General features: G+C 71.2%; 53 protein-coding genes (2 of these 53 only partly in view). 22 read left to right on the forward strand and 31 right to left on the reverse strand.

The annotated features are described in order from the left end of the window. Positions 1-164, reverse strand: partial view of a DUF3090 domain-containing protein gene (locus tag AB0B96_RS08910; protein ID WP_362897273.1) — the 5' end (the start) only. The gene continues 412 nt to the left of window position 1, outside the view; only the first 164 of its 576 coding nucleotides appear in the window; it begins with the start codon at positions 162-164; its stop codon lies off the left edge, out of view. A gap of 9 nt (positions 165-173) precedes the next feature. Then, positions 174-875 carry a histidine phosphatase family protein gene (locus AB0B96_RS08915; RefSeq protein WP_362897274.1) on the reverse strand — a complete coding sequence of 234 codons (702 nt, stop codon included), beginning with the start codon at positions 873-875 and terminating at the stop codon, positions 174-176. A 65-nt stretch (positions 876-940) separates the two neighbouring features. Here AB0B96_RS08915 and AB0B96_RS08920 point away from each other — a divergent pair, with 65 nt between their 5' ends. Together AB0B96_RS08920 and AB0B96_RS08925 are read left to right on the forward strand one after the other, a co-directional pair. Then, the gene (locus tag AB0B96_RS08920; protein WP_362897275.1) at positions 941-1,885 is read left to right on the forward strand and encodes an aldo/keto reductase; all 945 of its coding nucleotides are present in this window, start codon (positions 941-943) and stop codon (positions 1,883-1,885) included. 195 nt (positions 1,886-2,080) lie between these two features. Next, entirely contained in the window at positions 2,081-3,055 is a 975-nt protein-coding gene (locus tag AB0B96_RS08925; RefSeq protein WP_362897276.1) for a hypothetical protein, read from the forward strand. A gap of 151 nt (positions 3,056-3,206) precedes the next feature. Here the strand turns inward: AB0B96_RS08925 and fabI are convergent, their stop codons facing one another. Further along, positions 3,207-3,971 (reverse strand): enoyl-ACP reductase FabI, encoded by a 765-nt coding sequence (fabI, locus tag AB0B96_RS08930; protein ID WP_350947686.1) that lies wholly within the window; start codon positions 3,969-3,971, stop codon positions 3,207-3,209. Between the two features lies 1 nt (position 3,972). After that, positions 3,973-4,677 carry a beta-ketoacyl-ACP reductase gene (locus AB0B96_RS08935; RefSeq protein ID WP_350947687.1) on the reverse strand — a complete coding sequence of 235 codons (705 nt, stop codon included), beginning with the start codon at positions 4,675-4,677 and terminating at the stop codon, positions 3,973-3,975. 76 nt (positions 4,678-4,753) lie between these two features. Here AB0B96_RS08935 and AB0B96_RS08940 point away from each other — a divergent pair, with 76 nt between their 5' ends. Continuing rightward, entirely contained in the window at positions 4,754-6,253 is a 1,500-nt protein-coding gene (locus AB0B96_RS08940; RefSeq protein ID WP_350947688.1) for a TldD/PmbA family protein, read from the forward strand. A 62-nt stretch (positions 6,254-6,315) separates the two neighbouring features. Next, entirely contained in the window at positions 6,316-7,683 is a 1,368-nt protein-coding gene (locus AB0B96_RS08945; protein WP_362897277.1) for a metallopeptidase TldD-related protein, read from the forward strand. Between the two features lie 43 nt (positions 7,684-7,726). On the opposite strand, the gene AB0B96_RS08950 is transcribed toward AB0B96_RS08945, so the two are convergent. Next, complete coding sequence (locus AB0B96_RS08950; protein WP_362897278.1) at positions 7,727-8,851, reverse strand: linear amide C-N hydrolase; 1,125 nt, start codon at positions 8,849-8,851, stop codon at positions 7,727-7,729. A gap of 122 nt (positions 8,852-8,973) precedes the next feature. On the opposite strand from AB0B96_RS08950, the gene AB0B96_RS08955 reads away from it, so the two are divergent. Continuing rightward, positions 8,974-10,080 carry an RNA-guided endonuclease TnpB family protein gene (locus AB0B96_RS08955; RefSeq protein WP_362897279.1) on the forward strand — a complete coding sequence of 369 codons (1,107 nt, stop codon included), beginning with the start codon at positions 8,974-8,976 and terminating at the stop codon, positions 10,078-10,080. Between the two features lie 163 nt (positions 10,081-10,243). Here AB0B96_RS08955 and AB0B96_RS08960 read toward each other — a convergent pair whose 3' ends face one another. Next, a complete protein-coding gene (locus tag AB0B96_RS08960) occupies positions 10,244-10,456 on the reverse strand; it encodes a dodecin (protein WP_350947691.1) in 213 nt (70 codons plus the stop codon). Positions 10,457-10,531: 75 nt separating this feature from the next. Between AB0B96_RS08960 and AB0B96_RS08965 the strand changes: the two genes are divergently transcribed. Further along, entirely contained in the window at positions 10,532-10,843 is a 312-nt protein-coding gene (locus AB0B96_RS08965) for a DUF3099 domain-containing protein (RefSeq protein WP_362897280.1), read from the forward strand. 195 nt (positions 10,844-11,038) lie between these two features. Here the strand turns inward: AB0B96_RS08965 and AB0B96_RS08970 are convergent, their stop codons facing one another. From AB0B96_RS08970 to moaA, 3 genes are read right to left on the reverse strand one after another with little or no spacing between them, the layout of a single operon-like run. Further along, positions 11,039-11,296: a DUF6457 domain-containing protein gene (locus AB0B96_RS08970; protein WP_350947693.1), complete on the reverse strand. Its 258-nt coding sequence runs from the start codon at positions 11,294-11,296 to the stop codon at positions 11,039-11,041. Then, positions 11,293-11,955 (reverse strand): molybdenum cofactor guanylyltransferase, encoded by a 663-nt coding sequence (locus AB0B96_RS08975; protein WP_362897281.1) that lies wholly within the window; start codon positions 11,953-11,955, stop codon positions 11,293-11,295. Before AB0B96_RS08975 ends, AB0B96_RS08970 begins: the two co-directional genes overlap by 4 nt. Positions 11,956-11,985: 30 nt before the next feature. Further along, on the reverse strand, positions 11,986-12,975 hold the full coding sequence (moaA, locus tag AB0B96_RS08980) for a GTP 3',8-cyclase MoaA (RefSeq protein WP_362897282.1): 990 nt from the start codon (positions 12,973-12,975) through the stop codon (positions 11,986-11,988). Positions 12,976-13,156: 181 nt separating this feature from the next. On the opposite strand from moaA, the gene AB0B96_RS08985 reads away from it, so the two are divergent. Then, positions 13,157-14,347, forward strand: a complete 1,191-nt coding sequence (locus AB0B96_RS08985; protein WP_350947696.1) for an RtcB family protein — start codon at positions 13,157-13,159, stop codon at positions 14,345-14,347. A gap of 116 nt (positions 14,348-14,463) precedes the next feature. Here AB0B96_RS08985 and AB0B96_RS08990 read toward each other — a convergent pair whose 3' ends face one another. Both AB0B96_RS08990 and AB0B96_RS08995 read right to left on the reverse strand, forming a co-directional pair. Beyond that, positions 14,464-15,195, reverse strand: a complete 732-nt coding sequence (locus AB0B96_RS08990; RefSeq protein WP_362897283.1) for a hypothetical protein — start codon at positions 15,193-15,195, stop codon at positions 14,464-14,466. Between the two features lie 185 nt (positions 15,196-15,380). Continuing rightward, positions 15,381-15,950, reverse strand: coding sequence for a PadR family transcriptional regulator (locus tag AB0B96_RS08995; RefSeq protein WP_362897284.1), 570 nt, complete (start codon positions 15,948-15,950; stop codon positions 15,381-15,383). A gap of 53 nt (positions 15,951-16,003) precedes the next feature. On the opposite strand from AB0B96_RS08995, the gene AB0B96_RS09000 reads away from it, so the two are divergent. After that, positions 16,004-17,194 carry an NAD(P)/FAD-dependent oxidoreductase gene (locus AB0B96_RS09000; protein WP_362897285.1) on the forward strand — a complete coding sequence of 397 codons (1,191 nt, stop codon included), beginning with the start codon at positions 16,004-16,006 and terminating at the stop codon, positions 17,192-17,194. 103 nt (positions 17,195-17,297) lie between these two features. On the opposite strand, the gene AB0B96_RS09005 is transcribed toward AB0B96_RS09000, so the two are convergent. Continuing rightward, a complete protein-coding gene (locus AB0B96_RS09005) occupies positions 17,298-18,167 on the reverse strand; it encodes a UbiA family prenyltransferase (RefSeq protein ID WP_362897286.1) in 870 nt (289 codons plus the stop codon). Between the two features lie 157 nt (positions 18,168-18,324). On the opposite strand from AB0B96_RS09005, the gene AB0B96_RS09010 reads away from it, so the two are divergent. Genes AB0B96_RS09010 through AB0B96_RS09020 form a run of 3 tightly spaced genes read left to right on the forward strand, consistent with a single transcriptional unit; the run spans position 18,325 to position 21,312 of the window. After that, positions 18,325-19,638, forward strand: a complete 1,314-nt coding sequence (locus AB0B96_RS09010) for a 3-oxoacyl-[acyl-carrier-protein] synthase III C-terminal domain-containing protein (RefSeq protein WP_362897287.1) — start codon at positions 18,325-18,327, stop codon at positions 19,636-19,638. 7 nt (positions 19,639-19,645) lie between these two features. Beyond that, positions 19,646-20,302 (forward strand): isoprenylcysteine carboxyl methyltransferase family protein, encoded by a 657-nt coding sequence (locus AB0B96_RS09015; RefSeq protein ID WP_362897288.1) that lies wholly within the window; start codon positions 19,646-19,648, stop codon positions 20,300-20,302. Next, positions 20,299-21,312: an NAD(P)/FAD-dependent oxidoreductase gene (locus AB0B96_RS09020; protein ID WP_362897289.1), complete on the forward strand. Its 1,014-nt coding sequence runs from the start codon at positions 20,299-20,301 to the stop codon at positions 21,310-21,312. Before AB0B96_RS09015 ends, AB0B96_RS09020 begins: the two co-directional genes overlap by 4 nt. 33 nt (positions 21,313-21,345) lie before the next feature. Here the strand turns inward: AB0B96_RS09020 and AB0B96_RS09025 are convergent, their stop codons facing one another. Together AB0B96_RS09025 and AB0B96_RS09030 are read right to left on the reverse strand one after the other, a co-directional pair. After that, a complete protein-coding gene (locus AB0B96_RS09025; protein WP_362897290.1) occupies positions 21,346-22,203 on the reverse strand; it encodes a hypothetical protein in 858 nt (285 codons plus the stop codon). 188 nt (positions 22,204-22,391) lie between these two features. Then, positions 22,392-24,227 carry an AMP-dependent synthetase/ligase gene (locus AB0B96_RS09030; protein WP_362897291.1) on the reverse strand — a complete coding sequence of 612 codons (1,836 nt, stop codon included), beginning with the start codon at positions 24,225-24,227 and terminating at the stop codon, positions 22,392-22,394. A 179-nt stretch (positions 24,228-24,406) separates the two neighbouring features. On the opposite strand from AB0B96_RS09030, the gene AB0B96_RS09035 reads away from it, so the two are divergent. Beyond that, positions 24,407-25,906 carry an oligopeptide:H+ symporter gene (locus tag AB0B96_RS09035; protein ID WP_362897292.1) on the forward strand — a complete coding sequence of 500 codons (1,500 nt, stop codon included), beginning with the start codon at positions 24,407-24,409 and terminating at the stop codon, positions 25,904-25,906. 61 nt (positions 25,907-25,967) lie between these two features. Next, entirely contained in the window at positions 25,968-26,573 is a 606-nt protein-coding gene (locus tag AB0B96_RS09040) for a trimeric intracellular cation channel family protein (protein ID WP_350947707.1), read from the forward strand. 72 nt (positions 26,574-26,645) lie between these two features. Here AB0B96_RS09040 and AB0B96_RS09045 read toward each other — a convergent pair whose 3' ends face one another. Next, a complete protein-coding gene (locus AB0B96_RS09045) occupies positions 26,646-28,082 on the reverse strand; it encodes a PLP-dependent aminotransferase family protein (RefSeq protein WP_362897293.1) in 1,437 nt (478 codons plus the stop codon). Between the two features lie 75 nt (positions 28,083-28,157). Between AB0B96_RS09045 and AB0B96_RS09050 the strand changes: the two genes are divergently transcribed. The 5 genes from AB0B96_RS09050 to AB0B96_RS09070 all read left to right on the forward strand — a co-directional run bounded on the left by AB0B96_RS09050 (position 28,158) and on the right by AB0B96_RS09070 (position 35,049). Beyond that, positions 28,158-28,802: a hypothetical protein gene (locus AB0B96_RS09050; RefSeq protein ID WP_362897394.1), complete on the forward strand. Its 645-nt coding sequence runs from the start codon at positions 28,158-28,160 to the stop codon at positions 28,800-28,802. 9 nt (positions 28,803-28,811) lie between these two features. Next, positions 28,812-30,572 carry a glycoside hydrolase family 15 protein gene (locus tag AB0B96_RS09055; protein ID WP_350947709.1) on the forward strand — a complete coding sequence of 587 codons (1,761 nt, stop codon included), beginning with the start codon at positions 28,812-28,814 and terminating at the stop codon, positions 30,570-30,572. A gap of 170 nt (positions 30,573-30,742) precedes the next feature. After that, on the forward strand, positions 30,743-30,997 hold the full coding sequence (locus AB0B96_RS09060; protein ID WP_362514121.1) for a hypothetical protein: 255 nt from the start codon (positions 30,743-30,745) through the stop codon (positions 30,995-30,997). A 181-nt stretch (positions 30,998-31,178) separates the two neighbouring features. Continuing rightward, positions 31,179-33,065, forward strand: a complete 1,887-nt coding sequence (locus AB0B96_RS09065) for a dynamin family protein (protein ID WP_362897294.1) — start codon at positions 31,179-31,181, stop codon at positions 33,063-33,065. A 58-nt stretch (positions 33,066-33,123) separates the two neighbouring features. Next, positions 33,124-35,049 carry a dynamin family protein gene (locus AB0B96_RS09070; protein ID WP_362897295.1) on the forward strand — a complete coding sequence of 642 codons (1,926 nt, stop codon included), beginning with the start codon at positions 33,124-33,126 and terminating at the stop codon, positions 35,047-35,049. 133 nt (positions 35,050-35,182) lie between these two features. Here the strand turns inward: AB0B96_RS09070 and AB0B96_RS09075 are convergent, their stop codons facing one another. The 3 genes from AB0B96_RS09075 to AB0B96_RS09085 all read right to left on the reverse strand — a co-directional run bounded on the left by AB0B96_RS09075 (position 35,183) and on the right by AB0B96_RS09085 (position 40,097). Beyond that, a complete protein-coding gene (locus tag AB0B96_RS09075; protein ID WP_362897296.1) occupies positions 35,183-37,855 on the reverse strand; it encodes an Hsp70 family protein in 2,673 nt (890 codons plus the stop codon). A 346-nt stretch (positions 37,856-38,201) separates the two neighbouring features. Then, the gene (locus AB0B96_RS09080) at positions 38,202-39,131 is read right to left on the reverse strand and encodes a hypothetical protein (RefSeq protein ID WP_362897297.1); all 930 of its coding nucleotides are present in this window, start codon (positions 39,129-39,131) and stop codon (positions 38,202-38,204) included. A gap of 39 nt (positions 39,132-39,170) precedes the next feature. After that, positions 39,171-40,097, reverse strand: coding sequence for an LD-carboxypeptidase (locus AB0B96_RS09085; RefSeq protein ID WP_350947715.1), 927 nt, complete (start codon positions 40,095-40,097; stop codon positions 39,171-39,173). Positions 40,098-40,127: 30 nt separating this feature from the next. On the opposite strand from AB0B96_RS09085, the gene AB0B96_RS09090 reads away from it, so the two are divergent. After that, entirely contained in the window at positions 40,128-41,015 is an 888-nt protein-coding gene (locus AB0B96_RS09090; protein WP_362897298.1) for a sulfotransferase, read from the forward strand. A gap of 115 nt (positions 41,016-41,130) precedes the next feature. Here the strand turns inward: AB0B96_RS09090 and AB0B96_RS09095 are convergent, their stop codons facing one another. The 6 genes from AB0B96_RS09095 to AB0B96_RS09120 form a co-directional block, all read right to left on the reverse strand. Beyond that, positions 41,131-41,499, reverse strand: coding sequence for a transposase (locus AB0B96_RS09095; RefSeq protein ID WP_362897299.1), 369 nt, complete (start codon positions 41,497-41,499; stop codon positions 41,131-41,133). Positions 41,500-41,559: 60 nt separating this feature from the next. After that, positions 41,560-43,434 (reverse strand): ABC transporter ATP-binding protein, encoded by a 1,875-nt coding sequence (locus AB0B96_RS09100; RefSeq protein ID WP_362897300.1) that lies wholly within the window; start codon positions 43,432-43,434, stop codon positions 41,560-41,562. Between the two features lie 290 nt (positions 43,435-43,724). Next, positions 43,725-44,528, reverse strand: coding sequence for an enoyl-CoA hydratase/isomerase family protein (locus AB0B96_RS09105; RefSeq protein ID WP_350947719.1), 804 nt, complete (start codon positions 44,526-44,528; stop codon positions 43,725-43,727). 132 nt (positions 44,529-44,660) lie between these two features. Continuing rightward, positions 44,661-44,876: a helix-turn-helix domain-containing protein gene (locus AB0B96_RS09110; protein WP_030904785.1), complete on the reverse strand. Its 216-nt coding sequence runs from the start codon at positions 44,874-44,876 to the stop codon at positions 44,661-44,663. 114 nt (positions 44,877-44,990) lie between these two features. Beyond that, complete coding sequence (locus tag AB0B96_RS09115; protein WP_362897301.1) at positions 44,991-46,589, reverse strand: ABC-F family ATP-binding cassette domain-containing protein; 1,599 nt, start codon at positions 46,587-46,589, stop codon at positions 44,991-44,993. A gap of 359 nt (positions 46,590-46,948) precedes the next feature. Continuing rightward, complete coding sequence (locus tag AB0B96_RS09120) at positions 46,949-47,605, reverse strand: acVLRF1 family peptidyl-tRNA hydrolase (RefSeq protein ID WP_362897302.1); 657 nt, start codon at positions 47,603-47,605, stop codon at positions 46,949-46,951. Positions 47,606-47,736: 131 nt separating this feature from the next. On the opposite strand from AB0B96_RS09120, the gene AB0B96_RS09125 reads away from it, so the two are divergent. The 3 genes from AB0B96_RS09125 to AB0B96_RS09135 all read left to right on the forward strand — a co-directional run bounded on the left by AB0B96_RS09125 (position 47,737) and on the right by AB0B96_RS09135 (position 51,211). Next, positions 47,737-48,834: an EAL domain-containing protein gene (locus AB0B96_RS09125; protein WP_362897303.1), complete on the forward strand. Its 1,098-nt coding sequence runs from the start codon at positions 47,737-47,739 to the stop codon at positions 48,832-48,834. Positions 48,835-48,983: 149 nt separating this feature from the next. Further along, complete coding sequence (locus tag AB0B96_RS09130) at positions 48,984-50,312, forward strand: aminotransferase class V-fold PLP-dependent enzyme (protein ID WP_362897304.1); 1,329 nt, start codon at positions 48,984-48,986, stop codon at positions 50,310-50,312. 50 nt (positions 50,313-50,362) lie between these two features. After that, positions 50,363-51,211, forward strand: a complete 849-nt coding sequence (locus tag AB0B96_RS09135) for a siderophore-interacting protein (RefSeq protein ID WP_362897305.1) — start codon at positions 50,363-50,365, stop codon at positions 51,209-51,211. Positions 51,212-51,218: 7 nt separating this feature from the next. On the opposite strand, the gene AB0B96_RS09140 is transcribed toward AB0B96_RS09135, so the two are convergent. From AB0B96_RS09140 to AB0B96_RS09170, 7 genes are all read right to left on the reverse strand, one after another. Next, positions 51,219-51,824 (reverse strand): response regulator transcription factor, encoded by a 606-nt coding sequence (locus AB0B96_RS09140; RefSeq protein ID WP_362897306.1) that lies wholly within the window; start codon positions 51,822-51,824, stop codon positions 51,219-51,221. After that, positions 51,821-52,981 (reverse strand): sensor histidine kinase, encoded by a 1,161-nt coding sequence (locus AB0B96_RS09145; protein ID WP_362897307.1) that lies wholly within the window; start codon positions 52,979-52,981, stop codon positions 51,821-51,823. Before AB0B96_RS09145 ends, AB0B96_RS09140 begins: the two co-directional genes overlap by 4 nt. Then, positions 52,978-53,712: an ABC transporter permease gene (locus tag AB0B96_RS09150; RefSeq protein WP_362897308.1), complete on the reverse strand. Its 735-nt coding sequence runs from the start codon at positions 53,710-53,712 to the stop codon at positions 52,978-52,980. The genes AB0B96_RS09145 and AB0B96_RS09150 overlap by 4 nt, the downstream gene beginning before the upstream one ends. Further along, complete coding sequence (locus tag AB0B96_RS09155) at positions 53,712-54,596, reverse strand: ABC transporter ATP-binding protein (RefSeq protein WP_362897309.1); 885 nt, start codon at positions 54,594-54,596, stop codon at positions 53,712-53,714. The genes AB0B96_RS09150 and AB0B96_RS09155 overlap by 1 nt, the downstream gene beginning before the upstream one ends. 132 nt (positions 54,597-54,728) lie before the next feature. Continuing rightward, positions 54,729-55,574 (reverse strand): ATP phosphoribosyltransferase, encoded by an 846-nt coding sequence (gene hisG / locus AB0B96_RS09160; RefSeq protein ID WP_362897310.1) that lies wholly within the window; start codon positions 55,572-55,574, stop codon positions 54,729-54,731. Positions 55,575-55,635: 61 nt separating this feature from the next. Beyond that, positions 55,636-55,899, reverse strand: a complete 264-nt coding sequence (locus tag AB0B96_RS09165) for a phosphoribosyl-ATP diphosphatase (RefSeq protein ID WP_350947730.1) — start codon at positions 55,897-55,899, stop codon at positions 55,636-55,638. Positions 55,900-55,996: 97 nt separating this feature from the next. Then, positions 55,997-56,324: the 3' end of a glycoside hydrolase family 2 protein gene (locus tag AB0B96_RS09170; protein ID WP_362897311.1), read on the reverse strand. Its footprint extends 2,045 nt past the window's final position; the window shows 328 of its 2,373 coding nt (coding positions 2,046-2,373); its start codon lies off the right edge, out of view; the stop codon is at positions 55,997-55,999.

Consider the following 56,324-nt stretch of genomic DNA (forward strand, 5'->3'; position numbering starts at 1 on the left):
AACTCGTCGAGACGATCGGCCAGCGCCGCGACCTGGAACTTCTCCAGCGCCACGGTGGTCAGCCTGCCCTGGCCTCGCGCCTGCAGGAAGAAGGCTCGTGAACCCGGTTGCCCCACGGCACCGGCCACGAACCTCTCGGGTGGATCGTAGTCGAAGACCGGCATAGCCTGACCCTACGTGGTTCCGGATCCGCCGCCGACTGCGGCATCGCTCCCGGTGGGATTTTCTCCCCCCTCCGCACCGTCCGAACCCTCCGGAAGGCGTAATCCGGTCACATCTCCGCCCAGGTCGTTGAGTCTGAGCACGAAGGGACGCAAGGGGGTGTAGCGAATGGCGGTGAGCGACGCCGGATCGGCGGTTATCCGCTGGAACTGGTCCAGATGGAGCCCCATGGCGTCGGCCACGATGGCCTTGATCACATCTCCGTGGCTGCAGACGAGATAGACCGCCTTCGGGCCGAGGCGCTCGTTCCACTCCCTGACGGCCGCCACGGCGCGATGCTGGACGGCGGCCAGGGACTCTCCCCCGGGGAACGTCACCGCGCTCGGGTGGGCCTGCACGACCGGCCAGAGGGGATCCTTGGCGAGCTCGGCGATCGGGCGGCCCGTCCAGTCGCCGTAGCGGCACTCACCGAAGCGCTCGTCGGTCAGCACCTCCGCCTCCCGCCGCCCCTCGGCGACCGCCTGCGCGGTCTCCTGACAGCGTTCCAGCGGGCTGGAGACGATCGCGTCGAGTTCCAGCGAGGTGAGCCGCGCGGCGAGCGCCTCCGCCTGGGCCCGTCCCGCGTCGCTGAGGTGGACATCCGGGGTCCAGCCCGCGAGGACCGGGCCGGTGAGGTGGGTAAGGCCGTGTCTGGCCAGCAACAAGGTCGTCACGCGGGCAAGTCTTGCAGTCCTCGCTCCACTACTTTTAAGTGGCCGGGCGGTAATCTGGCCGGATCATGGAGCAGCGCTATGTGGGCCGGAGCGGCTTGTCGGTGTCCCGCCTGGGACTCGGGACGATGACGTGGGGACGCGACACCGGCGCCGAGGAGGCCGCGGCGCAGCTTCGCACGTTCGCCGAGGCCGGCGGCACGCTCATCGACACCGCCGACGTCTACACGGGCGGCGACGCCGAACGGCTGCTCGGGCGGCTGCTGCGCGACTCCGTGCCGCGTTCCGAGCTGGTGCTGTCCACCAAGGCCGTGCTCACCCCGACCGGGCGCAGGCCACGCGACGCCTCCAGGAAGCACCTGGTGGCCGCGATCGACGCCTCCCTGACCCGCCTGGGCGTGAACGAGGTCGACCTGTGGCAGCTGCACGCCTTCGATCCCGACGTCCCGCTGGAGGAGACCCTGGCAGCCGTGGACGCCATCGTGTCCTCGGGGCGGGCCGCGTACGCCGGGGTGTGCGACTACGCGGGATGGCAGCTGGCGACCGCGGCCGTGGGGCAGCGGGCGGTGCCCGGCAGGGTGCCGATCGTCGCCGCCCAGGTCGAGTACTCACTTCTGGCCAGGGAGGCCGAGCGCGAGCTGATCCCCGCCGCCGAGCACGTCGGCGCGGGGGTGCTCGCCTGGTCGCCTCTCGGGCGCGGAGTCCTCACCGGGAAGTACCGTACGGGCATCCCCGCCGACTCCCGGGCCGCGACCCCGCACTTCGCCGACTTCGTCACCCCCTACCTCGACGAGCGGTGCCGGCGGGTGGTGGAGTCGGTGGCGACCGCCGCCGACGGGCTCGGCGTCTCACCGCTGTCGGTGGCCCTGTCGTGGGTACGCGACCAGCCGGGGGTGTCCTCGGCCATCGTCGGCGCCCGCACCCACGGGCAGCTGTCCGGGGTCCTCCAGGCCGAGGATCTGACGCTGCCCGTGGAGATCAGGGAGGCACTCGACGACGTGTCCGCGGACTGAGAGAAGGGCCGGGACGAGGACGGTCCGCCGCGAGAACCGAACGAGAATTCGTCTCGCGTATCACTAGTCGATACCGAATGGAAACTTTCCGCGGAAAAAGCGGGCCTCCCTACAAAACTGTCAAACAGGTGGCGGGGGCACCCGGATGTCGGTGAGACGCCATGGCCGATGTCCGCCCCGGGGTGAAGGAGACGAGTGCGAGCTGCGATGGCGGCAGGCGTTCTGGCGCTGGCGCTGGGAGGTGGGGTCCCGGCGGCCGCGATCGCGCCCGTGAGCGCCGCACGGGCGAGCGCCGTCCCGCGCGTGGACGACTGTGATCACACAGGGCCGCTCGGCCCCGTGACCGGCGGAGTCTGCCGGGTCGTGGACGGCGTCACGAAAAAGGTCGAGGGCGGTGTGGGCGACGTCGTCCACGATCTGGAAAAAGGTGTCGACGACCTCGGAAGCCGTGTTGGGGACGCCGTCTCCCCGTCCTCCCGCGGAGACTCCGGCCGGAGTGACGCCGGGACGAACTCCCCGGCACCGGCCGCCTCGGCGTCCAAGAGCCCACCGGACAGGCCGTCCACCGCGCAGGAGAAGAAGGAGCCCTCCGGTGACGCACGGACGCCCCGGCCTCAGGGCACCGACGCCTGCCGGTCCGCGGCGGCCTCCACCGGCTGCGCGGAGACGTCGGCGACCACCTCTGCCGGGGAGCCCGACCAGGACGCCTCGTCCAAGGTGTCACCGACCCCCACCCCTTCGGCGTCCCCCTCCCCGACCACTTCGGCGAGCCCTTCGCCGCACGAGGACGCCGCACCCGCGCACAAGAGCCCGGTCCCCGCGCCGACCGACCGGGCGGTCCCCAAGACGGAGACGTTCTCCCCGGATGTCGGCAGGCCCACGACCGACGTGGGTGGGCCGATGGCTCCCAGGCCGTCACCCGTGGTCGACGCCGAGGCGCCCAGGGTGGAGCTGCTGTGGCCCGCCCCGGTGATGGAGAAACTCCAGCGGCAGATGCCCGGCGAGCGGCCGGTGAAGCCCAGCCGGTCGTCCGACACCGCGAGCACCGTGCTCAGCACCGCGGTGCTCGTCGCGGCGATCCTCGCAGTCCGCCTGCTGTACAGCAGGCGGAGGTTCAGGGAGTCGATACCGTTCGAGCCCGCCCCTCCGGGACGTCAGCGGGTGGCCTAGTTCTCGGCGTCTTCGGCGCCCTCGGCGTTCCGGCCCGCGCCGCTCACCTCGTCATGCCACGACGGAGCCGGACGCGGCCGGGCAGCGGTTCCCCGCCGTCTCGACGGCGGCACCGCCCCGGCCGGTCATCGACCGCCGGGACGGAAAGCACTCAGCCTCCGATGGCGTGGACGCCGCCGTCGACGTGGACGATCTCACCGGTCGTGGCGGGGAACCAGTCGGACAGCAGGGCGACACACGCCTTGGCCGCCGGGATCGGGTCGTTGATGTCCCAGCCGATCGGGGCCTTGGCGGGCCAGCTCTCCTCGAACTCGACGAAGCCCGGGATGCTCTTGGCCGCCATGGTCCTGATCGGGCCCGCGGCGACGAGGTTGACCCGGATGCCCTGCTTGCCGAGATCGCGGGCCAGATAGCGGGAACAGGACTCAAGCCCGGCCTTGGCCACGCCCATCCAGTCGTACACCGGCCATGCCTTGGTGGCGTCGAAGTCGAGACCGACGATCGCGCCGCCCTCCTTCATGAGCGGGAGCGCGGCCACCGCGAGCGACTTGAACGAGTACGTGGAGACCTGGACCGCGGTCGCCACGTCCTCCCAGGAGGTGTTCAGGAAGTTGCCGCCCAGGGCGGTCTGCGGCGCGAAGCCGATCGCGTGCACCACCCCGTCCAGGCCGCCGAGATGCTCGCCGACCCGCTCCGCCAGGGAGTCGAGGTGCTCGGGGTTGGTGACGTCGAGCTCCAGCACCGGAGGCGGCTCCGGCAGTCGCCTCGCGATCCGCTCGACCAGGCTGAGCCGGCCGAACCCGGTAAGCACGATCTGCGCGCCCTCCTCCTGGGCCAGCTTGGCCACCGAGAAGGCGATGGAGGCGTCGGTGAGCACCCCGGTGACGAGAAGCCGTTTGCCTTCGAGAATTCCCACGTCAGTGCCCCATTCCAAGGCCGCCGTCAACGGGGATGACGGCCCCCGTGATGTAGGCGGCGTCCTCGCCGGCCAGGAACCTGACCACGCGCGCTATCTCCTCCGGGGCGGCGTAGCGGCCCAGGGGAATGTTCTTACGGATCTGCTCCTGGTACGCCTCGTCCAGCTCGGCCGTCATGTCGGTCTCCACGAAGCCGGGGGCGACCACGTTGACGGTGATGTTGCGCGAGCCCAGCTCCCTGGCGGCCGACCGGGCGAAGCCGATCATGCCGGCCTTGGAGGCGGCGTAGTTGCTCTGCCCCGCCGAGCCCAGCATGGCGACCACCGAGGAGATCAGCACGATGCGCCCGCGCTTGAGCCGCAGCATGCCGCGGGTGGCGCGCTTGGCGACCCGGTAGGAGCCGGTCAGGTTGGCGTCGATGACGTCGGTGAAGGTCTCCTCCTTCATCATCGGCAGCAGCGTGTCCCTGGTGATGCCCGCGTTGGCGACGAGCACCTCGACCGGACCGTACTCGGCCTCGACCTTCGCGAAGGCGGCGTCCACGTCGGCCGTGCTGGTCACGTCGCAGCGTACGCCGAAGAGGCCCTCGGGAGGCTGTCCGGAACGGTAGGTCACGGCGACGTCGTCGCCTGCCTGAGCGAGTTCGCGGGCGATCGCGAGGCCGATGCCGCGATTGCCGCCGGTTACGAGAACAGATCGAGCCATGGTCAGACGGTATCGGCTACCGGAGGGTAACCCTCTTGTCCGGGAAGGACAAGATCACAGGGTTAGGATCGTTGACATGCGCCAGATCGACTCCGACTTCCTCGCCCTGCCTCTGCGCCGGCTCGCGGACGCGGCCCTGCAGCGCGCCCGGGACCTGGGCGCCGAGCACGCCGACTTCCGGCTGGAGCGCGTCCGCGGGGAGACCCTGCGCCTCTCCGACGCGGCGCTGGAAGGCTCCATCGACGCCGACACCCTCGGCTACGCCGTACGGGTCGTCAAGGACGGCACCTGGGGCTTCGCCGGAGGCATCGAGCTCAGCCCCGAGGCGGCCGTCAGGGTCGCCGAGCAGGCGGTGGAGGTGGCGGTCGTCTCGGCGGCGGTCAACCGCGAGCCCGTCGAGCTGGCGCCGGAGGCGGTCCACTCCGACGTCACCTGGGTCTCCTCCTACCAGGTCGACCCGTTCGAGGTGCCGATGCGCGACAAGGCGGCGCTGCTCGCCGACTGGTCGGGCGCCCTGCTGCGAGATCCCGGGGTGGACCACGTCCAGGCGTCGCTGACACAGGTCAAGGAGCAGAAGTTCTACGCCGACACGGCCGGGACCTCCACGACGCAGCAGCGGGTGCGCGTCCATCCCCAGCTGAGGGCGACGCGGGTGCTGGACGGCCGCTTCGACTCGATGCGGACGCTCGCCCCGCCCGTCGGCCGGGGGTACGAATACCTCACCGGCACCGGCTGGGACTTCCCCAAGGAGCTGGCGCGCATCCCCGAGTTGCTGGAGGAGAAGCTTCGGGCGCCCTCCGTCGAGGCGGGACCGTACGACCTGGTGATCGACCCGTCGAACCTGTGGCTGACGATCCACGAGTCGGTCGGACACGCCACCGAGCTCGACCGCGCCCTCGGCTACGAGGCGGCGTACGCGGGGACGAGTTTCGCCACCTTCGATCAGCTCGGCACGCTGGTGTACGGCTCGCAGCTGATGAACGTGACCGGTGACCGCACCGTCGAGCACGGCCTGTCCACGATCGGCTACGACGACGAGGGGGTGGCGACCAGGGAGTTCGACATCGTCTCCGACGGCATCCTGGTCGGCTACCAGCTCGACCGGAGGATGGCGCTGCTGAAAGGGCTGGGCGCTTCCAACGGCTGTGCCTTCGCCGCCTCCCCCGGCCACACCCCGATCCAGCGGATGGCCAACGTGTCGCTGCGGCCGGCGCCCGACGGCCCCACCACCGAGGAGCTGATCTCCGGCGTCGACCGGGGCATCTACGTGGTGGGCGACAAGAGCTGGTCCATCGACATGCAGCGCTACAACTTCCAGTTCACCGGTGAGCGGTTCTATCTGATCGAGAACGGCAGGCTCGCCGGGCAGCTGCGCGACGTCGCCTACCAGGCGACGACGACCGACTTCTGGCGCTCGATGGCGGCGGTCGGCGGGCCGCAGACGTATGTGCTGGGCGGGGCGTTCAACTGCGGCAAGGGGCAGCCTGGCCAGGTCGCCCCGGTCAGCCACGGTTGCCCGTCGGCGCTCTTCCGCGGCGTACGCGTCCTCAACACCGTCCAGGAGAGTGGCAGTTGAGCACGCGCGGCGAGCGGACGGAAGACGGTGTCGGCCGTGCGGTCCGGCAGGAGAGGAGCGGAATGACTCCCCAGGAGATGATCGAGAGGGTTCTTGAGCTCTCCACGGCAGACGACAACGTCGTGATCGTGGAGGAGGGGTCGAGTGCCAACCTGCGCTTCGCGGGCAACACCCTCACCACCAACGGTGTGTCCCGTTCCTCACAGCTGACCGTGATCTCCATCGTGGGCCGCGGTGTGGGCGTGGTGTCGCGGGCGGCGGTCCGCCCCGACGGGCTCGACGAGGTCGTGGCCGCCGCCGACCACGCCGCGGAGGACGCCCGGCCGTCCGAGGACGCCCGGCCGCTGCTGGAGGGCACCCGCTCCGCCGACTGGGACGCCCCCGCCGAGCCGACCTCGATCGGGGTGTTCGGCGCCTTCGCCCCCGCCCTGGGCGAGGCCTTCGCCACGGCCGAGGCGGGCGGGCGCAGGCTGTACGGGTTCGCCGAACACACCGTCACGACGACCTTCGTGGGCACCTCGACCGGCGCCCGGCTGCGGCACACCCAGCCCACCGGCCGCCTGGAGCTCAACGCCAAGTCCTCCGACATGCGGCGCTCGGCGTGGACCGGCGTGTCCACCCGCGATTTCTCCGACGTCGACGTGGCGGCCCTGGACGCCTCGCTCGCCCAGCGCCTGGAGTGGGCGAAAAACCGCGTCGAGTTGCCCGCGGGCCGGTACGAGACGCTGCTGCCTCCGACAGCCGTCGCCGACCTGATGACCTACCTGTACTGGACGGCCGGAGCGCGCGACGCGATGGAGGGCCGTACGGTCTTCTCCAGGGCCGGTGGCGGCACCCGCGTCGGCGACGTCCTCTCCGAGTCGCCGATCCGCCTGTACAGCGACCCGTCGGCGCCGGGCGTCGAGTGCTCGCCGTTCGTGGTGGCGCACGCCTCCGGCCGGGAGAACTCGGTGTTCGACAACGGGCTGCCGCTCGCCGCCACCGACTGGATCTCCGGTGGCAGGCTGGCCAACCTGCTGCAGACCCGGCACTCGGCCGAGCTGACCGGTCTGCCGGTGACCCCGGCCGTCGACAACCTGATCATGCGGGGACCCGAGGGCGGGCGGTCTCTGGAGGAGATGATCGCCTCCACCGAGCGCGGCCTGCTGCTCACCTGCCTGTGGTACATCCGCGAGGTCGACCCGCAGACGCTGCTGCTGACCGGCCTGACCCGCGACGGCGTCTACCTGGTGGAGAACGGCGAGGTCGTGGGCGAGGTGAACAACTTCCGCTTCAACGAGAGCCCGGTGGACCTGCTCCGCCGCCTCAGCGAGATCGGCGCCTCCGAGCAGACCCTGCCGCGCGAGTGGAGCGACTACTTCAACCGCGCGATCATGCCTCCGATCCGGGTGCCCGACTTCAACATGTCGACGGTGAGCCAGGCCAGCTAGGTCCGGCTCCCCTCCCCGCACCTTCCCGTACCGGGCGGGCCGTTCAGCGCTGGACGAGCGGGACGGTGTGCACCGTGTCCCAACGCCGGCCCGCCACCACGCGGGCGGTGGCGTCGGTGAGGTCGTAGACGACCGACCAGCGGGTGTGGGCCTGGGCCACCTTCCGAAGCAGGCCCATCGCGTCGCGCCAGTCGCGGGCGGCGGGCAGTCCCTCGGCGAGCGCGCGGTAGCGGGGGTCGGCCCGGCGTTGGGCGGTGGAGGTGCCGGTCATGCCGAAGTTGGTGAGCATACGGTCGTCGATCACGTTGAGCCTGCCCCCGGCGTACTCCACGACGGCCGATCTGCCCGCCGCGTCGGCGATGAGGTAGTGGACCTGCGGCCCGATCGTGAAGTCGACGTCGTAACGGCGCATGATCGCCAACGCCTCGTCCACGGTCGCCGCCTTGTCGAGCATGATCCTGATAACGCGCACGCTGCCGACGTCGGGGCGGTCGGGAGAAGCCGGGGGCAGCCCGCCCTCGGGCGACGTGGCCATGCCGATGGCCAGGCCCTTCTCGTTCACCCCGTCGAAGGGGGCGAGCACCGCGTGGGCCATCCTGCGGCGGGCGGGCGCGGCGGACAGGTCCGGCGGGGTGGAGCCTCCGATCAGATGGAACAGGTCGACGACGGAGACCGAGGCGTAGCCGTCGGGCGGGTCGGCGTGCACGATCAGCGCCGGGTTGGGGTCCCAGTCGAAGTTTCTGCCGAACAGCGGCCGGTCGCCACCGAGGGCGAACAGCGAGCAGGCCCAGCCGTCGGCGCGTCCCGCCAGTTCCTCCTCCCCGAGGGGGGCCTCGCGGTCGTACGAGCCGTGGAAGGTCATCTCGTACAGCGGTAGATCGTCGATCCTGCGGAGGCTGTCTATCGTCCGCGCGACGTCGGTGGCGCTCTGGCGCAGCAGCGGTTCCCCTTCCGCCTCGGTCCGCGGCCCGGCACCGGTGGTGGACGGGACCGGTGGTGCGCCGGTAACGGAGGTGGTCGGCGAGACGGCCCCGGTGGCAGCGGGCACACCGCCCTCCGGGACGGCGCAGCCGGTCGGGAGGATCAGCGCGACGGCCAGCGCGGCACGTACCGCCGTTCCCGCCGGGCCGGGCGGCCTTCCCGCCCGCGCGGCCCGAGTCTCCTTCATCGAATACCTCCCGCGTGGATACTCCGGCCTCCAGGCCGGAGAGGAAACCCGGCACGATGCCGCACGGACCCGGAATCGAATACGCGTCCACTCTTAGCTGATCTTGCTTTAGAGTGTGAGACGTGGCGCAGATCGTGAAGCGGGCGTTCAAGTTCCGCTTCCACCCGACCCCTGAGCAGGCCGAAGAGCTTGCCCGGACGTTCGGCTGCGTGCGCCTGGTCTACAACAAGGCCCTCGAAGAACGCACCCGCGCCTACATGCTGGAAGGCCGTCGCGTCTCCTATGTGGAGTCGTCGGCAGCGCTCACGCTGTGGAAGAAGACCGACGACCTCGCGTTCTTGAACGAGGTGTCCTCGGTGCCGCTTCAGCAGGCATTGCGCCACCTTCAAGCGGCGTTCACGAACTTCTTCGCCAAGCGAGCGAAGTACCCGACGTTCAAGTCCCGCAAGAAGTCCCGCCTCAGCGCCGAGTACACCCGCTCGGCGTTCACCTACCGCAACGGTCAGCTCACCCTGGCGAAGATGAACGGTCCACTGAACATCGTGTGGTCGCGCCCCCTGAACGAGGAGGCGCAGCCGTCCACGGTGACGGTGTCGAAGGACGCGGCGGGCCGCTGGTTCGTCTCCATCCTGTGCCAAGACACCGTTCGACCGCTGGAGCCGACGACCAACGCGGTCGGGGTGGACGCGGGTATCACGGCACTGGCGACGCTGTCGACCGGAGAGAAGATCGTCAACCCCAAGTATGAGCGGGCCGACCGGCGCAAACTCGCCAAAGCTCAACGCAACCTCTCCCGCAAGGAGAAGGGGTCGGCGAACCGGGCCAAGGCGAAACTCGCCCTCGCCCGTGTGTACGCCCGCATCGCCGACCGTCGCCGTGATCATCTGCACAAGGTCACCACTCGTCTCGTCCGTGAGAACCAAACGGTCGTGATCGAAGACCTCACCGTGCGCAACATGGTGAAAAACCACAGCCTGGCCCGCGCCGTCTCCGACGCCTCCTGGCGCCAGATGCGCTCGATGCTGGAGTACAAAGCCGCCTGGTACGGGCGCGAACTGGTGGTCGTGGACCGGTTCTTCCCCTCGTCCAAGCTGTGTTCGGCGTGCGGCACCCTCCAGCGGTCCATGCCGCTGGGCGTCCGCGATTGGGTGTGCGCCTGCGGCGCGGTCCATGATCGGGACGTCAACGCTGCGAAGAACATCCTCGCCGCCGGGCTGGCGGAGAGGTAAAACGCCTGTGGAGCCGGTGTAAGACCTCAAAGGGGAATCCTCCTCGCGGGCAACCGGCGGCGAAACAGGAACCCTCACGGGTGACCGTGGGGAATCTCCTCCCTCCAGGGAGGAGAAGAGGTCAATCACGCAGTCTGCGTCGCTCGGCAGCCGCCGTACAGGCTCAGTCGTCCTCCAGGCGGAACCCGATCTTCATGCCGACCTGGAAGTGGGCGATCTCCCCCTCCTCGATGTGCCCCCTGATCTCGGTCACCTCGAACCAGTCGAGGTGGCGCAGGGTCCGGGAGGCCCGGCGGACCCCATTGCGTACGGCGGCCTCGATGCTCTCCCCCGAAGTGCCGACTATCTCGGTCACCCGGTACGTTCGATCTGTCATCCTCTGCTTCTTCCCGGAAAGCCATGGTTACATGACCGTTCGCACCCAGCCGATATGAGGCCTAGATTGGGAATCGTGAAGGGATGGCGCAGACGTCCGGTGGTTCATCAGGTGACGGACGCCCAACCCTCGCTGAGCGCCGACATCGGCAGGCGCGAGAGGAGTTACTTCATCAAGATGGGGATCCGGCTGATCTGCCTGGTCCTCGCCTTCACGGTGCCCGCTCCGATGCCCGTCCGGCTGCTGCTCTTCGCCGGGGCGATCTTTTTACCATACGTTGCCGTGATCGGGGCCAATGGGCCGCCGCGCGGGGTCCCGCATGCCCCTGACGTGGAAGATTCCGGACAAAACCAGATTCCACGCCACCGACGCGAGATCGGGTCGTGACTAAGTCTTGACGCACTCCAAGGGTAGTAGGTGTACGCTTTAGCCAAGTGCCCTGGTCCCCCGTCGGGGCACTGTTGCCGGCGTTCCGGGCCCCCGTCGGAACGCCGATGAAGCGACGCCGGGTGGTTTGCCCCCGTAACCACCCGGCGTCGCCCTTTTCTCAGACTTTAACAACGAAGCGCCTTTTCTTTGGCGCTATTTGTCACCCAGTGTCTCCGTTGTCGCCTGCTCCCAGCTGCGCGCCAGCGCGGTCAGTCTCTCCACGACGTCCGGCGGCGCCGTACCCGCCCCCTGGGCCACCCCGAGCAGATAGGCCGTGAGCGGCGCGGCCGGCCGGGCCACCCCGTGGGCGACCTCCCTGGTCAGATCCAGCACCTCGTCGCGGTCCACCGTCGCGGGGTCGATGCCCAGCTCCTGGCAGACCAGCGCGGTCCATTCCTTCAGCACGTTCAACTCTCGCTCCTCGTCCGCGGTCGCGTCCGTCCCATGCCGTCGTCGCTCTCGCGGCCGTCACCGGAATCCGCGCCTCCGCCGGGGCCCGGCTCCGCCGTCCGGGCCCGCTGTAGATCGTCCATGGTGTCGCAATCGAACCACGGCTGCCCGGTGAGGTGAACCGTGACCGGGCGGAGCGGGGCGAGCAGCCCGTGCAACGACCGCCCCTCGTAGTGGTCGAGCGCCCGCGCCAGGCTCCGCGTGTGCCACACCCCGGCGAGCCACTGCTCGCGCCCGCCGTCGTCGACGAGCACGGCCCCCGGCCCGCTCGTCCCCGCGGCACCCGCCCCTGCGGCGTCCAGCAGCATCCGCACGTGCTCGCCGGTCAGGAACGGAAGATCGGCGGCGAGCAGCACCACCCATGGCGCGTTCACCTCGGCCAGGCCGGCTCGCAGCGCCGGGACCGGGCCGCCACCGGGCGGGTCCTCACGCCGGAAGATCGCGTGTGGCAGTCCGGGGCGAGGTGGCCCGACGACGATCAGCCGTCCTGCGCCGGGCACGGCGGCGGCCACCGACTCGACCAGCGGGCGGCCGGAGACGCGCAGGCCCGGCTTGTCCCGGCCGCCGAGCCTTCGCGCGAGACCGCCCGCCAGGATGCAGGCGTCGTGACGGGTGGTCATCGGACACCTCCGGGTCTTCTGGCGGGGACCTCAGCCGCCGATGGCGGACATCGGGCGGGACGGCTGCAGGAAGGTCGGATCGTCGATGCCGTGACCGGCCTTCTTGATCCGGACCGCGGATCGCCAGCGCTCGGCGATCTCGTCGTCACCGGCACCCGCGCGCATCGCGGCCCTCAGGTCGGACTCGTCGGTGGCGAACAGGCAGTTGCGGATCTGACCGTCGGCGGTGAGCCGTACCCGGTCGCACGCACCGCAGAACGGACGGGTGACCGAGCCGATCACCCCTACCCTGGCCGGGCCGCCCTCGACGAGGAACAGCTCGGCCGGGGCGCTGCCGCGCTCCGCCGAGTCGGCGTCGGTGAGGGCGACATCGGCCTTGAGCGTGGCGAGGATCTCATCAGCCGTGATCATGTTCTCCCTGCGCCAGCCGTGCTGGGCGTCGAGCGGCATCTGCTCGATGAACCGGAGCTCGTAGCCCCGCTCCAGGCAGTAGCGCAGCAGCGGCACGGCCTCGTGGTCGTTGATCCCGCGCATCAGCACCGCGTTCACCTTGACCGGTCGCAGCCCGGCGGCGTCGGCCGCCTCCAGCCCTTCGAGGACGTCGGACAGGCGGTCGCGGTGGGCGAGCCTCTTGAAGGTCTCGCGGTCGAGGGTGTCGAGGGAGACGTTGACCCGGTGCAGACCCGCGCCGGCCAGGGAGGCGGCCAGCCGGCTCAGCCCGATCCCGTTGGTGGTGAGCGAGACCTGCGGGGCGGGGTCGAGTGCGGTGGTGCGGGCCACGATGTCGACCAGCTCGCGGCGGAGCAGCGGCTCGCCACCGGTGTAGCGGACCTCGGTGATGCCGAGTCGCTCCACCCCGATGGTGACCAGCCTGACGATCTCGTCGGCGGTCAGCAGGTCGGGTTTCTGCAGCCATTCGAGGCCCTCGGGTGGCATGCAGTAGGAGCAGCGCAGGTTGCATCGGTCGGTGAGGGACACCCGCAGATCGGTCGCCACGCGTCCGAAGGAATCCTGCAACACCGGACGCCACCTCTCATCAGTCGCTCACCTGCCGGAACAGGGGACCAGCTTAAGGCCGCCCTCTCTTCCGGCCCCAACGGGCCTCGTTGTTCCAACATCACCATATGACGGTTGATTCCTGACATGCCGCACGATCATGACTTACGGCGCCCGATAAAATGGGTGGGATCTCATGAGGAACGTGGGCAAACTGGATCTCGCAACCAAGGAGATCATGATGCCGAACCAGCCCGCACCGAACCTGGTGTCGTGGGCCAGCGAGATCGACGAAGGTACGATCATGCAGGCTGCGCGCGCCGCCCGTCTGCCGATCGTCTCCGGACACGTCGCCCTCATGCCCGACGCGCACGTCGGCATCGGCGCGACGGTCGGATCGGTGATCCCCACCGAAGGAGCGATCATCCCGGCCGCCGTCGGCGTCGACATCGGCTGCGGCATGGTCGCGACCGAGACCACGCTCACCGCCGCCGACCTCCCTGACACCCTCGACGCGCTGATGCCGCTGGTGGAGAGGCGGATTCCCGCCGGCGTCGGCAAGGGCCACGACGACCCGTCCATGGACCGCGCGCTCGGTGACCTCGGCCGCCCGCACACCGACCTCACCTCCCAGCAGGAGAAGAAGGTGTCCCTGCAGTTCGGCACCCTCGGCTCCGGTAACCACTTCGTCGAGGTCTGCCTCGACGAACGTGACCGGGTCTGGACGGTGCTGCACTCGGGCTCGCGCGGCATCGGCAACCTGCTCGCGACCAAGCACATCGTCGACGCCAAGAAGCTGATGAGGAAGCAGGCGATCGGCCTGGAGGATCCCGACCTGGCCTACCTGGTGCAGAACACACCGGAGTTCACCGCCTACATCGAGGACATGCTGTGGTCCCAGCGCTACGCCATGGCCTCGCGTGCCCGGATGGACAAGGTGCTGGGCGACGCCCTGTTCCGGGTCGTCGGCAAGGGGCGGCGGCTTCGGACGATCAACTGCCATCACAACTTCACACAGCGGGAGACACACGAGGGCAAGGACCTGTGGATCACCCGTAAGGGGGCCATCAAGGCCGACACGGGCGACGAGGGCGTGATCCCGGGCTCCATGGGTACGCGCTCGTACATCGTGCGCGGGCTCGGCAACCCGATGTCCTACAACTCCTGCTCGCACGGAGCCGGCCGCAGGATGTCGCGCAGCCGGGCGAAGCGTGAGCTGACGGCCGCCTCACTCACCGAGGCGATGCGCGGCCGCACCTGGAACGCGGACCGCGCCGCCGCCCTGGTGGACGAGCACCCGCAGGCGTACAAGCCGATCGACCAGGTGATGGCGGACCAGGAGGATCTGGTCACGGTCCAGCACACACTGCGCCAGGTGTTCAACTACAAGGGCTGACCCCGCCGCCGGTCACCGGCGGGACCCGGCGTCTGCGGGGCGGGTCCGCGAGGAATGTGACGACCGCGCCCGCCGGCCCCGATCGGTGACGGGGACGGCGGGACGCGCCCGGGGGGTCAGAGTCCGAGTTTGGGCAGTTCGTCGCTGGTGAAGGTGAGCTTCACGACCGGGGAGGTCTCGTCGCTCATGAAGGCGTAGAAATCGAGGTCCCAGAAGGGGTTGGGAGACTCACCGGGAACGGCGTCCTTCACCCCCTGGACGCCCGGTGTGCCGCTCTTGTGGCGGGCGTACCACTGGTCGACGAAGAAGCAGTCGGACCCGTAGGACTTGATATCGCCCACATCGCCCTCACCGCGTCCCACGACGACGTAGGCGTGGCCGGCGCCCCCTGTGGTGTCGCGGAAGTTGACCAGCTCTACCTTGACGCCCGAGCCGAGCAGCTTGGGCTGGTCCGCGAGCATCCCGATGACGCAGCAGGCGAAGAGCGTGCAGTTGGCACTGGCGAGTCCCCGATAGTTGGCCCGCCCGGTCGCGACGTACTTGCTCTTGATCTTCTCGCGCGCCTCGGCGAACGTGGACTGGGTCACCGGCCCGCCGAGTCCCGCCTCCCTGCCGATCGCCGGCAGGCGCACGGGCTTGAGGTCGGAGAACTGCTGGCCGTCGGGAATGATTTCTGGAACGTTCCCACTACCGGCCGAGACCTCCAGCTTCTTGATGACGACGTCGTCGTCCAGCAGCTGCGGCCAGGGGTTCCACAGCTTGGCCGTGCTCATCTTCGTCTTGCCGATCGCCGCCTGCACGGCCGCCATCCGCGCCTGCTTGGGGGTCAGGTGCGTGGATTGACTCATGGTGATCTCCCGGTTACTTTTCGGAGGAATCACGACACTTCCACCACATTTTTCCGGCGGCAATGGGATGGCCGCATGTGGCCAGGAGAACGGCGTCGGCAAGGATCCGGGCAGACTCCCCCGGCCGCGGGCACGTGTTTTCCGGCAGAGGCGCCGAAGAGGCGGCGCGCCCGCCGGTTCCGGCACTACATGCGATAGTCCCAGTCGAGCAGGCCCGCACGCAGGTCGGCGACGAGGCCGCGGACATAGTCGAGTTCGGCCCCGAGCACGACCCGCTGATACTCGGACTCCACCAGGAAGACACGGGGCAGGAACCTCCCCCCCTCGGTCAGGTCTGCCTCCAGCTCCGACAGCCGCGCCCGCAGAGAGGTCAGGCGCTCCTCGAGCGCGGCGCGGACCTCCTCGGGCGGCAGCACGAGCATGAAGGCGAGCGCGGCGGGGAACTCGGGGAACTCTCGGGCCCGCTCGGAGAGCATCGTCCGCATCCACCGCCGCAGCGTGTCGCGGCCCGCCTCGGTGGGCTCGTAGACGGTCCGCTCCGGGCGGTTCTCCTCGCGCGAGGTCTCGCGGACCGCGATGAGCCCGTCGCGCAGCAGCCGGTCGATGGTCTGGTACACGCTGTTGCGCTGCGCCACGTTGACCACGTCGTCCTTGTGCCGCTCCCTGATCAGACGCTGCATCTGGTACGCGTGCATCGGCGCCTCGACGACCAGGGAGAGCAACGCCATGGCCAGGGGAGATCGCCTCGTAGACATGGCGAACATCGTAGGGGTCGCCATCCAATAGTTATTCTATGTATAGTCATTTTATGACTAAGAAAGCATTGATCATCGGCGGGGGCATCGCGGGGCCGGTGACGGCGATGGCCCTGCGGCATGCCGGGGTGGACTCCGAGGTCTTTGAGGCCTACGACCGCGGATCGGAAGGCGTGGGCGTCTTCCTCACACTCGCGGTCAACGGGATCGAGGCCCTGCGCCTCCTCGACCTGCACGACCTCGTCCGCGACCTGGGCATGGACTCCTCGCGGATGCTGATGCTCAACGGCCGAGGCAGGCCGCTCGCCTCCACCCGGCAGCCCAGCCGGACGCTGAGGCGCGCCGACCTCTACCTGGCGCTGCGCGACGAGGCCGTACGGCGCGGCGTGCGGATCCACTACGGCAAGCGCCTCACCGACGCCTCGGTCACCGCGGACGGGGTACGGGCGGTCTTCGCCGACGGAGGCACGGCCGAGGGCGACCTGCTCGTCGGCGCCGACGGCCTCCGCTCGCGCACCCGCACCGTCATCGACCCCGGCGCACCTCGCGCCCGGCACGTCGGACTGCTGAACACGGGCGGCTTCGCGGACGGCGTCGAGGTGCCGGGCGAACCGGGAACGAACCACTTCATCTTCGGCAGGCGTGCCTTCTTCGGCTACCTTCTCCACCCGGACGGGCAGGTGTGGTGGTTCGCCAACCCTCCGAGCCCCGTTGAGCCCACCGCCGAGGAACTCGCGGCGCTCACCCCCGAGCGCTGGCGCGCCATGCTGATGGAGTTGTTCAGGGACGACACCGGGCCGATGCTCGACATCATCGGCGCGACGGACGACATTCCGGCCGGCTGGAACACCTACGATCTCCCGACCGTGCCGAAGTGGTTCAACGAACGCATGGTGATCCTGGGTGACGCCGCGCACGCGGCCTCACCCTCGTCGGGCCAGGGGGCGTCCATGGCGATCGAGGACGCGGTGGTGCTGGCGAAGTGCCTGCGTGACATCCCCGCCACTCCTGAGGCGTTCGCCGCCTTCGAGAGACTGCGGCGGGCCAGGGTGGAACGGATCGTGGCGCACGGCAAACGCAACGGAAGCGGCAAGGCGCCGGGAGCCGTCGGCGCCTTTCTCCGCGACCTCACGCTCCCCGCCATCATGCGGCAGGTGGACAGGAGGAACGCACTGGCCTGGATACACGACTACCGGATCTCCTGGGACGACCCGGTGTCCGCGCCACCGGCGACGACTCGCTGAACCGCGAGGGGGACGGTCGCCTCGGCCGGACCTCTTCGGGAACGGACCAGGACGCGAGCCTGCCGGGAGCCGACGAGCCGGATGAGGGCCGGGTGCGGGCCGGTCAGAGTGCAGTGATGGCGGTGCCCCGCGCGAGCAGCAGGACGACGTCGACCGCGGCGACGGCGATCGCCGCGGCGAAGGGAACGCGTGAAGAGCCCCGGCCCAGTGCCAGCCCTCCGGCGGTGAAGGCCCCCGCCACGGCCAGGGCGGCCCAGCCGCCCACGCCCGGAGGGCCCGGGGGCCCCAGCACGAGCAGAACCGTCGCGGCCAGCAGGGGCACCGGGATCAGAACACGGACACGAGCGACGCCGAGTCTCTGCGGCCAGCCCCTCACCCCGGCGACGAGGTCCGCGGGGATGTCGGGCAGCACGTTGGCCAGGTGCGCTCCGCAGCCGAGCAGCGCGGCGGCCGTCACCGCCCACCAGGCGGGCCACGGATGTCCCGGCAGGCCCAGGGTCACGAACCCCGGCAGCGAGCCGAACCCCACCGCGTACGGCAACCAGGACAGCGCGGTCGCCTTGAGCCCGAGGTCGTAGGCCCACGCCGCGGCGACGCCGACCAGGTGGACGGCGCCGGCGGCGGGCCCCGAGGCGAGGGAGAGCGGCACGCAGAGCACCAGCGCCGCGATGGCGGCGACCCACACGGTACGGACGCTCACCGCGCCGGAGGCGACCGGCTTGCCGGTGCGGTGAGCGGCGGCGTCCCGCGCCGCGTCGACCGCGTCGTTGCACCAGCCGATCGAGAGTTGCCCCGTCAACACGGCCGCCGCCACCAGGACGCACCCGGCCGCGTCGCGCCCGCTCGCGACGGCCAGCGCGGTCACCAGGACGGTGACCGCGACGGTCGGCCCCGGGTGACAGGCCAGCGACAACCCCCGTACGGCCCGGAGCAACGGCCGGGTACCCAGGCGCGATGGACCGCTCGTCGTCACCCGTCGATCGTAGGCGGGAATCTCACGAAGCCCGAACGCGACTCCCTGCCGTACCTGAGCGCTTTGAAAACGGGCACAGAGGACTTCGTGACGCATGCAGTACACAGCAGGTGGGCAAGAGGGAGGTGTCCGCTGTTCGCGAGCCGGGGGTCGATAAATGACGCGAATCATCGCTGTCCGCGGTGCGCTCCCGCCGAACCGCCACTCCCAGTCAGAGATCACCGACGCGTTCGCGCGAGCGTGCCTTCCCGAGGGGGCCAGCCGACGGCTGCTCGACAGGCTGCACGCCTCCGCGCGGGTGGAGGCACGGCACCTGACGCTGCCGCTCGAACGGTACGCCAAGCTGGACGGCTTCGGTGCGGCCAACGACGCGTTCGTGGAGACGGCCGTGGAACTCGGCGCCGAGGCGGTGGGCGGGGCGCTGGAGGACGCGGGGGCCGCCCCCGAGGACGTGGACATGATTCTCTTCACCTCGGTGACCGGTGTCGCGGCGCCCTCGGTGGACGCCCGGCTGGCCGGACGGCTCGGGCTGCGCCCGGACGTCAAGCGGATGCCGGTCTTCGGCCTGGGCTGTGTCGCGGGAGCCGCGGGTGTCGCCCGCCTCCACGACTACCTGCGCGGCTGGCCGGACCACCTGGCGGTGCTGCTCTCGGTCGAGCTGTGCTCCCTCACCCTGCAGCGCGGTGACGACTCCATCGCCAACATGGTCGCGAGCGCCCTGTTCGGCGACGGGGCGACGGCCGTGGTGGCCTGCGGATACGGGTGGCGGTCACGGCGTTCCGGGCCGTCCACGACCTCCCGCGCCACCGGGGCGGGCGGCGCGTCCGCGACGACGCGGCCCGCCGGGCCCGCCGGGTCATCTCCGCCGAACAGCGCACCCGCCCCGCACCACAGGCTCCCCCTGTCCAGCCCTTCCATCCCGTCGGCGTCCTCGGGATCCGTCTCGGGATTCGTGAGGTCCTCCCCCGTGACGCACCGGCTGCTCCCCGAGCCCGCCGGCTCGTACGGAGTTCCCGAGGCGCCGGTCGCGATGGCGGGACCGACGGTGGTGGCCTCGCGCAGCCACCTGTATCCCGATTCCGAGCACGTGATGGGCTGGCACGTCGGCGACACCGGCTTTCGGGTGGTGCTCGACGCGAGCGTCCCCGACGTGGTGCGCACCTATCTGGCGGACGACGTGCACGGCTTCCTGCGCGACCACGGCCTGCGGGTCGAGGACGTGACGGCGTGGGTCTGCCACCCGGGCGGCCCGAAGGTTCTGGAGGCGGTGGCGGAGACGCTGCGGCTTCCCGAGGACGCGCTGGACCTCACCTGGCGCTCGCTCGCCGCGATCGGGAACCTGTCCTCGTCCTCCGTCCTGCACGTCCTGCGGGATACGCTCGCCCTGCGGCCGCCGCCGCCGGGCACGCCGGGGCTCCTCCTCGCGATGGGGCCCGGCTTCTGCTCAGAACTCGTACTGCTGCGCTGGTAGGAGCCCGATGTCCTGGCATCTGTCGTCCTGGTATCCACTGCTCGTGCTGCTCGTCGGCTTGGAGCGCGTCGCCGAACTGGTCGTCGCCCGCCGCAACGCGCGCTGGAGCATGGCGCGCGGCGGGGTGATGTCCGGGCAGGGACACTACCCGTGGATGGTCGTCCTGCACACCGGCCTGCTCGCCGGATGCCTGTTGGAGGCGGGCCTCGCCGACCGGCCCTTCGTGCCCGCGCTCGGCTGGCCGATGGTCGTCCTGGTGGTCGCGGCGCAGGGCCTGCGCTGGTGGTGCATCACCTCCCTGGGCCCGCAGTGGAACACCCAGGTCATCGTCGTGCCCGGCCTGACGCTCGTGGAGCGCGGCCCCTACCGGCTGCGGTGGCTGCGCCATCCCAACTACGTCGCGGTCGCCGTCGAGGGCGCCGCGCTGCCACTGGTGCACAGCGCGTGGGTCACCGCGCTGGTGTTCACCGTGCTCAACGCCGCGCTGATGGTGGTGCGGATCCGCTGCGAGAACGACGCCCTGGCCTCACTCGCCACGGCGCCACCCGTCACGACCTCGTCGACCGTGCCGTCCACCGCGCTGTCCACCGGGGCGGTGACCCGGCCGTCGAAGGACGCGCCGGCCACCGACGCTCCGCCGGGCGCCGGCGGGACACCGACGTGATCGACGTCCTGATCGCGGGCGGAGGCCCGGCCGGTCTCGCCACCGCCATCCACGCCGCCATGGCGGGGATGGAGGCGGTCGTCGTCGAGCCCCGCGCCGTCCCGGTGGACAAGGCGTGCGGTGAGGGGCTGATGCCCAGCGGGACCGCCGCCCTGGGGGCGCTGGGAGTTCGGGTCGAGGGCAGGCCGCTGCGCGGCATCCGCTACCTGGACCGGCGGCACGAGGTGGAGGCGGCGTTCCGCGACGGGTCCGGCCTGGGCGTGCGGCGGACCGCGCTGCACGCCGCTCTGGCCCTGCGTGCGCGGGAGCTGGGCGTGCAGGTCGTGCCCGGCAAGGTGGACGGCGTACGGCAGGACGGCGACGGGGTCGAGGCCGCGGGCCTGCGTGCCCGATGGCTGGTGGCCGCGGACGGCCTGCACTCCCCGTTGCGCGCCCTGCTCGGGCTGGAGCTGCCGGGACGCGGGCCGCGCAGGTACGGGCTGCGGCGGCACTACCCGGTCGCGCCGTGGACGGACTTCGTCGAGGTCCACTGGGCGGCGGACGGCGAGGCGTACGTGACGCCGGTGGGCGAGAACCTGGTGGGCGTCGCCGTGCTGAGCTCGCGGCGGCGCGGCTACCCGGAGCACCTGGCGGACTTCCCCGCACTTCTGGAACGACTGCGGGGACCGGCGGCGACCCCGGTGCGCGGGGCCGGGCCGCTACGCCAGCGGGTACGCGCCCGGGTGGCCGGGCGGGTGCTGCTCGTCGGCGACGCGGCCGGCTACGTCGACGCGCTCACCGGGGAGGGGGTGTCGCTCGCGCTGACGTCCGCGCGGTTGCTGGTGGACTGCCTGCGGGCCGGCACCCCCGAATCGTACGAGGCCGCCTGGTTGCGGCTGTCCCGGCGCCACCGGCTGCTCACCGGGGCGCTGGTGGGCACCCGCAGGTACCGGACGGCGGGACGGCTCATCGTCCCGGCCGCCCGGCGGATGCCCTCCCTGTTCGGCGCGGCGGTGCACGCCCTGGCCTGACCCTCACCGGTGCGGCGCCTACGGGAGACACCCCTAGCGCGAGACCTGGTGGACGATGCCCAGCCTCGGGGCGTAGTGGTTCGTGCCCTGGAAGCGGATCCGCCATTCACCACCCGTGCGATCGTCCACGGCCCTGGTGAAATGTCCCCGGGAGTCGGTCGTGGCACCGGCCACCTTCTTCCACTGGGCCTTCTCCCCCGGCCGGTGCAGGATCTCCACGGGCTGGCCGGGGAAGGGCGCGTAGTCGAGGTCCCCCTGGGGATCGACCCTGTTCAGCACGCCCGTCACCCGTACGCCCGAACCCTCTCTGACGGCCTCGACCCCGCCGAACCTGGTCAGGCGTTTCAGCAGGAAGCCCGTGTGCCCGGTCACCTCGGCGCCGTCCGCGCCTTTGGCGGTCACCGAGACCGTCCAGGGTCCCGCCGGGTACCAGCGGTTCAGGCTCCTCTCCGGGGCGAACCGCCAGGTCTCCCAGCCCGTTGCCGGGCGGGAGCCGCCCTCTTGGCTCGTCGCCCCGGCCGCGCCGGGGGCGAGGCGGGCGGAGGAGGCCGGGCCGGGCACCGGACCGGGCGCGAGGGCAGGGCCCCGGCCGGGCCCCGGCCGCGCGGGCGTCCCCGGGCGGGACGCGGTGACGGGGAAGGAGGTGTGCGCCGAGGCGGGAGGCGCGCCGGGCTCGACCTTGATCCTCACCCCCTCGGGGCCGGTGACCCCCCGGGCCACCACCTCTATCACCATGCGCACGGAGTCGGCGGGCCCGACCACCGGGGTCGCGGGGCGCAGGGTCACCGAGCGGATCGTCAGGTCCTCGACGGCCGCAACCGGGGCTCCTGCCGGTACCGGCAGGGTCGCTGCTCCGGCCGCCAGGGAGGCGAGAAGAACTCTCATCGTCATGATCAGGACGCTAGGAGGCCGCCGGTAACAAGCAGGTAGAGGACACACGCCCCGTTGGGCAAAGCGGGGACCGGCCGCCGTGACCGTTTTCCGGCAGGGCCCCGCGCCCGGGAGGGAGGGTGCCCGGGAGGGAGGGTGCCCGGCGCCCGGCGACGGCGGGCGCCGGGCGGCTCGTGGACGGCCCGCGATCAGCTCTCGTACATGCCGTCGATGATCTCCGCGTACCTGGAGTGGATGACGCGGCGCTTGAGCTTCAGGCTCGGGGTGAGCTCCGCGCTCTCGGCCGTCCACTCCACCGGCAGCAGGCGCCAGCGCTTGACCTGCTGGACGCGGGCCAGCTTCTCGTTGGCGGCGGCGATCGCGCCCTCGACGGCCTTGAGGACGTCGGGGTGCTCGGCGAGGTCGGCCAGGGTGGTGAACGAGATGCCGTTGGCCTGTGCCCAGCCCGGGGCCACCTCGCCGTCGAGGGTGAGGATCGCCACCGGGTACGGCCTGCTGTCGCCGTAGGCGAGGGCCTGGCCGATGAGCGGGTGCTCCTTGAGGTGGTTCTCGATGTTGGCCGGGGAGATGTTCTCCCCCCCGGAGGTGATGATGAGCTCCTTCTTGCGGTCGACGATGCTGACGAAGCCGTCCTCGTCGATGGAGCCCACGTCTCCGGTGTGCAGCCAGCCGTCCTCGTCGAGGAGTTCGGCGGTGGCCTCGGGGCGCCCGAGGTAGCCGCGGGTGTTGGCCGGGCTGCGGGTGATGATCTCACCGTCCTCGGCGATCCTGACCTCGACGCCGGGACCCGCCTGCCCGACCGTGCCGAGCTTGAAGCGCTCGGGGGCGTTCGCGGTAAACGCGCCGGTCGTCTCGGTCATGCCGTACACGTCCAGGATCCGCAGGCCGAGACCGGCGAAGAAGCGCTGGACCTCCAGCGGCATGGGCGCGGCCGCGGTGGCGAGCCAGCCCGCGTTGTCGAAACCGATCATCGACCGGATGATCGAGAGCAGGGCGGCGTCGGCCTGCTCGTAGGCGGCCAGGACCTCGGGCGAGGGGGTGCGCCCGTACTGGTTGGCCTCGACGTAGGCGAGCCCGGCGGCCATCGCCCCGCGCACGCCCTCCTGCTGCTCCTCCGGCTGGGTCGCCAGCAGTGCCTGCAGGCGGGCCATCATCTTCTCCCACACGCGTGGCACGCCGAAGAACAGCACCGGCTTGACCTGGCCGAGGGTGGCGCCGAGCTGGGTGAGGTCGGTGCAGAAGTGGGTGTGGGAGAACTTGAAGAGCGGCAGGTAGAGGCTGAGCACCCGTTCGGCGATGTGCGCGTAGGTGAGGTAGGAGATCTGGGTGCCGTTGTTGGGCAGGTCGGCCATCCGGGTGGTGGCCACGACCTCGAAGAACACGTTGGAGTGGGTGAGCGGCACGCCCTTGGGGTTGCCGGTGGTGCCCGAGGTGTACAGGACGGTGAGAACGTCGTCGGCGGTCACCGCCCGCCAGCGGGCGTCGACGGCCTCGGGGTCGGCGGCGAGCGTCTCGCGGCCGAGGGCGAGGAAGTCGTCCCAGGAGAGGAAGCGGTCGCCGGCCGGGGCGCCCTCCAGCACGATGACCTTGCGCAGCCCGGGGAGTTCGTCCAGGACCGGCTCCCACCTGGCCAGGTCGGCCGGTCCGCCGAGCACCGCGATCCTCGCCCCGACGTCACCGGCCACGAAGGCCACCTGCTCCGGGGCGAAGGTCGAGTAGACCGAGCAGGACACCCCACCGGCGTGCACCGCGCCCAGATCCGCCAGCACGTGCTCGCTGCGGTTGACCATCATGAGCGCGACCGCCTCGCCGGGCTCCAGCCCGAGAGCGGCGAAACCGGCCGCGATCTCCAGGACCCGCTGCCTGGCCTGGGAGTATGTCAGGGTCGACCAGCCCCCCTCCACCGGGTCGGAGTACGCCGGCGCGTCGGGGTTGCTCTCGGCCGCCTCCTTCAACTGATCGCAGACCGTACGGCCCGCGATCTCCCGCTCGATCGCCGCACGCTCCTCAAGGACACCGGCCATGACGTGCCTCCTGAAAGTGTTCACTTGCACGAGTGGCATGCATCGCACCACACGCCGTTCCCCTCGGACAACCCCTGCGAGAAAGAAGAAACGCCCCGTCGCACCGCCGTCTTTCCCGCGCGGACAGGGGATGTACGTAGAGTTAGCCTCTGATCACGCGATGACGTTCGGGGGGACGCATGCCATCGGGGAGACGAGTTCGCGAGAAGACCTTCTTCGGGCACCCGCGCGGCCTCGCCACGCTGTTCGGCACCGAGATGTGGGAGCGCTTCAGCTGGTACGGCCTGCGGGCCATCCTCGCCACCTTCATGGCCACCTCCCCCGCCACGGGCGGCCTCGGGCTGACCCAGCAGACCGCCCAGGCGATCATCGGCATCTACGGCGCCCTCATCTATCTCGTCGCCCTGCCCGGGGGGTGGATCGCCGACCGGATACTCGGCGCCCGCAGGGCGGTGCTGTGGGGCGGCGTCGTCATCATGTTCGGCCACATCAGCATGGCCATCCCGGTCAGCGGCGGCGTCTTCGTCGCGCTCGGCCTGCTCCTCATCATCGCCGGGACGGGGTTGCTGAAGCCCAACATCTCCACGATGGTCGGCAAGCTCTACCCCCCGAACGACGACGCGCGCAGGGACGCGGGCTTCTCGATCTTCTATCTCGGCATCAACATCGGCGCCTTCGTCGCCCCCATCGTCGTCGGCCGGCTCGCCACGGGCGACCGCTGGCATCTGGGTTTCGGCGCGGCGGCGGTCGGGATGGCCCTGGGCCTGACCCAGTACGTGCTGGGCGCGCGCCACCTCATGGGCGTGGGCGAGCGGCCCGGCCACCGGCTGACCTCGCGCGAGCGCCGGCACTTCGCCCTCGCCCTCGTCGCGGCCGTCCTCGTGGCGGGTGGCGCCCTGGCCGCGTGGGTGGCCTCGGGCACTTTCAGCCTCGACACCTTCGCCCTGGTGATGACGCTGCTCATCGTGGCCGTGCCGGTCCTCTACTTCGGCTACATCCTGCTGGGCAGCCACAACCTGACCGACGACGAGCGCTCCCGGATGAAGGCCTACGTCTGGCTCTTCGCCGCCGCCGCCGTCTTCTGGATGATCTACGATCTGGCCCCGTCCGTGCTGCTGTTCTTCGCCCAGAACAACACGGACCTGTCGCTCTTCGGCCTGTCGATCACCCCGGCGACCACCCAGGCGTTCAACCCGTTGTTCATCATGATCTTCGTGCCGGTCTTCGCGGCGCTCTGGGTCCGGCTGGGAGACCGGGTGACCGCTCCCCACAAGTTCTCCCTGGGACTTCTCATCAACGGCCTCAGCTTCATGATCATGGCTCTCGCCGCCATGCTGGCCCAGGCCGGGAGGATCTCGGTGTGGTGGCTGGTGCTGGTCTACCTCGTCCAGGTCTTCGGGGAGCTGGCGCTGAGCCCGGTCGGGCTCTCGGTCACCACCAAGCTCGCCCCCGAGGCGTTCAAGAGTCAGATGCTCGGGCTGTGGTTCCTCTCCTTCTCGGTGGGCGACGCGGTGGGCGGGCAGACGGGGCGGCTGAGGAACCACATGTCGGAGCCCGCGTACTTCCTCACCCTCGCCACGATCTCCATCGTGGCGTCGCTGGTGCTGTTCGCGTTCGCCGGCAGGCTGCATGCGATGATGCGCGAGCATCGGACGCCGAGCACGGCTCCGCCACGCTGATGGCCCCTTCGATCCCACGGAAAGCCCATATGTCCGGTCATGGGATGATTTATCTGTGAATATGGTGCTCGATCTCGTCGGGATCTTCGTCTTCGCCCTCTCGGGCGCCCTCGTCGGTGTACGCAGGCGGCTCGACGTGGTGGGCATGGCCGTGCTGGCCGAGATCACCGCGCTGGGCGGCGGGATCCTGCGCGACCTGATCCTGAACGTACGGCCCGCGGCCTTCTCCAGTGTCGGCTACGTGGTCGTCCCCCTGGTGGCCACGGTGATCGTGTTCTTCTGGCATCCGCACGTCGAGCGGGTGATGCCCGCGGTGAACGTCTTCGACGCCGCGGGACTCGGCCTGTTCTGCGCGGTCGGCACCGAGAAGGCGATGTACTTCGGCCTCACCCCGCTGCACGCCGTCCTGCTCGGGGTCACCACCGCGGTCGGCGGCGGCATCCTGCGCGACATCCTCGCCGGGCAGATCCCCACCCTGCTGTACGACCGCCAGTTGTACGCGGTGCCCGCCATGCTCGGCTCGGCACTGATGGCGTCGCTCTACACCCTCGCCCTGCACGGCTGGCCGGCCACGCTGTCCGCCGCACTCCTCGCCTTCGGGCTGCGGATCGCGGCCATGCGGCTGAAACTGCGGGCCCCGCTGGCCAGGGGCGTCACCTCGGAGTGAGCCGCGCGCCCCGCCCTGCCGCAGAGTGCCCCGTCGGCCCACTCGCCGCCTCGCGGGGATTCACAGGGCCGTTCACAGGGCCGGAGTGAGGGGTTCGGCGGGCCGGGTGCCGTACGCGCCCCTGATCCTGGCCTCGGCGATGCGCCGCACCGCCTCGACGAGGACCTGAGGTGGGTGGGTGAAGGGGAGGCGGAGTCTCCCCTCCAGGGTGCCGTCCACGCCGAACCACTGGCCGGGGGCGAGACGAACCCCCTGGCAGGCGGCCGCGTCGGCGAGCGCGGTGGCTGTGGGGCCGGAGAGCCGCACCCAGATGGAGCCGCCACCCGCGGGCAACGTGAAGCTCCAGTCGGGCATGCGCGCCGCCAGCTCCGCCGCCAGGACGTCCCTGGAGGCGCCGAGGAGACGGGCCCGCTCGGTCCTGGCCTCCTCGATGTCCTCGAACAATCCGGCCACCACCAGTTGCTCGAAGAGAGGGCTCGCGATGTCCACGGAGGCGCGGAGCATCGCCAGGTGACGGACCGTGGCGGCGGTGGTGCGGATCCAGCCGATGCGCAACCCGCCCCACCACAGCTTGGACGCCGATCCGATGGTGATCACTCTGCCGTCGGTGTCGAAAGCGGCCAGCGGCGTGACCTCGGGCCCCTTGTCGATCGCGAGCTCGCCCCAGCTCTCGTCGACCACCAGAGTGGTGCCGTACCGCCTCGCCGCGGCGGCCAGGGCCGCCCGCGCGGTGTCGTCCATCAGATGCCCGGTCGGGTTCTGGAAGTCGGGGATGACGTACGCGAGGCGGGCGGCCGACTGGCGCATCGCACAGGTCAGCAGGTCCAGGTCACGCCAGCCCTCGTCCGGCACGCCGACCGGGACGATCCTGGCGCCGCGCATCCTGGCCAGGCCGATGACGTGCGGGTAGGTGGGCGACTCCAGCAGCATCGGGTCTCCCGGCGAGAGCAGCATCGCGGTCACCAGGTGGATGGCCTGCTGGGCGCCGGTGGTGACGAGGATCTGCTCGGGCCGGGTGGCCACCCCGCGCGCGGTGTAGCGGGCCGCGATCGCCTGGCGCAGCGGAGCGATCCCGACCGGGTCGTAGCCCATGCCGAGTGTGTAGCGGGGATACTGGCCAGCGGCGGCGGCGATCGCGTCGGGCAGCGACGAGATCGCGCTCGGGGCCGCGGCGTGCAGCGGCAGCAGCCCGTCGTCCACGGCGGCGATCCACGGGTTGTCGGCGCCCAGCGAACCCGCGTCGGGCAGCGCGGTCCAGCTCCCCGCCCCCTGCCTGCTCTCCAGGTATCCCTGCTCGCGGAGCAGGTCGTAGGCCGAGGTCACGGTGGTGCGGCTGACGCCCAGGGCCTCGGCGAGGTGCCGCTCGGCGGGCATGCGCACCCGCACGGGCAGTCGCCCGTCGAGGACCAGCGACCGCACGGTCCTGGCCAGGACCCGGTAGTACGGCCTGGCCGCGGGGTCGATCGCGAGGAGGCGGGCGAGCTGGGTACCGCTGAGATACCGGTCCATGGTGGCCATCATAAAACCACTTCTCGAAATTGGCCCTTTCAATCCGGCCACGTGGACTGGACGATTAACGCCATCATGAGCGAACTCTCCCTGTCCACCGTCGCCTCCCTTCCCAACCGGCTCACCCGCCTGTACACGGGCCTCGCCCTCTACGGCGTCGGTGTCGGCCTGCAGATCGAGTCGCGGCTGGGCGGCAGCCCCTGGGACGTCTTCCATCAGGGGCTCTCCATTCACATGGGCCTCTCGATCGGCACCTGGATCATCATTGTGGGCGCCCTGGTCATGCTGCTGTGGATCCCGCTGCGGCAGAGACCGGGCGTGGGCACCCTCAGCAACGTCGTCTTCCTCGGGCTGTTCGCCGACGCGGCCATGTGGCTGCTACCGACCCCGGACGCGCTCGCCGTGCGCTGGACCTACCTCCTGCTCGCCGTCGTGGCCACCGGCGCGGCGACCGGCCTCTACATCGGCGCCGGGCTCGGCCCCGGGCCACGCGACGGCCTGATGACCGGACTGAACCGTCTCGGCCTGTCCATCCGCCTGGCGCGCACCGTCATCGAGGTCACCGTGCTGGTGGCGGGCTGGCTGCTCGGCGGGACCGTGGGGGTGGGGACGCTGGTCTTCGCCCTCGCCATCGGGCCGCTGACCCAGTTCTTCATGCCCAGGACGCGGCCGGGCGCCCGGTTTCTCCGGAGGCCGCCACAGACCGTGCGGAGGCATTAGCGTCGAGGCATGTGGATTGAGGACTACGCTCTCATCGGCGACATGCAGTCGGCGGCCCTGGTCGGCCGGAACGGCTCCATCGACTGGCTTTGCCTGCCGCGCTTCGACTCGCCCTCCTGCTTCGGGGCGCTGCTCGGCGACAGGGAGAACGGCCAGTGGTGGATCGGTCCCGCGCACGCCGAGCGTCCGCGCGCCACCCGGCGCCGCTACCGGGGCGAGTCCCTCATCCTGGAAAGCGAGTGGGACACCCCGGACGGCACGGTCAGGGTGACCGACTTCATGCCCACCCGGCACACCAACCCCGACCTGGTGAGGATCGTGGAGGGCGTGTCCGGGACGGTGCGGATGGCCACAGAGATCCGCGTCCGCTTCGACTACGGCCGCATCGTGCCCTGGGTGCGCCGCAGCGACGGCCTCCTGCAGGCCATCGGCGGACCCGACTCCGTGTGGCTGCACTCCCCCGTCCCACTGGAGGGCGGCGACTACGCCCACCGGGCGAAGTTCGAGGTCTCCGAGGGCGACAGCATGGCGTTCGTCTTCACCTGGCACCCCTCGCACGAGCCCAGGCCCGTCGAGATCGACCCGTACGAGCAACTGGCCGAGACCGATTCGCTGTGGGCCGAGTGGGTCGAGGGGTGCACCTACCAGGGGCCATGGCGCGAGGCCGTGGTCCGCTCGCTCATCACGCTCAAGGCGCTCACGTACGCCCCCACCGGCGGCATCGTCGCCGCCCCGACCACCTCGCTGCCCGAGGACCTCGGCGGCGTCCGCAACTGGGACTACCGCTACTGCTGGCTGCGCGACGCCACCATGACCCTGGACGCCCTGATCGGCGCCGGATACCTGGAGGAGGCGGGCGCGTGGCGGTCCTGGTTGCTGCGGGCCATCGCGGGCCGCGCCCAGGACCTGCAGATCATGTACGGCGTCGCGGGGGAGCGCAGGCTGACGGAGCAGGAGCTCGACTGGCTGCCCGGCTACGAGAACTCCCGGCCGGTCAGGATCGGCAACGGCGCGGTCGACCAGCTCCAGCTGGACGTCTACGGCGAGGTGATGAACTCCCTGCACCTGTCCCGCATCTCGGGCCTTGAGGCGGATCACCGGGCGTGGACCCTCCAGTACGAGCTGATCGCCTACGTCGAGAAGCACTGGGAGGACGCGGACGAGGGGCTGTGGGAGGTCCGCGGCCCGCGCAGGCACTTCGTCCACTCCAAGGTCATGTGCTGGGTCGCCGTCGACAGGGCGATCAAGCAGGTGGAGTCCTTCGGCAAGTCCGCCCCGCTGGCGCGCTGGAAGGAGCTGCGCGACCGCATCCACGCCGAGATCTGCGACAAGGGCTTCGATCCGGTGCGCCGCACCTTCACCCAGTCGTACGGCTCGCAGGAGCTGGACGCGGCCCTGCTGCTCATCCCGATCGTCGGCTTCCTGCCCCCTGAGGACCCCCGCGTGGTCGGGACGGTGGAGGCGATCCAGCGCGAGCTGATGGTCGACGGCTTCGTGCTGCGCTACCCGGTCTCCCCCGACAACGACGTGGACGGCCTGCCCGGCGGTGAGGGCGCGTTCCTGGCGTGCAGCTTCTGGCTGGCCGAGGCCCTGGCGATGATCGGCCGCAAGGACGAGGCCGTCGAGTTGTTCGAGCGCCTGCTGGCACTGCGCAACGACGTCGGCCTGCTCGCCGAGGAGTACGACCCCCGATACGGCCGGATGGTCGGCAACTTCCCACAGGCGTTCAGCCACGTTCCGCTGATCCACGCCGCCCGCGCGCTCAGCTGAGCCGACACCCCTCAAGCCCTTTCATCCCAATTCATCCCTTTTGCTCCGAATAAGTCGTGACGGACAGCCGACTTTTCGGAAATTTGCTAAGAAATCTGGGATCTGGCTGCAACAATCCGGTGCGATCGTGACTCTCACCCGATGTAACACCACCGGAAAGGAACGAACCAATGAGCGATTTCGACGTGACCACCACCGATCTGGTCGACTACGACGGCGACGGGAGCACCGACGCCCAGCTGATCGACGTCGACGGTGACGGTCTCGCCGACGAGGAGCGCTACGACATCGACGGTGACGGCGTCACCGACGTCGTCTACCTCGACCACGACGGCGACGGCTACATCGACGAGACCCGCGTCGACCTGAACGGCGACGGGGTCGCCGACTACACCGAGACCGTGGGCCCCTTCCCGACCGTCTGACCGAAAGAGAACGGCACGAGCCCGTGTGATCTCACCGAGAGGGGACCCGGATCCGGGTCACACGGGCGGGCCGACGAGGAAGGCTTGCGATGAGGACGCGACCCGCGTTCCCTCCCCCGTTCCCGGTCCGGGCGACGCCCGCCGAGAGCGGGAACACGCCGGGCGGCCGGGACGGTGAGGTGTGAACACCGGACCGGCGGACCTGCTGCGCCGCCTGTGCGACACCACCTCGGCCAGGCTTTCCGGCGCCGAGCTGCGCGAGCGGGTGGGGCAGGTGCGCGCCGGCCTCGACGCGCCGCTGCGGGTCGCGGTGGCGGGCGCGGTGAGCAGCGGCAAGTCGACGCTGGTGAACGCGCTGCTCGGGCTGCCCGTCGCCCCGGTGGACGCCGGTGAGTGCACCTTCGTGGTCACCCAGTACGAGTACGGCGAGGACGACGGCCACATCACGATCGAGCTCACCGACGGCGGGGTGGCCCACTCCCGGCTGCTGCCGGGGCACCGGCTCCCCTCCGAGTTCGGCGTCGACGTGGCCGGGATCCGACGCCTGCGGGTCACCCTGAACCTGCCGTCGCTACGCACGATCACCATCGTCGACACCCCCGGTATGAACACGGTGACGGCCGCCAACGAACGGGCGGCCAGAAGCATGCTGTTCGGCTCGGGAGACGAGGACGACCGCGCGCAGGCGATGATCTACGTGCTGCGTTACGTCCAGAAGTTCGACGACACCACCCTCGCCGAGTTCCGCGGGCTCACCGACGCCTGCGGAATGAGTTGTGTCAACACCCTCGCCGTGCTCGGCCAGATCGACCGGCGCGGCGACGAGGACGACCCGTGGCCGACCGCGAGGCGGCTGGCCGCCAAGGGGTACGCGGACCTGCGCACCTCCGTCTTCGACGTGGTCCCGGTGATCGGCCTGCTCGCCGAGACCGCGCGGGCCCGCCCGCTCGGTGCCGAGGAGGCCGAGGCCCTCACGGCGCTGGCCGGGCTCGACGAGGACGACCTGGAGGACTACCTCCTGGACCTGGACGACTTCCGCTCGGCGCCCGAACTGCCCGTACCGGCCGAGGTGCGGCACCGGCTGGTGGAGCGGCTGCACCGCTACGGCATCACCAGCGCGGTGGACGCGGTGCGCGCGACCGGATCCGCCGACCCCGAGGCGCTCTCCGCCCACCTGCTGGAGCGCTCGGGCTACTCCTCCGCCGGCCGGGCCGCGACCGGCTCGGTGGCCGCGGGCATCGCCCACTTCGCCCGCCGCGCCGACCAGCTGAAGGCACTCGACGCGCTCACCCGGCTTCGCGCGATCGCCCGCACACCCGCGATGGGGGCCGACCGCGCCACCCTGGACGCGCTGGCGGCCCAGCTCGACGAGAACCGGCCGATCGCGACCTCCCTGGGCGGCCTGCGGATCTTCACCGCCGCCGAGGCGCTCGGCCGCGGCGCGCTCGTGCTGAACGAGGAGATGACCGCCGAGCTCCTGCGCCTCGCCCGCCACGACGACCCCGCCGGACAGCTGGGCCTGCCCGCGGGAGCCCCGGCCGCGGAGATCGCCGCCGCGGCCACGGCGGCGGCGATGCGCTGGCGCACCCTCGCCATGATGAGCGAGGGCAGGACCGGCGGGCACCGGGCCAGGGACGTGCTGACCGTCCTGGAGGACCTCGTCTCGGCGGCGCTGGACGAGGTGGCTCTACAGGAGGCGGCTCTGGAGGAGGCGTCGAACGGGGCCGCGCGGGACGGGCGGGCGTCCTCCGCGAGTGCCGGGGGCGCCGAACCGCTCCCGGTGGTCCGGGTGGACCCCGCCGCGATCGAGGCGCTGCGGGCCTCCCCGATGGTCCCCGCCGACGACCGGCGGGCCCTGGAACTCCTCCTTTCCGGATCCGAGCTGGCCACCCAGCTCGGGGCGCCGCCCGGGGCACCGCGCGCCGAGGTCGCGGGGTACGCCGCCGCCCTCAGTGCCCGGTTCCGCACCCTCACCCACCGGCCGCTCTCCCTGCGGCAGCGGCGGGCGGCCGAGACGCTGTGCGAGGCGTACGAGACCATCTGGTCGCACTACGGCGACGGTTCCTGAGTACGGCCCCGGCCCATCCCCCGCGACACCCGACCATCCCCGACAGGAGAGCACGACCATGACGACCCCCGACCCGGCAGGCCCCGTGGCCAGACTGCTGCGCTACGCCAACGAGGTCCACGCGCTGGCCGGGCAGTGCGGCAGGAAGGACCTCGCGGAGGTGCTGGCCGCGTGCGCGGGCCGATGGAAGGACGAGTGCACCGACATCGTGGTCGCCGGGGCACAGAAGCGCGGCAAGAGCCGGCTGCTCAACACGCTGGTGTCCCACCCCGACCTGCTGCCCGTCGACGCCGACGTCGCCACCAACTGCTTCCTGTCGCTGCGGCGCGGCCCCCGGCTCGCCGCCGTCGTGCACCGCGGCACCGACGCGGGGCCGGTCGAGATGCCGATCACCATCGAGTCGATCCCCGACTACGCCTCGATGCGCGGCGACGCGGGCAAGCGTCGCGACGTCGTCAGTGTCGACATCACCCTCGACAACCCGCTGCTCGACGGTCTGCGGCTGCTCGACACCCCCGGCGTGGACAGCCTGACGGTGGGCCACCGGCAGGTGACGGTGGCCATGCTGCAACGGGCCGACGCGCTGTTGTTCACGCTCAGCGCGCAGGACCAGCCGGTGCTCAGGCACGAGCTGGAGTTCCTCGCCGAGGCCGCCGAACGGGTCCAGGCGATCGCGTTCGTCCTGACGAAGGTGGAGGACTCGGCCAACTGGCGCGCTCTGCAGGAGGAGAACAAGACCCGCCTCGCGACCTTCGTCAACGAGGCGATCGCGGCGGACCCCCGCAGGGCGGCGACGCTCGCCCCGCTCCTGGAGGCGCCGTGGATCCCGGTGAGCGCCAAGCTCGCCGAGGCCGCGGAGGCCAAGCGGCGTGAGGGACGCACCGAGCGCGCCGACACGCTGCGGGCGCGCAGTGGCATGGACGTGCTGGAGCGGTACCTGCGCGGCTTCGCCGAGGGCAGGGACTCCGCGCGGGGCGCCACGGTGGTCGCCGCCGCGCTGTCGGTGCTGGCCTCGCTCGCGACCGGCGCGAAGGACGACGTCGCCGCGGGCTCCGACGACGAGGGCGACGTCACGGCCCGGCTCGCCGAGGTGGACGCCGGCCTGGCGGAGCTCGCCGAGCTGGCGGGGCGCCGCAGGGCGGGCGCGGTGGCCAACACCTTCCTCGGGCGCGAGGTGGCGGGCATCGTGGCGGCGCGGGTGTCCGAGATCCGCCAGCCGTACGAGAACACGATCGCCACGCTGAAAAAGCAGGCCCAGATCGACCAGTACATGGCGGAACTACCGGAAAGCGTGCAGCGCTCGCTGGAGGCGGCGTGGTCGCAGATCGTCTACGACGTGGAGAAGCTGTCCAGGACCACGCTGGACGCCTTCGCCCGCGATCTCGGCCTCGACCCGGTCGACCTGGCCACCGACGGGCGCGCGATGCCCAGCCTCTCGCAGGTCCAGGTCAGGGGCGATCTCGCCGCGGACGACCCCGGCAGTGTGGATCTGGTCCGCGACGTGCTGCCCTCGGCCTCGATCGGGTTGTCCCTGGGCGGATTCGCCACGGCCCTGCTCGGCCCGGTGGGCTTCATCCTCGTCGCCCCGGCCATCGGGGCGGCCATCTTCATGGGGCGGCGCTCGATGGAGAAGGTGCAGCGCAGCCAGGCGGCGATCAGGGGAGCACTGCGCGACCAGTTCTCGGTGGTCGCCAGGGAGATGACGCTCGACCTGGAGCGGATGGTGGCGACCTGGCGGGTGGGCGTCGAGCAGACCGCGGACGAGAGCCTGGCACGGCGCCGCAGGGAGCTGGAGACCAGGCGGGCCGAGCTGAAGTCCGCCTCCGCCCGCTCGGCCGCCGAGCGCCTCAAGGCTCGCAAGTCGGGCGAGGATCGCATCGCCGCGATCGGCACCCTCACCAAGCGCGGCGAGGAGCTTCGCAAGGAACTGGCCACCGCGGTGGCCGCCCTGGGCGCGGAACGGCCGGTGCCCGCCGCGACCTGACCGGGCGTCTCCCGGTCGCGTGATCGCGGCCGGGGATCGTCCCGCCGTCCGTCCGTCGTTCCGGTGGCCGCCGGAACGACGGGCGACGCCGCCGCGGCGGTCTTCGTCCCGTCCGGCCGGGGGCCGCGAACGATCAGAGCGGCAGGTGCACCAGGGTGGCGGGCTGGTCGCGGGTGGCGCCGGTCGCGTCGGCGGGGCGGTGCAGGCAGAGCAGGCCGGTGGGAACCCGGGCGACCGGCTCGAACACCCCCGGCGTGCGGTGCACCTCCCGCGCCCCCGCCGGGGTGATGTGCAGCAGCCTGCTGCGTCCCGCGTCCAGCATGGTCATCCACATCGAGTCGCCGTCGGCGACGAACCTGGGGCGCTCCCAGCGATGCCGCGAGGTGAGGTGGCCGGCCAGGGTCGCCGACTGCTTGCCCATCAGGAACTCCAGCGTCTGGGAGCGCTGGTCGAAGATACCGACCGACCAGCCCCTCGCGGGGCTCACCTGGTCGGTGCCGACCGCGTAGATCTGATCGCCCGCCGGGAACCAGCGCAGCGCGCCGCCCCGGGGCCGCGGCATGATCAGCCTGGTCCTGCCGTCGGCGGTGTCGGCCTCCAGCCCCGCCGAGCCGGAGGTGAACCACCTGCCCCGGTGCAGGACCACTTGATGCAGCCAGCTCCGCCCCGGCTCGCGCACCGTCGGGCGCACGACACCGCCGGGGTCGACCAGGCACAGCACCTGCCACGGCCTGAAGTCCTGGTGCCTGTTCTGGAACATCGGCTTGTTGCTGCTGAACTGCCCGAGCACCACGGTGCAGCCCGGCGCGCCCACCGAGGGCGACGGCTCGCTGCCGCTGGGTGCCTCCTGGTCGAGCAGCCGGCGCAGCCTGTTGTCCTCGTTGAGGAACCACTGGGCGTACGGGCCCAGCTCGCGCGGCTGGGGGGCCTGGAACGCGAAGGTCCCGCCCAGGTCGAGCTCGATCACGGCCAGGCTGCCGGTCTCCCCCCAGGGCAGGCCCATCGTGGCGTCGACCGGGACGGGCTGCCGGGAGTTGAAGAAGACCCACGCCGTACGGCCGTGAACGATCACGGTCGGGTCGTCCCACATCTGTGCCGGGTGGGTGGCGCGAACGGCCAGGTCGGGGGTGAGGGTGCGGACCAGCACCTGCGCGGGCCCCACCTGTTCCACGGCCACGACACCTTCACCGGACGCGGCCCACTCCACGAGCCTGCCGAAGCGGAACTCCCTGTCGTGGCGGCCCCCGGTACCGTCGAGCCTGCGCAGCAGGTGGCCGCTCTCGAACGCCTGGTGGACGAAGACCCGGCCCGCCTCGGCCCGCGCCTCGAGCACGGCGTCCATGACCTTCTCGATCCCCTGGACGGTGGGCCCGCCCAGCGTGCCCCCCGTACCCGCGGCCGAGCCGGTGACGGCCCGGTGGCCGCCGGTGGCGCTGCCCCCGGGGCCGGCGAGCACCCGGTGGTCCCCGGTGGCACCGCTCGCCGGGCCGGTGAAGGCCCGCTGCGCCGCGGCCGGGGCGGCGACCGACGTGCCAGGCAGGTTGCCCCCGGCCCCGAGGGCGGCGCCACCCGCGAGGACCGGGGAATCCGCCACCTGGCCGGGGAAGGACCGCTGCCCCGCGCCGGAGAGCCGCCCGGCACCGGGAGGGACCGGATGACCGCCGGTGGCGGGCGAGACCGGATGGCCGCCGGTGGCGGGAGCGGAGCCCTTGCCCGGCTCGCGGTGTTCGACCTTGAGCTTCCAGGCCAGCTGCGCGGCGCCGTACGCGACCACGATCTTCGGGTCGTCGTAGGTCCTGACCCGCTCGCCGAAGCGCTCACGCACGGCCTTCTGGACCAGCGGCATCCTGCTGGGCCCGCCGGTCATGAACACCGCGGCCAGCTCGTCCATCTCGACCCCGGCGCCACGGATCGTCTCGTCGAGGATGTCCACCGTCCTGCGGATGTCCTCACCGATGAGATCCTCCAGGTCGGCCCTGGTGATGTGCACGTCCTCGTTGATGCCCACCACGTAGTGGGAGGAGGTGTCGAACTTCGACAGCGTCTCCTTCGCCTCCCTCGCCATCTTGAGCAGGTCGGCGGCGTAGCTGACGTAGCGACGTTCGGGGTTGGTCGTCACCTGCTGCCACCAGTCGGCGTCGATCCGCTCGATCTGGGCGCCGAGGAACGCGAAGACCTGCTCGTCGAAACCCTCGCCGCCGATCTCGTCGCTGCCCCCCGGCTCGCCGACGACCGCGAAGTCACCGCCGTCCACGGTGAGGACGGCCGCGTCGAACGTGCCGCCGCCCAGGTCGTAGACGGCGAGCCGCGACCCGCCGACCGCCCGCCCCGCGGACGCGAAGTATCGGGCCGAGGCCACGGGCTCGTCGATGAGCGCGATCCGCACCCCGCTCACGACCTTCCTCGCCGCCGCCAGCAGCACCGCCTTGCGGTCGGCACCCCAGGCCACCGGGTGGGTGAGCGCGATGCAGTCGGGGTCGGCGCCGTCGAACCGCCGACGCCCCTCACTGACGAACGGTTCGAGCAGCGCCGCGAGGGCGTCGGCCACGTCCACCGGGACGCCTCCGAGCAACATCCGCTTCCGGCCGACATAGCGCTTCGGGTTGCGTTCGACACGCTCGGGATTGGTCGCGATGCCCCGCTGGGCGACCCTGCCCGCCACGAGCGCCCCCCGCTCGTCCAGCATGACCGCGGAGGGAATGCGCCGCTCTCCCTCGACTTCCAGGACGTCGAAGCGTCCTTCCGCCGCTATCACCCCGGCGGAGAAACTCGTCCCCAGATCGACACCGAGGCACCACTGCGCCATGTCCACTCCTTTTGAACTCCTCCCCGGCCGGATCGACCGGAGACTCTCCCCTCACGTCGCGGTCAAGCGGCGCGAGGGGGTTCACGCCGCGCGGACCGGACAACCCCGGGGTCTCCGCGTCCCGACACCGGCGTTCCGACGGCGTTCGTAGATCCAGATCCCATCATTCCGCATCCGGCGACGACGGTCGGAGCACGAAAGGAAACGTTCGGGGACCGGAAAGGCGGGGCGGTCGCGTCCCCATCATCTCGCGACCGCGCCGGTTCCGTCTCCCGCACGGTCCGCCGCGGCGCGAGAGGGCCCCGGAACGCGAAGGGCCGGGCGCGGGTGACCGCCTTCGCGGGGATCAGCCGCCGATGCCGCCGTCGGGGCGGACGGCCAGGGCGGCGATGACGCGGGCGAAGTCCGGCGGGGGCGCGACCACCAGCCGGGTCTGCCCGTCCTGACTGACCAGATCGGCTCTGATCAGGGAGAGACGGCCGGCGTGCCACCAGTAGACCTGAGGGCTGAGCGCCCCGGCGCGCATGTCGAACTCCCGCTGGGCGAACAGCCGAAGCCGCTCGATCGCGCGGACCACGCCGATGCCCTCGACCGGGTGGACGATGAGCGTCGCCGGGTCGGGCAGGGCGACGAGGACCCCGTCGGAGGGAACCGGCAGGTAGTCGCCCAGCCTGCGGAGGTGGGCGGCGGCGCCCTCGGTGGGACCGGTGAGCCTGCGCACGGCCACCCCGCCGAGATCACCCTCGGTGACCGAGAGCCGCTCGTCCCCGCGCGCGTTCTCCAGGGCCAGGTCGAGGGCCTGGGCCGCGGCGATCGGCCAGCAGCCGACCTCCTCGGGGCGGACCGGGCGCCCGGCGTCGCCGTCACCGACGGTGAGCACCTCGACCAGGTCGGCGGTGAGGTGGCGCCCGACCACGCGGGCCGGATCCAGGTCGTCGTCGAGCTGGATGCGGGTGCGCAGCAGCGGGCGTACCTGCTCCAGGTCGCAGGCGTCGAACGGCTCGTCCACCGTGGCCAGGGTGTGCGATAGGTAAGCGGAGACGATCACCGGCCAGTCCTCGCGGGAACGCCTGAGAGCCTCGGCGCGCAGCCCGGCCAGGCGCACCACGACCCGGCGCGGGCCGGTGAGCGTGAGGGTCCCGCCGCCGGGGTCGAAGGAGCAGGCGTAGCCGAGATTGTCCGCGACCAGGGCGAGCAGGGAGTCGAGATCGACCTCTTCGACCGGACGCCTCGGCGTCTCGGTCCGCCGGTCACGGTGCCGCCGGAACAATCTCACGCGTGCGCCCCCTCTGCCGGTTTCCTCCTAGGTTCGCACCTAGAGTGCCTTGCCGACGCCCCCTGTTGAGTAGGCCAGAGAGCACGATTTTGCATCAATAGCACCAAGTGCCCCGAGCAATACAGAGAACTGTGGCTCTCCATGCCCTATCGGAAGCCCTGCGACAACGGGCACCCCGAGCGGCGCGAGCAGCTCCTCCAGCACCGGGTAGGGGTCGCCGCAGCCGACCCAGGACCCCAGGACGAACCCGGCGGCCCCGTCGAGTGCCCCGGTCTGCAGCAGCTGGACGAGCATCCTGTCGATCCGGTACGGCGCCTCGGCGACATCCTCCAGCAGGACGATCCGGCCCCGCGCCGACAGCGCGTACGGAGTGCCGCAGAGCGCGGCCAGCAGGCTGAGGTTGCCGCCGGTGACCGGCGCCGTGACGTCGCCGGGAACGATCACCCGGTCGCCGGTGATCGTCGGCGGGGCTCCGGCGAGCGCGGCCGTGAAGTTCTCGAAGGTGCGAGGCTCGGGCCCCTCGGGGTCGCTGATCGTGGAGCAGGCCGGCATCGGCCCGAACCAGGAGGCGAGGCCCAGCTCCACGGCGAACGCGCTGTGCAGGGCGGTGATGTCGCTGGAGCCGACGAGCGCCTTGGGACCGGCGGCCCGCATGGCGTCCCAGTCGAGGTGACCGAGGAGACGGGTCGCGCCGTAACCGCCGCGGGCGCAGAACACCGCGCTCACCGCGGGATCGCACCAGGCGTCCAGCAGATCGGAGGCGCGGGCGGCGTCGGAGCCCGCCAGGTAGCGGTCCCTGTCGAGGGTGTGGGCGCCGATGACGACCTTCAGCCCGAGCCCTTCCAGGACGCGAACGCCGCGCGCCAGCCGCTCGGAATCGGGAGGTCCGGACGGGGCCACCACAGCCACCGTGTCGCCGGGACGAGGCGGAGGCGGGACCGGTATCCCGGCAGCCGGTTCGTTCACTCCGCAAACGGTGCCACACTGGGCTTTCATATGCGACCTCCGCCCCACATCCTGGTGGTCAACGGCATCAAGGTCCGCAGGCCGGTATTCGTGCTCGCCGCCCCGCACTCCGGCGCGGATCTGCTGGCCCGCGCCCTGAAACGCTCCCCCGGGTTCCACGTCACCATGGGGCGGGCGGCGGTGGCGCACGTCGTCTACGCCTTCGCCCGGCGGCCCTCGATCGCGGGACGGGGCATGGGCGCGACCCGCGTGCTCCGCGACGCCCTGGCCGAGTCCTGGCAGATCGTCCCCGGCGCCTGCGGGGAGTGCCCGCCCACCTGCCGGGAGGCGGGCGGCGTGACCGGGGCGGGCCCCTGCGCGGCCCCGGGTTCCGTGGTCCGCTTCGGAGACGCGAGCCCCGACCTGCTCTACAGTGCCTCGGTGCTGCTGCAGGCCTTCCCCGACGCCCGCTTCGTCCAGCTCATCAGGGACGGCCGCGACGTGGCCGCCGACATGCTGGCCGACCCCGAGTCCCTGAGGTGGTTCAAGCCGGCTCTGCTCAGCGACGAGACGGAGTTTCCCAACCCCTTCCTCGGCGTCAACTCCGGCGAGCACCGCGAGCGCTGGAAGGCGATGCCCACGGCGGGCAAGTGCGCGCTGCGCTGGCGCAGCGCGGTGCGGCTGTCGGCCTCGCTCCATCAGGAGCTGCCCCGGGAGCAGATGCTCACCCTGCGCTACGAGGATCTGGTCTCCTCCCCCGCCGAGTCCCTCGACGGGCTCTGCCACTTCCTGGAGACGCGGGTCCCGAAGATCGCCCTGCTGGGCAGGAGCGTGCCGAAGGTCGGTGTCTGGCGCACCCGCCTGCGCGGCCAGGACGCCGAACTGGTGTCCAAGGTCGCCCGCGAGGAGCTCACCCGCCTGGGCTACGCGTCATCCTGACGTCGGCCCCGGCCGAGGACGGCTCCGGCGGCGAACCTCTCCTGCCGGCGACCGGGCACGGCCGCCCCCTGCCGTCGCCGCCGTCCAGCCGGTTGCCACGGGCCTCGGGGCGCGGTCACCAGTTCGGGATCTCGAACGTCGCGCCGGGCCGGATGTCCCCCGGCCGGCGTACGGGGACCGCGACGGCCGTGGAACAGGTGCCGGAGGTCGGGGCACCCTCGCCGGTCCGCAGCGTGTCCAGGATCGTCTCCCAGGTGCCGTCCACCGACCACCGGCGGTGCCGGTTGTAGACGGTCTTCCAGTTGCCGTAGGCCTCCGGCAGCTTGCGCCAGGGAGAGCCGGTCCTGCTACGGAAGAACACCCCGTCGATGATCGTGCGGTGATCGGCCCACCGGTTTCCCCGCCGGGCGTGAGCGGGCAGCAACGGCGCCAGCCGTGCCCACTCGTCGTCGGTCAGGTCATCGCGTTTCAACCGGTCGTCCACGTTCTTATGATCTAACACCATCTGTACCGGAAGATCCACTCGGCGACGCGGCGCCGGGCATCAGGAGGTGTGGCTGAACTGGGTCCGGTAGAGCTCGGCGTAGATCGCCCCCATGGCCAGAAGCTCCTCATGGCGGCCCCGCTCGACCACCTGACCGTCCTGGACCACCAGGATCTGGTCCGCCTCGCGGATCGTGGACAGGCGGTGGGCGATGACCAGCGAGGTGCGTCCGGCCAGCGCGATCTTCAACGCCTGCTGGACCGCGGCCTCGGACTCGGAGTCGAGGTGCGCGGTGGCCTCGTCGAGGACGACCACGCTGGGCGCCTTGAGCAGCAGCCTCGCCAGGGCCAGCCGCTGCTTCTCGCCGCCGGACAGCCGATGACCACGGTCGCCGACCACGGTCTCCAGGCCGTCGGGGAGGTCGAGGACCAGGTCGGAGATCTGGGCGGCGCGCAGGGCGTCCCAGATCTCCTCGTCGGTCGCCTCCGGCCTGGCGTAGCGGAGATTGGCCCCGATGGTGTCGTGGAACAGGTGGGCGTCCTGCGTGACGACCCCCACGGTGTCGTGCAGAGAGGCCAGGGTGGCGTCGCGCACGTCCAGGCCGTTGACGCGGACCGCGCCCTCGCCGACGTCGTAGAGGCGCGAGACCAGACCCGTGATGGTGGTCTTTCCCGCGCCCGAGGGGCCGACCAGGGCGACCATCTCGCCGGGGTGGGCGGTGAAGGTGACTCCGCGCAGCACCTCCTGGCCCGGCCCGGTGTCGGGGCGGGCCACCGCCTCCAGCGAGGCGAGCGACACCTCCGAGGCCGACGGATATCCGAACCGGACGCCGTCGAACTCCACGGAGGCCGGGCCGGCGGGAACGGGCCGGGCGTCGGGGTTCTCGGCGATCATCGGCTTCAGGTCGAGGACCTCGAAGACCCGGTCGAAGCTCACCAGCGCGGTCATCACGTCCACGTGCACGTTCGACAGGCTCGTCAGGGGGCCGTACAGGCGCATCAGGAGGGCGGCGAGCGCCACCAGGGTGCCGATCTCGAAGACGTCGGAGACGGCCAGCACGCCTCCCACGCCGTAGACCAGGGCGGTGGCCAGCGCCGCGACCAGGCCGAGCGCGACGCGGAAGACCGTCCCGTACATGCCGACGGTGACGCCGACGTCACGCACCCGCCCCGCCCTGCCCGCGAAGGCGGCGGCCTCGTCGGCCGGGCGGCCGTACAGCTTGGCGACCATGGCCCCGGCGACGTTGAACCGCTCGGTCATCATGGTGCTCATCTCCGCGTCGAGCTCCATCTGCTCGCGGGTGAGCCCGGACATCTTCCTGCCGACCCACTTCGCGGGAAAGATGAAGATCGGTAACAGCACGAGGGCGACGAGGGTGATCTGCCAGGAGAGCACCAGCATCGCGCCGAGGACCAGCACCAGCATGACCACGTTGGACACCACCGACGACAGGGTGCTGGTCAGCGCGCGCTGGGCGCCGATGACGTCGGTGTTGAGCCGGGAGACGAGGGCACCGGTCTGGGTGCGGGTGAAGAAGGCCACGGGCATGCGCTGGACGTGGTCGAAGACCTCGGTGCGCAGGTTGTAGATGAGGCCCTCGCCGATTCGTGCGGAGAACCAGCGCTGGGCCAGGGTGAGCGCGCCGTCGGCGACCGCCAGGCCCGCGATGACCACTGCGAGGGCGATCACCACCCCCTCGCGCTTGGGGATGATGCCGTCGTCGATGATCGCCTTCATCAGCAGCGGGTTGGCGATCACGATCACCGAGCCGACCACGACCAGCGCGAGGAAGGCGGAGATGTGCCGCGAGAAGGGGCGCGCGTAGCGGGCGATGCGTCTGACCGTGCCCGGTGCCAGACGCTGCTTGGTCACCGACCTGTCACGCCGGAACGAGAACATCGCCTGGGGACCGAGTCCCCCACCCATCATCGCCATACGGCCTCCTCTGCCGATGCGAGCACCGGGAGAAGCGCGATCATTCCCCTGTCAGCTCGGGGCGAACACCGTCGTCCTTCGGCGGGCGCCCCGACGTGGAACGGGCGCGGCGAGTCGAAGACGGGTGCCACGGGTTCGGGACAGGCGCCGCGGCCCCCAGGACGAGCACCGTCGGCTTGGTACGGGCACCGACAGTCCGAGGTGGGCGCCCTCGGCCCGAGACGGGCACCGCCGGTCTGGCGGGGAACCGTCGTGGGACGGACGCCCGCGGCCCCCCTGGGCGGGACGGCCTACCCGAAGAGCGCCTTGACGCGCTTGGCCTGCTCGCGCGCCTCGGCCGCGCTCTGTTCGGCCAGCGTGCGCCCCGAAGCCCCCTGAAGCAGCCGCTTGGTCGCCGTCGCGGCGTCGCGGTCGGTCGCCAGCAGCGCGTCGGTCAGGTCGCGCACGGCCTGTGTCAGCTCGTCGGGCGCGACGACCAGCTCCGCCAAGCCGATCCTGGCCGCCTCCCGCGCCCCCACGACGCGGGCGGTCAGACAGATCTCGATGGCCCTGGACAGGCCCACCAGGTCGACCAGCGGCTTGGTGCCGGTCAGGTCGGGAACCAGCCCGAGGGCGGGCTCCTTCATGCACAGTTTGGCGTCGTCCGCCAGGACCCGCAGGTCACAGGCGAGCGCGAGCTGGAATCCCGCACCGATCGCGTGGCCGTGAACGGCCGCCACGGAGACGATGTCGGGACGCCTCAGCCAGAGGAAACCCCGTTGGGCCAACGCCACCCGCTCGGCGAAAGAAGCCTCGTCGAGTGTCGCGGAGGACGCGAACGACCCCTGCCCAGGAACTCCCTCCGGTGTGAACATCCTCAGATCGATCCCCGCGGAGAAGGACGGCCCCTCACCTCTGATCACGACGACCCTCACCTGCTGCGGCAGGCCGTCACCGATATGAGCCAGAGCCGACCAGGTAGCGAACGTCTGAGCGTTTCGCTTCTCAGGACGGTCCAGCGTGATCGTCGCGATCTCGCCGTCCACCTCGCAGCGCAGACCGACCTCCTCGAGAGAGATCTCCTCCGCACTCCCCCCGAACATCGCTTCCGCCATCGCCTGTTCTCCCACCTTCGGTATCCGCCTCGCCCGAGCCTATCGATTCCCCAGAATGAGGTTCTACAGGATCGGGCGGGGGCGGCGTCAGCGTGGGGGACGGCGGCTGCGGTCGCGCGTTCCGAGGCGGGGTCAGCGCTTGGACTTGCCTCGGGTGGCGCCACCGCGCCCGCGCAGAGTCACACCGGACTCGCTCAGGATGCGGTGGATGAACCCGTACGACCTACCGGTCGAAGCGGCCAGGGCGCGGATGCTCTCACCCGCGCTGTAGCGCTTCTTGAGATCGGAGGCCAGTTTTTCACGGTCGGCCCCGGTAACCCGGGTGCCCTTCTTGAGAGTCTCGGCCACGAGTACCTCCTGTAGTGCCAGACTTCCGCAGCGTTACACACGCCATGATCAGTCATTTCAGCGAGATCGGCTACCTACTCCACGGGAAAAGATCCGTACCCGCTCAAATTAAGATCAGGCAAGTGCCACAAGATCGGAAAATTCGTCGCTCCACGCGTCTTCAACTCCGTCAGGCAGCAAGATCACCCTATCGGGTCGTAGAGCCTCTACAGCACCCTCATCATGCGTGACAAGCACAATTGCCCCAGAATAGGACGTTAGCGCCGAAAGAACCTGCTCTCTGCTCGCCGGATCGAGGTTGTTCGTGGGCTCGTCGAGGAGGAGGACGTTCGCCGCGGACAACACCAGCGTGGCCAGCGCCAGCCGCGTCTTCTCCCCGCCCGACAGCACCCTCGCGGGCTTGTCCACGTCGTCCCCGGTGAACAGGAACGAGCCCAGAACCTTGCGCAGTTCCACGTCGGGAAGCTCTCCCCCGGCCGAGCGCATGTTCTCCAGCACGGTGCGCTCGGGGTCGATCGTCTCGTGCTCCTGCGCGTAGTAACCCAGCTTGAGCCCGTGTCCCGGCTTGACCGCACCGGTGTCGGGCTCCTCGATGCCGCCGAGAATCCGCAGGAGAGTGGTCTTGCCCGCGCCGTTCAGGCCCAGGATGACGACCCTGCTCCCCCTGTCGACGGCCGCGTCGACGTCGGTGAAGACCTCCAGGGAGCCGTACGACTTCGACAGCCCCTCCGCCATGATCGGGGTGCGCCCGCACGGGGCCGGCTGAGGGAAGCGCAGCTTGGCGACCTTGTCGCCGCGCCGCTCCACCTCCAGGCCCGACAACAGCCGCTCGGCACGACGCTGCATGTCCTGCGCGGCCTTCGCCTTGGTGGCCTTGGCCCGCATCTTGTCGGCCTGCGACATCAGGGCCGAGGCCTGCTTCTCGGCGTTGGCCCGCTCACGCCTCCTGCGCTTCTCGTCGGTCTCGCGCTGGGCCAGATAGGCCTTCCAGCCGACGTTGTAGGTGTCGATCACCGCGCGGTTGGCGTCGAGGTGCAGGACGCGGTTTACCGTCGCTTCAAGAAGCGAGACGTCGTGGCTGATAATGATCAAGCCGCCCTGGTGAGATCGTAAAAAATCACGAAGCCACCCGATTGAGTCCGCATCTAGGTGGTTTGTCGGCTCGTCAAGCAGGAGAGTCTCCGCCCCGCTGAAGAGGATCCTGGCCAGTTCCACCCGCCTGCGCTGCCCCCCGGAGAGGGTCTCCAGCGGCTGGCCGAGCACCCGGTCGGGCAACCCCAGACTGGAGGCGATGGAGGCGGCCTCCGACTCCGCGGCGTATCCGCCCAGGACGTGCAGCCGGTCCTCCAGGCGCCCGTAGGCGCGGACCGCGCGGTCCCGCGTGCGGTCGTCGGCCGAGGACATGCCGAGCTCGGCCTCACGCAGCTCACGCAGCACCTGATCGAGCCCCCGCGCCGACAGGATGCGGTCGCGGGCGAGGATGTGCAGATCACCCGTACGAGGGTCCTGCGGCAGGTAGCCGACCTCGCCGCTGATGGTGACCGTGCCCGAGGCGGGCGATCCCTCTCCGGCGAGGACCCGGGTCAGCGTGGTCTTCCCCGCCCCGTTCCGGCCGACGAGCCCGATCTTGTCACCGGGGTTCACCCGGAAGGACGCGCCCTCGATGAGCAACCGGGCCCCGGCCCGCAGTTCGATGTCAGAAGCTACGATCATGGTTGGAGAACACTCCCAGCAGGAAATACACAGGCTCACATCACTGTGGCCGAACCCGCCGCGCCCTGTGTCTCCCGGCTCTCGGCTCGGCCGTCTCGCCTTCATGGGGACGACGGTCAATCGGGAGTGCGCATACCGATCAGTGTACGGCGCGGCACCGGCCGGCTTCTCCACGATTACGTGAGTCCAGCTCAAGCGGGACCGGCTCGCGCGAGAGCCGGTCCCGCCCTTACTCACGCCTGCTCCCTGTCACCACACCCGCCTCACGGGCCCCCGTAGTGTCCCCTCACGCGACGCCCGCTCACGCGGGATCCGCTCACCGCACCCGCCTCGCAGCACGCCCGGCCACATCCGCCCGGTCAGAGGGGGTCGCTCACCCTGATGCGTACCGCGCGGAACTGGGCGGGGGTGTCCTTGAGGATCACCAGCCGAGGATCGGGGACCGTCAGAAAGGGCTCGGTCTCCAGCGCGAAGACCGGGGCGAGCCTGCGGTCGGGCCGCAACGCGTCCATCGCGCGCCGGTCCCCGCCCAGCACGACGGCCTCCAGCTCACCCATGTGCGGGCCGAGGACGCGCAGCGCCACCTCCGCCGCCGCCTCGTGCGCCTGGTCCACCTGCTTCTCCCTGCGCCGGGCGAAGCGCCGCTGTGACCAGCCGCCCGCCGCGCTGCGCCCGTGGACCTGCCGTGAGCCGACCTTGGAGGAGAGCAGCTCCTCGCCCTGGAAGATGCCCGCCGCGTGGCCGCCCAGCCGTACGAGCAACACACCGATCCTGCGCTCGGTGCGCACGTGGGTGACCAGGCGCGCGATCGGGCCACCCCCGGCACCGGTGAGCGGAGGGAACGGCACCTGGCACTCGGCGACCGCGCCGTCCGCGCCGTCGAGGCGTACGACGGAGGCCGAGGCCGTCACGCTCGGCGGACCGTGCCGGTCGACGAAGCCGTCGATCCAGCGGTTCAGGCGTTCGGGCGCCACGGAGACCCAGCGGCCTCCCCCCTTGGCCGGTCGCGACGTCATGGAACGCGACACTACCGGCCGACCTCGCCGGACACACGATCCCCCCGGTCAAGTCCAACGAACGGCGAAAAGTCGGTGAACATCACAGTGCGTTACTTATGCACCGTCAAAGGATGCCCCATGCTCGGAACGTGACCACCAGAGCGCGAGCCGTCCCGCAGTCCTCCGCGGCAGGCACGGGTGTCACGCCTGTCGTCGATCTCGACACCGGAGGCGTCATCGCCTTCCAGGCCGACGGCGGAAGCCGCGGAAACATCTCCTCGACCGTCCAGACGGTGCGCGAGGTCGCCGCGAGCGAGATCCTGCTCCCCCTGGTGCTCACCCTGCCGGCGGCCGCGGTGATCGGCGGCTCGGCCGCACTCGCGCCGCTCCACGAGGCCCTGCGCGCCTCAGGCCGGCGGCCCCGCGAGGTGATCCTCACCGTACGAGGCGACTTCGCCCAGTTCGAGCGCCGCTCCCTGCTCACCGGGCTGGACGGCCTGCGCGCCATCGGCTACCTCATCGCGGTCGGCGACCTGGGCACCGGGCACGTCCCGCTGGACCTGGTCGCCGACGCGGCGCCCTACCTGGCGGTGATCTCACCGGACCTGATCGCCCAGGTTCCCCACGACCCGCGTCGCACCGCGATCGGCGAAGGCCTGGCGAGGCTCGCGCGGGGGACGGGGGCGCACGTGCTGGCCCCGGGGGTGAGGGACGAGGCGCAGCTCTCCGCGATCCGCGGCTGGGGGGTGCGGCTGGCCCAGGGCCCTCTGCTGGTCCCCGGCCCGTCGGGGCGGGTGCACGTACCGCTCCCGGTCGTCGAGCAGGAGTCCTCCCGGCTGGTCCTCGGGCCCCGAGTCCACGAGTTCCTGCTGCCCGCGGTGACCCTCCCCTACGACGCCACCGCCGAGGCCGTGATCGACGCCTTCGGCAGCGAGCCGTCCATCACCAGCGTGATCCTCGTCGACGAGTACCAGCGCCCGAAGGGCAGCCTCGACCGCAGTCGCTTCCTGCTGTCGATCGCCGGGCGCTTCGGCCACGCCCTGCACGGCAGGAAGGCCGCCGGACGACTGGCCGACCCCGCCCGCACGGTCCCCAGGACCACCCCCGCCATAGCCGCCATGCAGGTCGCCGGCCGCGACGCCGAGCGCGTCTACGACGACCTGGTCGTCACCGACGAGGTGGGGCGCTGCATGGGCGTCGTCCGGGTCTCCGACCTGATCCGCCAGGTCGCGGCCATGCAGAGCTGAGGAGGTCGCGTCCGCGAGCGGTGCGATCCTTCTCGACCCGGCCCGACGCCTTTACATTGTAGATCTTAATATCCGTCGCGCCCTCTTGGCAGGCGGGCATGATCACGATAGGAAGGGGCACAGGGCGGGACGACGGCGAGGGGTGCCAGATGGGCGAGCGCGGACCTCGGGTCGGGCGGCGAGGGCTGCTCGGCGCGGGACTCCTGGCCGGAGCCGGGGCCGCGCTGTCCGGCTGCACCCCGGGCGAAGAACCCGCCGCCCCCACCGCGTCACGGCCTCCGTCGTTCGACCCCGCCAGCTGGGAGTCGGTGCGGGCCCAGTTCCCGCTCGACCCCTCCTACGCCCAGTTCGCCGCCTACGTCCTCGCCGCCCATCCCGCCCAGGTGCGGCGGGCGATCGAGGAGCACCGGCGCGGCCTCGACACCGACACCGACGCCTACCTGCACGGCGAGAACAGGGAGCAGGTGGTGCGCGAGGCCGCCGCGGCCTACCTGGGCGCCGACGCACCCGACGTCGCCCTCACCGACAGCACCACGATGGGCCTGGGCCTGCTCTACAGCGGCATGCGCCTGCTCCCCGGCCAGGACGTGCTCACCACCGAACACGACTTCTTCGCCACCCACGAGAGCCTGCGGCTGCTCGCCGCGAGGACCGGCGCCAAGGTCGGCAGGGTCCGCCTGTACGACGACCCGGCCAAGGCCTCCGCCGACGAGATCGTCTCCCGGCTGAAGGCCGCGCTCACACCGAGGACCCGGGTGGTGGCGATCACCTGGGTGCACTCGGGCACCGGGGTGCGGATGCCGGTCAGGGCGATCGCCGACATGGTCGCCGAGGCCAACCGCTCCAGAGACGCCGAGGACCGGGCGCTGTTGTGCGTGGACGGGGTGCACGGCCTGGGCGCGACGGCCGACGGGGTGGAGGAGCTGGGCTGCGACTTCTTGGCCGGTGGCACCCACAAGTGGCTGTTCGGCCCCCGGGGCACCGGCGTCCTGTGGGGAAAGGGGCGGGCCTGGGGCGCGCTGCTGCCGGTGGTCGCGAGCTTCTCCAACGTGACCGTCGACCCGGGGACGGGCGACGAACCGTACGGCCCGGGCGGGCTCCTGCACACCCCCGGCGGCTACCACAGCTTCGAGCACCGCTGGGCGCTGAACGAGGCGTTCGCCTTCCATCGGGCCATCGGCAAGGAGCGGGTGGCGGCCAGGATCACCGAGCAGGCCACCCAGCTCAAGGCGGGGCTCGCGGCCCTGCCCAACGTACGGCTGATCACCCCGGTCTCCCCCGAGTTGTCGGCCGGCCTGATCTGCTGCGCGATCGACGGCGTGGACGCCCCCGCCGCGGTGGGCAGGCTCCGCAGGGGCCACCGGATCATCACCAGCGCCACCCCGTACCGGGACGTCTACCTGCGCTTCGGGACCGGGATCGTCACCACCCCCGAACAGGTCGACCAGGCGGTGAGGGCCGTCGCCACGCTCCGGTGACATATGGTACGAGTTAGGTTCACCTAACTTAGATCCCCACGGAGTGACATATGGCAGACGAGAAAGCCGAGCGCCGCAACCGGAAGGTGACGAGCGGCCTGGTCCGGCGGGTCGAGCGGCTCACTCCCCACATGATCCGGGTCGTGGTCGGCGGCGAAGGACTCTCCGGGTTCCGCACGGACGGCTACACCGACCACTACGTCAAGCTGCTGTTCGCCCCGGCCGGGGTGAGCTACCCCCGGCCGTTCGACATGGAGGCGATGCGCGCCCTGCCCCGCGAGCAGTGGCCCACCACCCGCACCTACACCGTGCGCCGCTGGGACGCCGAGGCGGGCGAACTCACACTCGACTTCGTCCACCACGGCGACGCCGGCCTGGCCGGACCGTGGGCCGACCGGGTCCGGCCCGGCGAGGAGGTCCACTTCTTCGGCCCCGGCGGCGCGTACGCGCCCGACCCCGAGGCGGACTGGCACCTGTTCGCGGGGGACGAGAGCGCGCTGCCCGCCATCGCCGTCTCCCTGGAGAACCTCCCCGCCGGCGCCCGCGCCTGGGCCTTCATCGAGGTCGCCGGCCCCGAGGAGGAGCAGAGGATCGACTCCCCCGGTGACGTGAAGATCGTCTGGCTGCACCGGGGTCCCGCCCAGTACGGCGAGAGGCTGGTCAAGGCCGTCCGCGAACTCGACTTCCCCGCGGGAGACGTGCACGCCTTCGTCCACGGAGAGGCGGGCTTCGTCCGCGATCTCAGACGCCACCTGCGCACCGAGCGCGGTATCCCGCTGGCGAGACTCTCCATCTCGGGCTACTGGCGTCTGGGCCGTGACGACGAGGCGTGGCGCTCCTCCAAGCGCGAGTGGAACGAGCGGATCGAGACCGAGGAGGCCGCGGCGCTCTCCTCGTGAACCCCGCTCAGAGCCAGCCCTGGGTGCGGGCCCGCTCGACCGCCTCGATGCGGTTGCGGGCGTGCGTCTTGCGGATGGCCGAGGAGAGGTAGTTGCGGACCGTCCCCTCCGACAGGTGCAGCCGTGCGGCGATGTCGGCGATACCGGCTCCGCCCGAGGCCGCGACCAGGACGTCACGCTCGCGGGGCGAAAGCGGGTTGGGGCCTGCGCTGAGCGCGGCGGCTGCCAGGCCCGGGTCGATGACGCGCTCGCCGCCGTGGACCCGCCGGACGGCGGCGGCGAGTTCACGGGCCGGACTGTCCTTGACCAGGAAGGCCGTCGCGCCGGCCTCCATCGCCCTGCGCAGGTAGCCGGGGCGGCCGAAGGTGGTCAGGATCATGACCCGGCAGCCGGGCAGCGCCTCGCGGATCCGTGCGGCGGCGACGATGCCGTCGTCGCCGGGCATCTCGACGTCGAGCAGCGCGACGTCCGGCCGGACCCGCAGGGCCACGGCGAGCGCCTCGGCGGCGTCGGCGGCCTCCCCCACCACCTCGATGTCGGGCTCCAGGCCGAGGAGCGAGGCCAGGGCGCCCCGCACCATCGCCTGGTCCTCCACCAGCAGCACCCGGATCACCGACTCCCCTCCTTCGCCGGCGGGTGAAGGAGGCCGGTGTGCGGCACCGTGACCAGGAGGACGAAACCGCTCGGCCGCGGCCCGGCGGACACCGTGCCACCGGCCGCCCGTACCCGCTCGGTGAGCCCGGTCAGCCCGCTGCCCTGCCCGTCCGTGGCCGTGCCGCGCCCGTCGTCCGCGATCTTCAGGGTCGCGGCCGTCTCGTCCATGGTCACCTCGATCTCGCACCGGGTCGCCCGCGCGTGCCGGATGACGTTGGTGACCCCCTCCCGCACCGCCCAGCCCAGCAGCTCGTCCAGTTCCTCCGGCAGTGAGGGGCCCGCGAGCCGGATCGTGAGCCTCGTCCCCGCCGCCTCCAGGGCGGCGCGGGCCCCGTCCAACTCGCCGGAGAGGCCGCGCTGGCGGTAGCCGGTGACGGTGTCGCGCACCTCGACCAGCGCCTGCCTGGCCACCGACTCGATGTCGCGGATCTCGGCCACGGCCCGTTCCGAGCCGCTCTCCGCCAGCCGTCCGGCCAGCTCGCTCTTGAGCACGATCAGTGACAGGCTGTGGCCGAGCAGGTCGTGCAGGTCCCTGGCGATGCGCAGCCGCTCCTCGCTCGCGGCGAGCCGCGCCACCTCCTCCTGTGCCTGGCGGAGCCTCACCACCAGCATCCGGGTGTTGCGCACCCCCATGAACAGGACGCCGAGTGTGATGACCTGGAAGACGAGCACCAGGGTCGCACCGGGGTCGTTCTCCTCAAGCAGGCCGATCAGCGCGACGGCGAGGCCCATCGCGAGGACACCGATCACCGAGAGCCGCGGACGCAGCGCCATGCCGTAGACCACGGCCATGTAGATCGGCAGGGTCAGCCAACCGCCGCCGAAGGCCACCGCCAGGCCGACTCCCAGCAGCGTGGTCACCCCCAGCAGCCAGTACGTCAGGCGAGTGGGGTCCCCGAAGTTCCTCGGGCTCAGCACCGTGGCGATGTAGAGGGCGACGAAGGCGGCCAGACCGGCACCGCCCCAGACGGCCCCGGCTCCCGACAGCTCGCCGGTGACGATCTCCAGGACGGGAAAGCACAGGTAGACCAGGCCGATGGAGATCCCCAGCAGACGCCGGAGGCGGGACGGGCGCTCGCCCGTCCCGCCGAAGGTGAGCGCGGAGACGCGGATCATGCCCGGACGAGCGCCCTGCGGTAGGCGAGCACCGCGGCGGTGCCGAGCGCCGCGGCCCAGAGCGCGACGATCACCATCTCGGACGGCGGCGCCGCGTCGCCGGCGACGAGGTGGTGGCCGATGTCGACGTAGGAGAAGGAGGGCATCGCGTGCACGACGCTTTTCATGGCCTCGGGCATGATCTCCACAGGGAACCACAGCCCACCCAGGATCGCCAGCCCGAACGCGCTGATCATCGCGGCCGACTGCGCGGCGTCCGCGGGCAGCAGCGAACCGATGAGCAGGCCGAGCGCGGCGAACGGCAGGGCACCGATCCACAGAGCCGGGACCAGCACGAGCCACTCCCCCACCGGCAGCCGGACGCCCTGGGTGAGGATCGCGGCCAGGCAGACCAGCGCCATGGACGGCAACACCAGCAGCAGCGCGGCGACCAGCTTGGTGACGATGATCGCCCAGCCGGGCAGCGGGGTGACCCGAAGCTGGCGGAGCCAGCCGGACTGCCGCTCCTGCGCCCACGGCACGGCGGTGCTCATCAGGCTGGCCGCGATCGCCCCGTACGCGGCCATGGAGACCATGAGGACGACCGCGGCGCTCACCCCGCCGGAATCCGGCTCGGCACCCCAGATGCCGGAGAAGATCAGGTAGAACACCGTGGGGAATCCCACCACGAAGATGATGTAACGCCTGTTGCGCAACATCCGCAGAACCTCGATCTTGACGTAGTTCGGCATCAGGGCTCCCGGGTGAGGGCGAGGAAGGCGTCTTCGAGGTCGGCGCCGATGATCCTGAGGTCGCGGATCTCCAGCGAGGTGCTCCGGTACAGGGCCGCCACGGTGGCGTCGGGGTCGGCGGTGCGCATCGTGGCGACCCCCTGGGAGATCTCCGCGGCGAGGACACCCGGCAGGCCGTCCAGCCCCGCGACCGGCTGCCCGCCCAGGGTGAAGCGGACGACGTGCTCGCCGATCCCCGACGTGATCTGGGCGGCGGTGCCGTCGGCCACCACCCGGCCCCGGGTGATCACGATGACCCGGTCGGAGTTCTCCTCGGCCTCCTCCAGGTAGTGGGTGGCGAACAGGATCGTCCGGCCCTCGGCGGCGTAGTCGCGCATGCTCTTCCAGAAACGCAGCCGTGACTCCACGTCCATGGCCGCGGTGGGCTCGTCCAGCACCAGCAGTTTGGGCGCGCCCGCGATGGCCAGGGCGAACCTGACCCGCTGGGCCTGCCCGCCGGACAGCCTGCCGGCGCGCCGGCGCGCCAGTTCGGTGAGGTCGGCCACCCGCAGGATCTCGTCGAGGGCGAGCGGCTCGGGGTAGAGCCGCCGGACGAAGTCGACGAGTTCCCTGACCGTGAGCTCACCGATGAGCTCGCCGCTCTGCGGCATGGCCCCGATCTCCCCCCGGGCGACGGCCGCCTCGGGGGAGCCTCCCAGGATCTCGACCCGGCCGCCGCTCGGGCGGGTCAGACCCAGCATCATGTTGATCGAGGTCGACTTGCCGGCCCCGTTGGGGCCGAGCAGGGCGACGGTGTGGCCCACCTCGACGGAGAGGTTCAGGCCCGCTACGGCGAGCACGTCGCCGTAGCTCTTGCTCACGTCTGTGAGGGCGATGGCGTCCATGCCCCAACGCTAGGAGCGTCCGGCGGGAATCCTCAGTGCCGCTCCTCCTGGTTTGGGGATGACATTTGTCAGGTACGCCGACACCGCCACCGGGTGGGCGTCCCGGTGGCGCGGAAGATCATGGACGACGGGTCAGAGACGGCAGGCGAAGATGGCGGTCACCAGGATGGCCTTGGCGCCCATCTCCCAGAGCTGGTCCATGATCTGCTGGTGTCCCTTGCGGGGGACCATGGCCCGGACCGCGACCCAGCCCTCCCGGTGCAGCGGGGAGACCGTCGGCCCCTCCATGCCCGGGGTGAGGGCGATGGCCTCCTCGATCCGCTCGGCGCGGATGTCGTAGTCCATCATCACGTAGTCGCGCGCCACCAGCACGCCCTGCAGGCGACGGATGAGCTGCCGCAGGCCCGCGCTCTCCTCGGTGCCGATCCCCTTGATCAGCACGCCCTCGGAGCGGGCGATCGGCTCGCCGAACACCTCCAGGCCGATGTTGCGCAGCGTGGTGCCCGTCTCCACGACGTCGGCCACCGCGTCGGCCACGCCCAGCCGGATCGCGGTCTCGACCGCACCGTCCAGCTTGATCACCCGGGCCTCGACGCCCTGCTCGGCGAGGTACGCCTCCAGCAGGCCCGCGTAGGCGGTGGCGATGCGCCTGCCCTTGAGATCGGCGACGGCGTCGAAGTCACCGGGGTTGGCGGCGAAGCGGAAGGTGGAGCGGCCGAAGCCGAGCGGGATGATCTCCTCGACCCGTGCCCCGGAGTCGTGGAGCATGTCGCGGCCGGTGATCCCGGCGTCCAGGGTGCCCTCGCCGACGTAGACGGCGATGTCCTTGGGCCGCAGGAAGAACAGCTCGCAGGAGTTCTCGGGGTCGACGACCACGAGCTCCTTGCTGTCCTTGCGGACGCGGTATCCGGCTTCCTTGAGGATCGTCTGGGCACCCTCGGTGAGGGCGCCCTTGTTGGGTACGGCGAGACGCAGCATGGCGGGATTTCCTTACGTGTGGACGAGACTGCCTACGAGACCGGGAGCCGGGCGCACCGGCTCACAGATGCTTGTAGACCTCGTCCAGCCCGATCCCCTTGGCGATCATGAGGACCTGCACGTGGTAGAGGAGCTGGGAGATCTCCTCGGCCGTCCGCTCGTTCGACTCGTGCTCGGCCGCCATCCAGCTCTCGGCGGCCTCCTCCACGACCTTCTTTCCGATGGCATGGACCCCGGCGTCCAGCGCGGCCACGGTGCCCGAGCCCTCGGGCCGGGTGCGCGCCTTGTCGGACAGCTCGGCGTACAGCTCTTCGAAGGTCTTCATGATCTCTCTCGGAATCGTCGGATGTGCCCGTCAAGCCTAATGGTCCACCGGCCCCGCCGCGTGCAGGTCCACTCTCTGGGACACGCGCCGCCCGCGCTCAGTCGTTGACGCAGCGCAGCACCGGGCGGGTGACGAGGGCGGCGGGGTCGGGCGAGCCGGTGACGTGCAGGGTGACGCTCTCGCCGGGCAGCAGGGTGATCAGCATGTCGTCGACCGAGGAGGCCGGATCGAGGCGGTCGGGGAAGAGGGCGAGGTCGCGCAGGAGGGTGCGGGCGGTGACGGTGACGTCCAGGCCGCCGCCCTGCGCGGGGGTCACATCGGTGTCGTAGACGGCGGTGGGGAAGGCGACCCGCGGATCCTCGGCGAAGAAGCGGAGCGCGCGGTGCCCGTCCAGCCGCACGGACAGCAGCTCGGCCGACGGGTCG

Source organism: Streptosporangium sp. NPDC049046 (assembly GCF_040649155.1).
Classification (GTDB): domain Bacteria; phylum Actinomycetota; class Actinomycetes; order Streptosporangiales; family Streptosporangiaceae; genus Streptosporangium.

What these genes read in the sequence shown, in the direction of transcription:
- AB0B96_RS09100 (WP_362897300.1), bottom strand. Translation starts at nt 43,434, where the DNA reads ATGGCGATGATGGGTGGGGGACTCGGTCCCCAGGCGATGTTCTCGTTC.
- AB0B96_RS09075 (WP_362897296.1), bottom strand. Translation starts at nt 37,855, where the DNA reads ATGGCGCAGTGGTGCCTCGGTGTCGATCTGGGGACGAGTTTCTCCGCC.
- AB0B96_RS09165 (WP_350947730.1), bottom strand. Translation starts at nt 55,899, where the DNA reads ATGAAGACCTTCGAAGAGCTGTACGCCGAGCTGTCCGACAAGGCGCGC.
- AB0B96_RS09090 (WP_362897298.1), top strand. Translation starts at nt 40,128, where the DNA reads ATGCGACCTCCGCCCCACATCCTGGTGGTCAACGGCATCAAGGTCCGC.
- AB0B96_RS08990 (WP_362897283.1), bottom strand. Translation starts at nt 15,195, where the DNA reads ATGAGTCAATCCACGCACCTGACCCCCAAGCAGGCGCGGATGGCGGCC.
- AB0B96_RS08935 (WP_350947687.1), bottom strand. Translation starts at nt 4,677, where the DNA reads ATGGCTCGATCTGTTCTCGTAACCGGCGGCAATCGCGGCATCGGCCTC.
- AB0B96_RS09000 (WP_362897285.1), top strand. Translation starts at nt 16,004, where the DNA reads ATGACTAAGAAAGCATTGATCATCGGCGGGGGCATCGCGGGGCCGGTG.
- AB0B96_RS09135 (WP_362897305.1), top strand. Translation starts at nt 50,363, where the DNA reads ATGGCAGACGAGAAAGCCGAGCGCCGCAACCGGAAGGTGACGAGCGGC.
- AB0B96_RS09060 (WP_362514121.1), top strand. Translation starts at nt 30,743, where the DNA reads ATGAGCGATTTCGACGTGACCACCACCGATCTGGTCGACTACGACGGC.
- AB0B96_RS09070 (WP_362897295.1), top strand. Translation starts at nt 33,124, where the DNA reads ATGACGACCCCCGACCCGGCAGGCCCCGTGGCCAGACTGCTGCGCTAC.
- AB0B96_RS08945 (WP_362897277.1), top strand. Translation starts at nt 6,316, where the DNA reads ATGACTCCCCAGGAGATGATCGAGAGGGTTCTTGAGCTCTCCACGGCA.
- AB0B96_RS09015 (WP_362897288.1), top strand. Translation starts at nt 19,646, where the DNA reads ATGTCCTGGCATCTGTCGTCCTGGTATCCACTGCTCGTGCTGCTCGTC.
- AB0B96_RS09035 (WP_362897292.1), top strand. Translation starts at nt 24,407, where the DNA reads ATGCCATCGGGGAGACGAGTTCGCGAGAAGACCTTCTTCGGGCACCCG.
- AB0B96_RS09130 (WP_362897304.1), top strand. Translation starts at nt 48,984, where the DNA reads ATGGGCGAGCGCGGACCTCGGGTCGGGCGGCGAGGGCTGCTCGGCGCG.
- AB0B96_RS08995 (WP_362897284.1), bottom strand. Translation starts at nt 15,950, where the DNA reads ATGTCTACGAGGCGATCTCCCCTGGCCATGGCGTTGCTCTCCCTGGTC.
- AB0B96_RS09050 (WP_362897394.1), top strand. Translation starts at nt 28,158, where the DNA reads ATGAGCGAACTCTCCCTGTCCACCGTCGCCTCCCTTCCCAACCGGCTC.
- AB0B96_RS09150 (WP_362897308.1), bottom strand. Translation starts at nt 53,712, where the DNA reads ATGCCGAACTACGTCAAGATCGAGGTTCTGCGGATGTTGCGCAACAGG.
- AB0B96_RS08940 (WP_350947688.1), top strand. Translation starts at nt 4,754, where the DNA reads ATGCGCCAGATCGACTCCGACTTCCTCGCCCTGCCTCTGCGCCGGCTC.
- AB0B96_RS09025 (WP_362897290.1), bottom strand. Translation starts at nt 22,203, where the DNA reads ATGACGATGAGAGTTCTTCTCGCCTCCCTGGCGGCCGGAGCAGCGACC.
- AB0B96_RS09040 (WP_350947707.1), top strand. Translation starts at nt 25,968, where the DNA reads ATGGTGCTCGATCTCGTCGGGATCTTCGTCTTCGCCCTCTCGGGCGCC.
- AB0B96_RS09105 (WP_350947719.1), bottom strand. Translation starts at nt 44,528, where the DNA reads ATGGCGGAAGCGATGTTCGGGGGGAGTGCGGAGGAGATCTCTCTCGAG.
- AB0B96_RS09045 (WP_362897293.1), bottom strand. Translation starts at nt 28,082, where the DNA reads ATGGACCGGTATCTCAGCGGTACCCAGCTCGCCCGCCTCCTCGCGATC.
- AB0B96_RS09145 (WP_362897307.1), bottom strand. Translation starts at nt 52,981, where the DNA reads ATGATCCGCGTCTCCGCGCTCACCTTCGGCGGGACGGGCGAGCGCCCG.
- AB0B96_RS08960 (WP_350947691.1), bottom strand. Translation starts at nt 10,456, where the DNA reads ATGACAGATCGAACGTACCGGGTGACCGAGATAGTCGGCACTTCGGGG.
- AB0B96_RS08920 (WP_362897275.1), top strand. Translation starts at nt 941, where the DNA reads ATGGAGCAGCGCTATGTGGGCCGGAGCGGCTTGTCGGTGTCCCGCCTG.
- AB0B96_RS08950 (WP_362897278.1), bottom strand. Translation starts at nt 8,851, where the DNA reads ATGAAGGAGACTCGGGCCGCGCGGGCGGGAAGGCCGCCCGGCCCGGCG.
- AB0B96_RS09030 (WP_362897291.1), bottom strand. Translation starts at nt 24,227, where the DNA reads ATGGCCGGTGTCCTTGAGGAGCGTGCGGCGATCGAGCGGGAGATCGCG.
- hisG (WP_362897310.1), bottom strand. Translation starts at nt 55,574, where the DNA reads ATGCTGCGTCTCGCCGTACCCAACAAGGGCGCCCTCACCGAGGGTGCC.
- AB0B96_RS09010 (WP_362897287.1), top strand. Translation starts at nt 18,325, where the DNA reads ATGACGCGAATCATCGCTGTCCGCGGTGCGCTCCCGCCGAACCGCCAC.
- AB0B96_RS09120 (WP_362897302.1), bottom strand. Translation starts at nt 47,605, where the DNA reads ATGACGTCGCGACCGGCCAAGGGGGGAGGCCGCTGGGTCTCCGTGGCG.
- AB0B96_RS09115 (WP_362897301.1), bottom strand. Translation starts at nt 46,589, where the DNA reads ATGATCGTAGCTTCTGACATCGAACTGCGGGCCGGGGCCCGGTTGCTC.
- AB0B96_RS08975 (WP_362897281.1), bottom strand. Translation starts at nt 11,955, where the DNA reads ATGACCACCCGTCACGACGCCTGCATCCTGGCGGGCGGTCTCGCGCGA.
- AB0B96_RS09155 (WP_362897309.1), bottom strand. Translation starts at nt 54,596, where the DNA reads ATGGACGCCATCGCCCTCACAGACGTGAGCAAGAGCTACGGCGACGTG.
- AB0B96_RS09055 (WP_350947709.1), top strand. Translation starts at nt 28,812, where the DNA reads ATGTGGATTGAGGACTACGCTCTCATCGGCGACATGCAGTCGGCGGCC.